Consider the following 54243-nt stretch of genomic DNA (forward strand, 5'->3'; position numbering starts at 1 on the left):
TGCGTGGCCACGCCGCGTTACTTGCAGCGGCACGGTCGCCCGCAGACGCCGGCGGATCTGGCGCGCTTCGACTGCCTCACGCTCTCCAGCGACGCCTCGCAAACCCGGGGCTGGGCCTTTGCCGTGCCGGCCGAGGGCGGCGAGAGAGAAATCCTTCATCTGCGCCCCGGCGGCCCGCTGGACTGCACCGATGGGCAGGTGTTGCGCGAATGGTGTCTGGCGGGTTGGGGCATTGCCTGGCGAAGCACCTGGGAGGTGGAGGCCGACATCGCCGCCGGCCGACTCGAGAGCGTGCTCGACGACTTTGCCGCGCCGCCCAATGGCATCTTCGCGCTGTTCCCGCAGCGCAAACACCTCGCGCTGCGGGTGCGGCTGTGGATCGACTTTCTCAAGCACGAGTACGCGCGTCCTGAATTCTGGGCCGGTGCTGGCGCGCGCTGAACCGCCATGCCGCCCATTCTGGACACGGCCCGGCTGTGCCTGAGGCCCTTTTCCGAGGCCGACGCGCCCTTCGTACTTGAACTCGTGAACGACGCCGACTGGCTGACCTACATCGGCGACAAGGCGGTGCGCACGCTGGACGACGCGAAGCGCTACCTGCTGGAAGGGCCCATGGCCATGAACGCCGAACTTGGCATCGGCCTGTGCGCGATGGACCTGAAGTCGCCCGAGCGACGCCCGCTGGGCATGTGTGGCCTTCTGGTGCGTGAAGGCTCGCCCGACGTGGAGCTGGGTTACGCGCTGCTGCCCGAGGCGCGTGGACAAGGACTGGTGCGCGAAGCGGCCCAGGCCTGGGTGCACCACGGCTTCCAGACTTTGAATCTGCGCAGCATCCACGCCTACACGCATGCAGAGAACACCTCTTCGCACGCGGTGCTGGCCAGCCTGGGCTTCGAGCTGCTGGCGCCCTCAGCCGAGGCGGAACCGGGCGCCACGCGGCATCACTGGCTGCTGCGCCCCGACGCGGCCTAGGTGTTCCGGCGTCGCGGCCCGGTCGCCGTCGTGCGCAGCGACAGCCAGGCAAACAGCCAGCCCACCAGCGCCCCGGCCAGCACGTCCAGGAACACGTGCTGGCGGATCGCCATCGTCGACCACATGATGACGGCGCATTGCAGCACGCTGACCCAGCGCAGCGAGGCCGGCGCGCCGACCTGGACGAAGATGTGGTGCAGCCAGAAGGCGGAGTACACCGCCGAGGCCACGTGCAGCGAAGGGCAGGCGTTGCCCGAGGCATCGAGTCCCTTCATGAAGGCCAGTTGGGGGTGCAGGGACCAGTCGATGTCGGGCACTGGCGCCTGCGTGGGCAGCAGCCAGAACACCATCAGGCAGGAGGCACACAGCGCGGCCGTCCACAGGCCATAGCGCAGCAGCTCGCGAAAGCTGGGCAGCAGGGCCGAAGGCAGTGACACGTAGACCCAGAGCGACACGTAGGCGGCAAATCCTGCCGGGGTGAAGGGCACCCAGTCGTCGATGGCCAGCACCGGCATCGGAAACGGCATTTGCGATGGGTGATGCAGCACCCAGAAGTAAGCCTGGAAAAAGAGCACCATGAAGGCCGTGGTGCCCGCGGCCTTCAGGTACCAGAGCGTCACGAAACGGTCCAGCAGTTGCCTGGGCCAGGCGCGATCGGGAGAGGGTGTCATGGGTGGGCAGGGTCGATCGGCTAAAGCGGCGGGCTAATATAATCTGTCGCCCTGTGAAGCTCGGACGGCGGGTGTGCGCACCAGGCCCCACAACAACAAGATGACCGCAGCTTCCCAGGAAATCCCGCATTCATTCATGTGCCCGGGCTCACGCCCTGGTTTCACCTTGCCGGTCAACATTCGGGCCCCTTCCATGAGTTCTGCCGACCTGATTCGCACCTTTCTCTCCGACCGCCTCGGCGTCGAGGCTGGCCTGGTCCAGCCCGCTTCGCGGTTGGCCGATCTCGGTGTCGATTCGCTGATGCTGGCCGAACTCCTGTTTGAAGCCGAAGACCGCCTGGGCATTGACATACCGTCCGATCTTCCGCTGCCCGGCACCGTGGCCGAGATGCAGGCGGCGCTGGATGCGCTGACCACCGCGAAGAGCGGCTGACCCATGCAGGTTCGCCGTGTCGCCATCACCGGCCTCGGGTTGATCAGCCCCTACGGCGGTGACATGGCCGACTTCTTCACGCGCCTGATCGCCGGTGAGTCGGCGGTGCGCCACCTGCTGACCGACGACCTGCCCCGTCCCCTGTCCACCCCCTTCGTGAGCTGCCTGGGCTTCAACGCCGAGGCCGCCCTGGGCAAACCGCTCGCGCTCATGATGGAGCGATTCGCCCAGCTTGGCATGGCGGCGGCCTTTCAGGCCTGGGACCAGGCCGGGTTGCCCCGCCGGCTGGAGGCGGGCGCCGACCCCGCCTCCCGCGACCAGTGGGGCTGCATCTGGGGCACCGCGCTCGGCGGCCTCGCCGCCCACGAACGGGGCAGCCGCGAACTCTGGCAAAAAGGGCGCGAACGCCTGTCGCCGCTTTCGGTCGTACAGGGCATGAACAATGCAGTCAACGCACACATTTCCATACAACTTGGCCTGGGCGGCCTGAGCACCAGCCACACGGCGGCCTGTGCGTCTTCGGGCATCGCCATCGGCGAGGCGTTCCGGCGCGTGCGCAGTGGCGAGGCCGACGTGATGCTCACCGGCGGTTCCGATGTGTGCCAGTCCTACGGCGTGGTGCGCGCCTGGGAGGCCATGCGTGTGCTGGCGCCAGGCGATGCGGCCACGTCGCCCATGGCCTGCCGGCCCTTCGCGGCAGACCGCGCCGGCCTGGTGCTGGGCGAGGGTGGCGCTGCGCTGGTGCTGGAAGCGTGGGACCACGCCGTCGCGCGCGGCGCGACCATCCATGGTGAAATTGTTGGCTATGGCACCAGTTGTGATCACAGCCACCTGGTCCGTCCGCAGCGCGATGGCCAGGTTCGTGCGATGCGTTCCGCACTCGCCGACGGAGGACTTGTGCCCCGGGACATCCATTACGTCAACGCCCACGGCACCGCCACGGCCGAGGGCGACCCGGTGGAGATGGCCGCCCTTCGCGAAGTGTTTGCTGATGTGGCGCAGGAGTTGCCCGTGAGCGCCACCAAGTCCATGCACGGGCACCTGCTGGGTGCAGCCGGCGCCATCGAGGCCGTGGTCACCGCCCTGGCGCTGCGCGAACAGGCGGTGCCTCCCACGGCCCACCTCGCCGGACGCATTGATCCCGCCTGCGAGGGCGTCGACCACGTGCTGCAGGGCCGCCGCGGCGTGCCCATGCAGGCCGCGCTGTCCAGTTCCTTTGCCTTTGGCGGCAGCAACGCCGTGCTGGCCTTTCGTGCGCCGCCCCGCTGACACGTTCCCAATTGTTTTGTCTATGCGAGTGACTCCATGACCACACCTGTCTCCCCCGAATCCGTCGACGCCCTGTGGCCCGAGGTCGTGGCCTTGATCATCGAAGCCCTCAACATGGAAATCGAAGCCGGCGAAGTCGATCCCGACGGACCGCTGTACGGCGACGGCATGGGGCTCGATTCCATCGACATGCTCGAAATCTCGCTCGTCATCTCCAAGCGCTACGGGTTCCAGATGCGTTCGGACAACGAGGACAACGAAAAGATCTTCGCCTCGCCGCGCGCCCTGGCGGCCCACATTGCCAGCCAGCGCACGCTGTGACATGAGCTGGACCCCGGCGCTGCGAGACCTTGGCGTGCTGCTGCTGATGGTGGCGTGGGTGGTTGCGGCGCACGCCGGCAGCGCGGGCTGGGGCAACGCCGACTTCAACACGGCGGTGGCTGTGTTGCCGGTCATCGCGGCTTTGTCGATGTCGCTCTGGCGCGTGCCGCAGTGGGGCTGGCGCATCGTGGGTGTGCTGGCGCAACTCCTGCTGCTGGTCTGGCTGTGGACGCGGTTGCGCCACAACGTGCCGCTGCTGTATTACCTGCAACACCTGGGTATCCATGTGGCGCTGGGTGTGTACTTTGGCAAGTCGCTGCTTGGCCCCGGTGACGCGCTCATCACCCGCATGGCGCGGCGCATCTTCGGCCACGAACTCTCCGAACGCAAGGTGCGCTACACGCGCAACGTCACGCTGGCCTGGACGGTGTTCTTTTTCGTCAACGCACTGGTGTCCACGCTGCTGTTCATCTTCGCGCCTTCGGCCATCTGGTCGGTGCATGCCAACCTGCTCACCGGCCCGCTGATCGGCCTGATGTTCCTGGTCGAGCACGTCTGGCGCCTGTGTGTGCTGCCGCCGCACGAGCGCCCGGGCCTGGCCGACATCGTGCAGGCCTACCGGCGCGAATCGGCGCAACGCTCGGCGCCCTCCACGCCCCCGCCGACGGCATGACGTCTGCTTCTGCGCTGATCAGCGAGCACCAGCTCGACGACGTGCTGGCCTGGCGTGCCCAGGGGCCGGTGCGGGTGCGCGAGTTCCTGGCCGATGCGCACGCACTGGCCGCCCGCCTGCCCGGTGGCGAATGGCTGATCAACCTTTGCGAGGACCGCTACCACTTCGCCGTCGGCTTCGCCGCCGGCCTGCTGGCGGGCAAGGTCAGCCTGCAGCCATCGTCGCAGTCGCCGCAGACGCTGCAGCGACTGGCGGCCGATCATCCTGGCGCGTCCTGGCTGGCGGATCACCCGGATGCGGTACCGGGTCTGCCGGGCCTCGCCTTTCCCGAGCCGGCGGCACTTCCTCGTGCCGAGGTGCACCGCATACCGCTGATCGACGACGACCGCCTGGCCGCCATCCTGTTCACCTCAGGCTCGACCGGCCTGCCTCAGCCGCACCGCAAAACCTGGGGCAAGCTGGTGCGCAATGGCCGCGCCGAGGCCAGCGCGCTGGGCCTGTTGCAGAGGCCACAGGCTGTCGTGGGCACGGTGCCGATTCAGCACAGCTACGGCTTCGAGTCCACCTTGCTGATTGCCCTGCATGGTGGTTGCCAGTTCGCCGCCGGCAAGCCCTTCTACCCGCAGGACATCGTGGAGGCGCTGGCGGCCGTGCCGCGCCCGCGCATGCTGGTCACCACGCCCTTTCACCTCTCCACGCTGCTGGCTTCGGGCCTGCGGGTGCCGCCACTGGACCTGGTGCTCTCGGCCACCGCACCGCTCAGCCCCGAGCTCGCGCGCCGCGTGGAGGCGCACTGCGGCGCGCCGGTGCACGAGATCTATGGCTCCACCGAATCGTCCGCGCTGGCCAGTCGGCGCACGCTCGATGGCGCGGCCTGGCGGCCGATGGAAATGGTGCGGCTGGAGCAGGAGGGCGATGCCACCCATGCGAGCGGCGGCCACGTCGAAGGCCGTGTGCCGCTGGCCGATCTCATCGAAACCTGCGCCGACGGGCGCTTCCTGCTTCACGGCCGGCACGCTGACCTCATCAACATCGCGGGCAAACGCACCTCGCTGGCCTACCTCAACCACCAGATCGGCGCGCTGCCTGGCGTGGTCGACGCTGCCTTCTTTCTGCCCGACGAGCCGGAGGGCGAGGAAAGGGTGGCGCGACTGGCGGCTTTCGTGGTGGCGCCCACGCTCGATGTGCGCACCCTCATGGCGGGCCTGCGCCCCCGGCTCGACGCCATCTTCCTGCCGCGCCCGCTGGTGCTGGTGGATGCCCTGCCGCGCAACGCCACCGGCAAGCTCACGCGCCAGGCCCTGCAGGCGCTTTACGCTGAAAAGGTGGCCCATGGCCAGCGCTGAATTCACCTGGGCCGTGCCGCTCGACCACCCCGCGTTCGCGGGCCATTTTCCGTCCCGTCCCATCGTCCCGGGCGTGGTGCTGCTCGACCAGGCCTTGCTGTTCGCGGCGCGCCTGCACGGGGCCGCCTCGACCGCCGGCTGGCAGGTCGCTCAGGCCAAGTTCTTCGTGCCAGTGGGGCCCGGCGCCGAGTTGCGCTTTGCCCTGCAGTCCACCGCACGGGGCGGCATCGGCTTTCGTGTGATCGGCGAAGGGCGCGACGTGGCCAGCGGCAGCCTGGTGCCCGCACCATGACCCATGGGCCAACGCCCGACTGGATGCGCGAACAGGAGCGCAGCCACCTGGGCGCGTTGCGCCTGATGGTGTGGATCTCTTTGCGCCTGGGCCGTCCTGTCGGGCGGTTGGTGCTGCGCGGCATCGCGCTGTATTTCGTGTTGTTCTCGCCCAAGGCGCGCCGCCATGGGCGCGACTACCTGGCGCGCTCGCTGGGCCGGACGCCAACCTGGGCCGATGGCTACCGCCACGTGCTGAGTTTCGCCAGCACCGTGCATGACCGTGTCTACCTGCTCAATGATCGCTTCGACCTGTTCGACATTCGCATCGTGGGGGGTGAGCTGGTGAGCGAGGCGCTGCGGCGCCAGCCCGGAGCGCTGCTGATGGGCGCACACCTGGGCAGCTTCGAGGTGCTGCGCGCCGTCGGCCACACGCACGCCCATGCGCCGGTGGCCATGCTGATGTATGAGGAAAATGCGCGCAAGATCAACGCCATCCTGCACGCCATCAATCCGGCGGCTCGGCAGGACGTGGTGGCACTGGGCCACCCCGACTCCATGCTCAAGGCGCGTGACCGGCTGGAGGCCGGCAGCCTGGTGGGTTTGCTGGCCGACCGATCCCTGGCGAACGACTCGACGGCAGAATGCCAGTTCCTGGGTGCGCCCGCGCGCTTTCCCGTGGGGCCCTGGCGCATGGCGGCGATGCTGCGTCGGCCGGTGTTTTTCATGGCGGGCCTCTACCTGGGTGGCAACCGCTACGAACTGCATTTCGAGCCGCTGGCCGATTTTTCGACCACCGAGCGCGGCGAGCGCGACGCCGCCATGGCCCAGGCCATGCAGGCCTATGCCGATCGGCTTGGCGATTTCTGCCGCCGCGCGCCCTACAACTGGTTCAACTTCTTCGACTTCTGGAACCGCTCATGATCCGACGACTTCTTGTGAGCCTTGTGCTCCTGGGCTTCACCGCCCTGGCGCAGGCCGCTCTCGACATCGACCAGCTCATGGCCGAGCTGGCCCGCAACCCCGGGGGGCAGGCGAAGTTCGTCGAAAAGCGCCACTTGGCGCTGCTCGACAAGCCCGTGATCGCCACCGGCGAGATGACCTACACCGCCCCCGATCGACTGGAAAAACGCACGCTCACGCCCAAGGCCGAGACCATGGTGCTTGACAAGGACACGCTCAGCCTGGAGCGCGACCGGCGCAAGATCTCGATCCAGCTTGGCCAGCGGCCCGAGGTCGCGGCCTTCGTGGAGAGCATCCGCAGCACGCTGTCGGGCAACCGCGCATCGCTTGAACGCAGCTACCAGCTGGCGCTCACGGGCAACCTCGACGCCTGGGTGCTCACGCTGGTGCCCAGCGATGCCCGCATCGCCACGCTGCTCAAGCGCATCACGCTGAGCGGCGTGCGTGAACAGGTGCTGGGCATCGAATACTTGCAGGCCGATGGTGACCGCACCGAGATGAGCATCGAGCCGGTGAAGGCGCCATGATCCGGAGTCCCCTGCAGGCCCTTCTGGTCTGGCTCGGTGCGATGGCGATCGGCGTGTCCCTGCTGCTGAACACGCGCTTCTCCGCCGACATCTCCTTCTTCCTGCCGTCGCGGCCCACCGCCGAGCAGTCGGTGATGGTGGATCAGTTGCGCGAGGGAGCCGTGTCGCGGCTGCTGATGCTGTCCATCGCGGGCGGTGATGCGAGGCAGCGCGCCGATGCTTCGCGTGCGCTGCGCGCCGCGCTGGCGGACCACGAGTCTTTCGCCTCCGTGCAGAACGGCGAAGCCGAGGCGCTGGATGCAGCTCGCGATTTCCTGCTCGACCACCGCTACCTGCTCAGCAGCGCGGTCACGCCCGAGCACTTCAGCGTGGAGGGCCTGCGCGGCGCCGTCAACAACAGCATTGACCTGCTCAGCTCTTCGGCCGGCCTGCTGTTCAAACCCTACCTCGCACGCGACCCCACCGGCGAACTGGTGGAGCTGGTTTCGGGTCTGGGCGCGGGTGTACAGCCCAATGAGGTCGAGGGCGTGTGGGCCTCGCGCGATGGCGAGCGTGCCATGCTGCTCATGCAGACCCACGCGCTCGGCTCCGACACCGACGGTCAGGCCGCCGCCATCGAACTGATCCGCGAGCGTTTTGCGCAAGCCACCCGCCAGCATGGCCTGGAGGCGCTGACGCTGGAGATGTCCGGGCCGGGCCTGTTTGCGGTGCGGGCGCGGGCCACCATCCAGGAAGAGGTGGTGCGCCTGTCGATCCTGAGTTCGGTGATCCTCGCCCTCCTGCTCGGCTTCGTGTACCGCCGTGCGCGCCTGCTGCTGCTCACCCTGGTGCCGGTGCTCAGCGGCACGCTGGCCGCCATCGTCGTGGTGGGGCTAGTTCACGGCACGGTGTTCGGCATCACCGTGGGCTTCGGCGCCGCGCTCATCGGCGAGGCGGTCGACTACGCCATCTATTACTTCGTGCAATCTGGCCGCATGGGCATGGCATCCTGGCGCGAACAGTACTGGCCCACCATCCGCCTGGGCGTGCTCACCTCGCTGCTGGGATTTGGCGCGCTGCTGTTCTCGGGCTTTCCCGGCCTCGCCCAGCTCGGCCTGTACGCCATCAGCGGCGTGGTCACGGCCGCGCTGGTCACGCGCTACCTGCTGCCGCACCTGGCCGGCTCCGGCGTACACCTGAACGACGGCGCGCGCCAGGGCCGGGTGTTGCGCCCGCTGGTGGAGGGTGCGGGGGTGCTGCGCTGGCCGCTGCTGGTGGTGGTGCTGGTGGCCGGGGTCTATCTGGCGCAGAACCGCAACGAACTCTGGTACCCCAATCTCTCGGCGCTGTCCACGGTCACCCAGGCTGAGGGCGAGGTCGATGCGCGCCTGCGCAGCGACCTCGGCGCGCCCGATGCACGCTACATGGCGGTGATCACCGCGCCCGATCGTGAAAGCGCCCTGCAGGCGGCCGAGCGTGCGGGTGCGCCCCTGCGCCGGCTGGTGGAGCAAGGCCGCATTGGTGGCTTCGACACCCCGGCTCGATTCCTGCCCAGCGAGGCCACGCAGAATGCGCGACGCGCCAGCCTGCCTCCACCCGAAGAGCTCCGGGAGCGTTTGCACGCAGCGCTGGTCGATGCGCCCATTTCGGCCGATCGCCTGCAGCCCTTCCTGGACGACGTGCGCACCGCGCGCGCTTCGGCCAATCTCACGCGGCAGGACCTCGACGGCACCGGCCTGGGCCTGGTGGTAGACGCCCTGCTGTTGCAGCGCCCACAGGGCTGGAGCGTGCTGCTGCCGCTGCGCGCCGCGCCGGACCTGGACATTCCGGTCGATGAAGTGCGCACCGCCCTGGCGGGCAGCGGCGCGCTGTTCGTCGACCTCAAGGGCGAGTTCGACACGCTCTATGGCGACTACATCGACGAAGCCATCGTGCTGTCGCTGGCGGGCTTTGCCGCCATCGTCCTGGTGCTGGGCCTGGTGCTGCGCAGCCCGGCCCGCCTGCTGGGGGTGATGTTGCCGCTGGTGATGGCGGTGTTGGTGGTGGTCGCCGGGCTGCACGCCAGCGGCGTGCGCCTGCACCTGCTGCACCTGGTGGGTTTGTTGCTCACCGTGGCGGTGGGGTCCAACTACTCGCTGTTCTTCGACCGCGTCGCGCTGGGTGAAACGCTCGACGACGAAACCCTGCTGTCCATCGGGGTGGCCAGCACCACCACCGCCATCGGCTTTGGTGTGCTGGCCTGGTCGTCGGTGCCGGTGCTGCACGCCCTGGGCGTGACCGTGGGCCCCGGCGCGGTGCTCGCGCTGGTGCTCTCGGCGGCATTTGCCGCCAGAAAGCCCACGCCGTGACAGCGCTGCGCACCGTGGGCAAGGCCGGCCAGGCGCCCAATCTGATGGTGATGCTGCCCGGCGTGGCGATGCGCCCCGAAGCGATCTTCGAGGCCGGCTTCGCCACCGCGATCGAACGCCGCGCGCTGCCGCTGGACCTGTTGAGTGTGGACATCGACGGCGTGGGCCTCGACGCGGTGGACACCTGGGACCGCCTTCAGCGCGAGGTGATCGACCCTGCGGTCCAGCGCGGTGCGCGCGTGTGGCTTGGCGGCATCTCGCTCGGCGGCATGGTGGCCATGGCGCACGTGGCTGCGCGCCCCGGCGTGGCCGCCGGCCTGTGCCTGCTCGCCCCCTACCCGGGCAGCCGCCCGAGCACCAACGTGATCGAGCGCGCCGGGGGACCGGATCGCTGGCGACCCAGCGAACGCGATCTGTGCGATCCCGAACTGCGCGTGTGGCAATGGCTGCAGCGTCCGCCAGCCGATCTGCCGGTGTTCATCGGCCATGGCAGCGAAGACCGCTTCGCCGAGCGCATCCAGCAGGTGGCCGAGCGTTTTCCGGTGGCCTCGCGTCACGTCGTGCGCGGTGGGCACGACTGGGCCGCCTGGTTGCCACTGTGGGAGCGCTTTCTCGACCTGGGCCATTTCGGTCGCTGACATGCCCGTGCGCTGGCAACCTTCTCCCTTCCTTTCGGCGAGTGTGGCCGTGCACGTCGCGGCTGCGCTGGGCGCGATCGTGGCGCCCGCCGCCTGGCCCTGGGCTGTGGGGGTGCTCGTGGCCAACCACGCGTTGCTCGCCGGGGCAGGCCTGTGGCCGAGTTCGCGCTTGCTCGGGCCCAACCTGGTCCGCCTGCCCGAAGCGGCCGCCCAGCGGCGCGAGATCGCCCTGACCATCGACGACGGTCCCGATCCCGAGGTCACACCGCGCGTACTGGACCTGCTCGACGCCGCCAACGTGAAGGCCAGCTTTTTCTGCATTGGCCGCCTCGCACAGCAGCACCCCGAGCTGTGCCGCGAGATCGTGCGGCGCGGCCACCGGGTGGAGAACCATGGCCATGCGCACAGCAACGCGTTCTCGCTCTTCGGCCCCAGGCGCATGCGGCGCGACATGGCGCTCGCGCAAGCCACGCTCACCGACATCACGGGCCAGGCCCCGCGCTTCTTTCGCGCCACCGCTGGTCTGCGCAATCCGTTCCTCGACCCGGTGCTGCACAGCCTGGGCCTGTCGCTGGCCACCTGGTCGCGCCGTGCCTTCGACACCCGGACCGGCGACCCTGACCGCGTGTTCCAGCGCCTGGCCGGGCAGCTGGGCCCGGGCGACATCGTGCTGATGCACGACGGGCACAGCGCCCGAACGCGCGACGGCGAGCCCGTGATCCTCGCTGTGCTGCCGCGCCTGTTGCGCCACATGGCTGAACATGATCTGCATCCCGTCACCCTGTTCCAATCCGTTTCATGAGCCGACCATTCATTGACCGGCTGGTGGCCGAAGCCAGCCAGACCTTCCGCCCCAGCGGCCAGTTCGCCCGCCACTACGCGCGCGGCAAACTGGGCCACGACAACATCTTTCACGAAATGCTGCGCCGGGGGCTGCTGCCGCAGGGCGGGCACTACCTCGATCTGGGTTGCGGGCAGGGCAGCCTGTTCGCCTGGCTGCTGGCGGCGCACCGGTTGCACGAGCAGGGCCAGTGGCCCGCCGGCTGGGCAGCACCGCCGCAACCCCGCCGGCTGCGCGGCGTGGAACTGATGCACAGGGACGTGGACCGCGCCGCGCGGGCGTTTGGTCCGCAACACCCGGTGGTGCGGGTGGAACAGGGCGACATGAACGCCGTGGATTTCGGCCAGCCCGATGCCATCCTCATTCTGGACGCACTGCACTACTTCAGCCATGCGCAGCAGCGGGAGGTGCTCACACGCATCCGCCAGGCGCTGTCGCCGGGTGGCGTTTTCCTCACCCGCATCGGCGATGCGGGTGCGGGCCTGCGCCACCGCATCTGCGTGGGCGTGGACCGTCTGGTGACCTACGTGCGCGGCCACCGCCTGCCCCAGCTGTATTGCCGCCCGCTGGCCGAATGGGTGGCCGAGCTCGAACGCCTGGGGTTCGCGGTGGAAAGCCAGCCCATGAGCGGGCGCAAGCCGTTTGCCAATGTGATGCTGGTGTGTCGGGTGCCGCACTGAATGGCGCGTCCTGGCCTGCCACCATCTGAGACAATGCCCGACCTTGTTTCTCCTGCTCTCCGCCTTTATCCGTGAAGCCCCTGCTGCTGTCCGCCTACACCGCCACCACCTGCCTTGGTGTGGGTCTGGCCGCGCACCGAACGGCCCTGCGCGAGGGCCGAAGCGGCCTGGCCCCCTGCACCTTCGAGACCGTGGACGTGCCGACCTGGGTGGGCGAGATCGCTGGCGTCGATGCCTTCGACCTGCCTGACTCGCTGGCTGCCTACGACTGCCGCAACCACCGCCTGGCCTTGCTCGCGCTGCAGGCCGACGGTTTTGCAGACCGGGTGCGCGAGGCCGTGTCCAGGTACGGGGCGAACCGTGTCGGCGTCTTCATGGGCACCAGCACCTCCGGCATTCTGCAGACCGAACTCGCCTACCGACGGCGCGACCCCGCCACCGGCGCGTTGCCTGCCGACTTTGGCTACGCCACAACGCACAACCCCTACGCGCTCGCCGAGTGCCTGCGCCAGCACCTGGGTATCAACGGGCAGTCCACCACCATCTCCACCGCCTGCTCGTCCAGCGCCAAGGTGTTTGCCGCTGCGGCTCGCCAGATCGAGCTGGGCACCCTTGACGCGGCACTGGTCGGCGGCGTGGATTCGCTGTGTCTGACCACGCTGTACGGATTCGCATCGCTGGAACTCACATCGCGCGAGCCCTGCAGGCCTTGCGACGCCGGCCGCGACGGCATTTCCATCGGCGAGGGCGCGGCCTATGCGCTGCTGGAACGGGCGCAGCCAGCCAATGCCGGTGACGTGTGGCTGCTGGGCGCGGGTGAGTCCAGTGATGCACACCACATGTCGGCGCCCCACCCCGAAGGCCTGGGCGCGCGCATGGCCATGCAGGCCGCGCTGCACTCGGCCGGGCTGGCAGCGGGCGACATTCAATACATCAATCTGCATGGCACCGCCACGCCCGCCAACGACGTGTCCGAGGGCAAGGCGGTGGCGGCCGTGTTCGGCGATGGCGCGGTCTGCTCGTCCACCAAGGGCGCGACCGGTCACACCCTGGGCGCGGCGGGCGCGGTCGAGGCGGTGATCTGCGCGCTTGCGCTGGTCGATCAGTTTGCGCCGGGCAGCCCCGGCACGCGCTCGCTCGATCCAGCCATTCCGCTGCAATACCAGTTGCGCGGCGCCAACCTGCCACTGCGCCATGCGCTGACCAACTCGTTCGGGTTCGGCGGCAGCAACTGCAGCCTGGTGCTTGGTGTCATGACATGAACCCTGCATTGACCCATCGACCGCTCACCGCCTGGATCACCGGCGTGGGCTTCATCGCGCCGGGGCTGCCCGACTGGCCGAGCGCCTGCGCCGTTCTGCGGGGCGAGCAAGCCTGGGTCCCGGCGCCTTCGGTGTTGCCGTCACCAGCGCTCCTGCCGCCGGCCGAACGGCGTCGCGCGAGCCGCGTCATCAAGCTCGCGCTGGGGCTCGGGCTGGAGGCCGCTGCCGGCGACGACGTGGCCCGCCTGGCCACCGTGTTCACCGCATCGGGTTCGGATGGACACAACTGCCATGCGCTGTGCGAGCAACTGGCCACCGAAGACCGCCACATCTCACCCACACGCTTCCACAACTCGGTTCACAACGCGCCCGCCGGCTACTGGGGCATCGCCACCAGATCCATGGCGCCGTGCCAGGTGCTTTGCGCGTTCGACGGCAGCTTCGGTGCCGGTCTGCTGGATGCGCTTGGCCAGGTGGTGCTGGACCAGCAGTCCACGCTGCTCATGGCCTACGACAGTGAATACCCCGAGCCCTTGCACCGCATGCGGCCGCTGCCAGATGCCGCCGGGGTGGGGCTGCTGCTGGAGCCGAGGGCCACGCCAGGCTCGCTTGCCCGCATCACCGCCTGGACCACCGAGGCGAGCGCCACACCCTGGCAGCATGCGCCCCTGGAGCCGCTGCGCGCCGGCGTGCCTGCGCTGCGCGGCCTGCCCCTGCTGGAGCTACTTGCCCAGGCCCGCTGGGGCGAGGTCTGCCTCGACTACCTGCCGGGCATGCAGCTCGCGGTGCGGATCGAAGCGCCATGAACCGCGACGAGATTGCTGCCCGCATTCCGCACCAGGGCGACATGTGCCTGCTCGACACCGTCGTGGCCTGGAGCACCGACCACATCGAATGCCGCGCCACGGGTCACACCGACCCGGCGCATCCGCTGCGCGCGCAGGGGCGTCTGGGCGCGGCCAACGGCATCGAATACGCGGCGCAGGCCATGGCGGTGCATGGCGCACTGGTGGCAGGCGCCGAGGGCGCGCCGCGCCAGGGTTACCTCACCAGCGTGCGCGGTGTCTCCCTGCACGTCGATCGCCTGGACGATCAGGAAGGGCCGCTGTGCGTGCGCGCCGAGCGACTGTCGGGCGACGCCAACCAGGTGCTCTACCGCTTCAGCCTGCACCATGGCGAGCGCTGCCTGCTCGAAGGTCGCGCGGCGGTCGTGCTCGACGCCGACTTGCTGGAACCAAGGACAAGTTCATGAAAAAACGGGCGCTGGTCACCGGCGGCAGCGGCGGCATCGGCGAGGCGATCTGCCGGCGCCTGGCCGCCGACGGACTCCACGTCATCGTGCATGCGCACCGGGCGCTGGACAAGGCTGAAGCCACCGCACAGGCCATCCGCGAGCGTGGCGGCAGCGCCGAGGCCGTGGCCTTCGATGTGACCGACCGCACGGCCTGCGCCGCCGCACTGGACAGGTTGACGGAAGCCGGCCCGATCCAGATTCTGGTGAACAACGCGGGCGTACACGACGATGCGGTGTTCCCTGGCATGAGCGGCGGGCAGTGGGACCGTGTGTTGGACGTCTCGCTCAACGGCTTCTACAACGTGACGCAGCCGCTCACGCTGCCGATGATCCGCACACGCTGGGGCCGCATCGTCAGCATTTCATCGGTGGCCGCGATCATGGGCAACCGGGGGCAGGTGAACTACGCGGCGGCCAAGGGTGCGCTGCATTCGGCCAGCAAGGCGCTCGCACTCGAATTGGCCAGCCGGGGCATCACCGTCAACGCGGTGGCGCCCGGCATCATCGAGACCGACATGATCGAGGGTGCCTTCGACCCGGAGGCCATCAAGCGCATGGTGCCGATGCAGCGCGCGGGACGAGCCGACGAAGTGGCAGAACTGGTGGCGTTCCTGGTGTCCGAACAGGCCGCCTACATCAGCGGACAGGTGATCTCCATCAACGGAGCGATGGCCTGACCGTTGCGGGCATGGCCGCGCCGCGCAGCTTCGGTGCCACCATTGGCACGGTCAGCATGGTGCTGGCCACCGCCATCAGCAGCAGGGCCGTGAAGGTCTCGCTGGTGATGATCTGTTTGTCCAGCAGCACGTTGGCGAAAATGATCATGATCAGCGCTTTGGTTTGCAGCAGCCAGCCAATGATGGCCGCTTCGCCGGATGGCCATTGCAGCCAGCGTGCGGCGGCATGCACGCCCAGCAGCTTGCCGCCGACCGAGGCCACCAGCAGCAGCGCGGCCGTGGCGAACACCGCTGCACCACCCACGCCCCACTCGGTGCGCAGGCCGGTGGAGAGGAAGAACACCGGCATCATCACCAGCAGCACGTGGTGGCGCAACTGGTCCAGCGTGTCCTGATCGAACCATTCGGCGTCCATCACCACGCCGGCGAGGAAGGCACCCACCATGTAGTGCAGGCCACACCAGTCGGCGCCGAAGGCGCACACCGCCAGCCAGATCAGGGCCACATGCCAGCGATCGCGCTCAGGCAGCCAGCGCATGAGGCGGCGAAACGCCCAGGCGAGGGCGGTGAACACCAGCACGAACACCACTTGTTTGCCCACGCGTTGCCAGTCCATCAGGATCAGCGCGAGCACGCCCCAGATGGCGATGTCGTCCAGGCTCGCATAGCGCAGGATGCGCTGACCCAGTGGCTGGCGCAGCATCTCCAGTTTTTCCATGAGCAGGATCAGGATGGGGAGCGCGGTCACCGCGCAGGCCATGCCCACGCCCAGCACGAACTGCCAGGGCTGGGCGGAAGCACCGATCCAGCCGGCCTGGCCCAGCAGCAGCGCTGCGGCGAAACACCCCGCCAGCATCGGCACACCCAGCGCCAGCCCGGCGGTCACGCCGCTCTCACGGCGGTGCTTCCAGGCCTGCCGCAAATCCAGTTCAACGCCGGCGATCATCACGAACAGCATCACCGCCCACCACGCGATGCCATTGAGCGACTGGATCACCGTCGGGCTGAACACCAGGGCGTGGTATTCGGGGAACGCCTTGCCCAGCACGCCCGGGCCCAGCAGGATGCCCGTGACAATCTGCACCACCACCAGCGGTGCCCAGTAGTCGGTGCGAAACAAGCGCCAGATCAGCCAGGGCACGGTGAAGATGATCGCCATGGCGACCAGGAAGACTTCGGTGGTGTTCATGCCATTCAGCGGGACAGACGCCGCCACAGCAGCAATGGCAGGCGAAGCACGAAACCGGCGAAGAGCCGGGTGTGCATCCAGCTCAGCAGCAGGTTGTCGCGAAGGTAGTTGAAGTGCGAGACGCCGCCCTCGTGCGGCGTGAAGTAGCGCACCGGCGCGTCCACGTTGATCGGTCGTACGCCGGCCCAGCACAGGCGCACCACGGCTTCGGGGTCGAAGTCGAAACGGCGCATGAAGCGCGTGGCGTGCATCACGCGCATGAGCGCCTCGATGGGGTAGACGCGAAAGCCGTAGAGCGAATCGCCGATGCCCATGCCCAGCGTTTCCAGGTTGGCCCAGGCGTTGGACACCTTGCGCCCGTTCACACGCAGCGCGGGGGCCTCCGGTCCAAACACCGGCTTGCCCAGCACCATGGCATCGGGTGCAGCCTGGGAGGTGGCCATGAACTGCGGAATCAGCGTTTCGGGATGCTGGCCATCGGAGTCCATGGTGAGGGCGTGGGTGAAGCCGGCCTGCGCGGCGCGCGTGATGCCCTCCAGCACGGCCGAGCCTTTGCCGCGGTTGTGCGGCAACACCAGCACGCGCAAGCCCGGGTCGGCGGCGGACGCTTCGAGCAGCCAGTCGGCCGAGCCGTCGGTGCTGCCGTCGATCACCACCCACACGGGCGTCCACTGCGCGCGCGCGGCGCGCACCGTCTCCAGCACTTTGCGGCCCGGGTTGTAGCTGGGAATGAGGACCAGGTGTGTGGTGCTTGGCGTTGGCGTCATGATGTCCTGGGGTGGGCGAGTTCGGCGCGCAAGTGTGCCTCCAGCTCGGCGGTGAGAGCACGCGGATCGAGCCGCGCGTCGAACCGCTGGCCCAGCCGGATGCGGCAGGTCAGCGGCAGGCTCGGAGGGCGCCACAGCGGCCAGCCCTTGCCCAGGTAGGGACTGGAAAACTCGATGAGCAGCGTCTGTACCGGTACAGACGCACGCGATGCGATGAGCGCAGCCGTGCGCGACAGCGGGTTGAGCAGGTTGGCTGGATACCCCACCGTGCGGGTGCTTTCAGGGAAGATCACCACTTGCGTTCCCCCGCGCAAGGCCTCGCGGCAGCGCAGCACCACGTGCAGGGGCGTGTCGTTGCGGACATACCCGGCCAGGCGGGCGCCCGCGCCGAGCAACGGGTTGTCCATCACGTCGGCCTTCATCACGCAAACGGCATGGGGCAGTCGCGAGGTGATCAGCACGGCGTCCAGCAAGGAAGGATGGTTGGCGACGATCACCATCGGGCCCTGTTCGCGCAGGGCATCCATGGCCTCGACGTCAAAACGGCAGGCGCACAGCAGGCGCAGCACGCCCATGTAGCACTGGAAGCCGCGCATGATCGCCATGCGACCCAGCGAGGACCCCCAGGCACGGGGCAGCACCGGGCGCAGCGCGGTCGCCAGCGGCAGCCAGGCCAGGCAGAGCAGGGCCAGTGTGCCCAGGCCCACCCCCATCGCGAGGTGCTCGTACACGCTCCACAGTGTGGACGAGGAGCGCAGGCGCGCACTCATGGAGGCGACAAGGAGTGAAGGGCCTGGCTCTCGACTTCCACCAGCAGGTCGCTGCGGCAGATGTCGGCTCGCACGCAGGCCAGAGGAGCGTCGCCCAGCAGCGCCTTCAGCGTGCGCTGCACGGTGGCGATGTCGCTCGCGTGGCGCACATAAGCACGGTGACTCATGTCGCCGAGCGCAAAAGCGGGAGCCGAGCGCGCCAGTCGGCTGGCTTCCTGGACGACACATTCCAGGTTGCGCACGGTCTCGCGGCATTGCGCGACGACGTCGCCTGGGTGAACGGTTTCGTGCCCCACGATGCTGGCGGTGCCGGAGATGAACAGCACTTCCTGCCCTGGCGGATAGGCCAGCGCAGCCCGCGAAAAAGTGGGCGCGCGGGGCCCGTATTGCGTGGGGTAGCGCCAGGCACTCAACTGGCGAGGGTTCTCCACCGGCACCACCGGCATGCTGCCCGCGAGAAACGCCACGGACAAGGGGCCGTGCTGGACCCCGATGGCGCAGGCCGCCGGCACCTGCCCGCCGGTGTCTCGATGCGCCTGCACGAATGCCGCGTAACGTCCCAGGTTGAACTGTCGGTAGCGCTCCAGCCCGTGCGATTCGCCGTTGATGTCACCCAGGTAGTTCCACACCCGCCAAAGGTGAGGCATGTCCTGTTGGCGCAGCAGTCGAAACAGGCGCTCGTAGACCGACTGGCTCGCGGCCTGCAATGGTGACATGCCGGCCGCTGTGGGAAGGACGTCGGTCTCCTGCAGTTCGATCATGCCCAGCAGCATGTCGGCATTGCGCTGCCAGTGGATGCCTTCGCTGTGGCCGCGTTGCAAGGGACGGTCGACGTGCCAGATGCTGTTCAGTGACGGTGAGACATGCGAGAGCGGCGAGTCGTGCCGGCCGCCATCTCGCGCTGTCTGTGTGGGGGTGTTCTGCAGGGTCACGACGGTTGAGCCAGTGAGGCCTCTTCGGCCGGACGAACGTTGTGGCGGCGCCGACGCCAGGCGGCGAAGGCCCGCCGGGGCTGCAACAGGTTGGCGCCGTAGTAGAGCGCCTTGAAGACCAGCAGTGAACGCCAGATGGGTGTGCGGCCGAAAATGTCGCCCGCCAGCATGGAAAGCAGCGCTTCCTTGACGCGGAAGATGTTGCTCGGACCCATGAAGAAGTCGCGCATCACGGGGTTGGTGACGCGGTAGATGAACCACGAGAATTCCTTCGGCCCATGGCGCATCTGGCGGTCGAAGCGTTTGAGCGCGGAGCGCGCGCGTCCGGGTTCGCGCAGACAGGTGTGGATGGTCTGCGCACCCAGTTCACCGCCGCTCATGGCCAGCCACACGCCTGAGGAGAACACCGGGTCGATGAAGGTGAAGGCGTCGCCCAGCATCAGGTAGTTCTCGCCGTGGTTGTGGCGCGCCGAGTACGAGAAGTTGCCAGTGGCCTCCACCGGCGTGAGCAGCTCGGCATCTTTCAGGCGATCGGCCAGGCCGGCGCAGGTGGCCACGTTGTCCATCAGGAACTGTTGCAGGCTTCGCCCGCCGCGCGTCTTCATGTGGTAGGGCCAGGTCACCATGCCCACGCTGGTCGCGCCGCCCGTGAGCGGGATGAACCAGAACCAGCCATGGTCGAACCAGAACACGGTGATGTTGCCCTCGGCCTCGCCGTCGTTGCGGCGAGCACCACCGAAATGGCCATAGACGGCAGCGCTGGTGTGGCTCGGGTTGCGTTCCTTGATCTTGAAGCGCGAGGCCAGAAAGGTGTCGCGCCCGGAGGCGTCAACCAGGAACTTCGCGTCCCACACCGTGGTGCGGCCGTCGTCGTGCGTGGCTTGCACGCGAACCGTGCGGTCCGGCAGAAATTCCACCGAACGCGCCTGGCAGCCCTCGTGCACGTCCACGCCCTGGCGTGCGGCGTTGCGGATCAGGATTTCGTCGAACTCCGCGCGCTTGACCTGGTAGGCCGAAGGCATGGACTTGTCCCAGGCTTCGGCGAACAGAAAGGTCTGTGCGTGCGCGTGGTTCGGCGAGACAAACTCGGCGCCCGGCTTGTGCTGGCCAATGGCGCGCACTTCGTCGGCCACGCCCAGGCGTTCCAGCAAGGGCAGATTGGCTGGCAGCAGCGATTCGCCAATGTGAAAACGCGGGTGATGGGCCTTTTCGAGCAACACGACGCGGTGACCTTTGGCGGCCAGCAACGGCGAGACGGTAGAGCCGGCAGGCCCCCCGCCGATCACGAGAACGTCACAGGTCTGACGTTCGGGTCCCTGGTGGTCTTGGTTCATTTGGACGCACCGGCAGTGCCAAGTCAGGCAGGCCTGCGGTGCCGGGGCAGTGGACAGCCGGAAATTGTACCGGCCGTCCATTGAGCGAGGTCACGGTGAGCGGCGGCTCGCCAGTGCAGCCAGCACACCCAGCCCGACGAAAGTGCCACTGGTGAGGTAGCGACCTGCGCGGCGGAATCTGCGCAGGCGCGTCAGTCGGGGCGCGATCCAACCTGCCGCCAGCGCGTAGGCCGTGTCGCTCAGCGCCGCCATGGCCACGAAGATCGCGCCCAGTGCCACGCTCTGCGCGACCACCGAACCCTGCGCCACCAGGAACTGCGGCAGGAAAGCGGCGAAGAAGAGCGCAGTCTTGGGGTTGAGCAGCGCGACCAGAAAGCCATCGCGAAAGATCCGGCGCAGGCTGTCGGGCGCGGGCGCAGAGTCCTCCGGCGCGACCACAGGCGCGCGCAGCGCCTGAACGCCCAGATAGATGAGGTAGGCCGCCCCCGCGAACTTGACCACCGTGAACGCCAGCGAAGACACCGCAAACAGCGCGGCCAGTCCGAGCGCTGCGCCCACCGCGTTGCCAAAGTTGCCCAGCGCCACGCCGGCCACCGAAGCCATGCCATGGCGCCGGCCTTGCGCAAGGCTGCGCGCCAGGATGTACACCACACCCGGCCCGGGCGTGACCGCCAGCACCAGGCTGGCGAGCATGAAGGCGGACAGAAGTGGCCAGGAGGGCAGGAGGTTGGTCAAGGGTCAGCTTCCTGAGGCTCCGATGAGGAACTCGCGAACCAGTTCGTCAACGCGCTGGTCTTCGGGTAGGGGGATGAAGTTCAATTCGCACCAGGTTTCTGAATCGTTTCATTTTCTTGTGCGAAATGCGGACGATCAAGGGGCAGGTGAGTCTCGAAGAACTGATGCAGCCCGGCGAGCTGTTGCAGATCGACTTCGGCAAGATCCTAGATCAGGCTGGAGAGCAGCCAGAGCGCGGTGCCCCACATCATCAGCGCCACCAGGCCATCCAGCGCCCGCCACACCTTCAGCGAGTTGAGCCGGCGACCCAGCCAGAAGGCGGCCGTGCCGAGCACCAGAAACCACACCAGCGAACCGGTGGCCGCGCCCAGACCAAACACCTTGCTGCCCTGGCCATACGCCAGCGAAGCGGTGCCGATGAGCACCGCGGTGTCGAGCCAGGCGTGGGGGTTGAGCCATGAGAAGGCCAGGGCCGAGAGCACAGCCTGGCGGCGAGAGACGGGTTCCGCTGCCGCCGGGGTCGAACCTTCGACCGTCTCCGCACGCGGATGCAGGAAGCGCCGGAACGCCTGCCAGCCGTAGACCGCCAGGAACAGCATGCCCGCACCGACCAGGGCGCCATGCAGCTTGTCCGACAGGCCGCCCAGTTGCGCCAGGCCGAGCACGCCCAGGCCGATGAGCGCCACGTCGGCCAGCGCGCACACCAGCACGGTGAGCCACAGGTGCTGGCGCTGCAGACCCGCGCGCAGCACGTGCGCGTTCTGTGGGCCGATGGCCATGATCAGCGACATGCTGAGCACCATGCCAGCGGTGAAGGTGGGAAAGGCGAGGGCCATGACGAACTCCAATGCGAATGGGAGGAGTCTGCCCTGGATTGCATACAAATTAAACCTGATTAACTTAAACTCTGATTGATTAAAAACAAATTGATCAAAGTATGCTGGACGCCCGTCAACTTGAAGCCCTCGCTGCCGTGGTCGAACACGGTGGGTTCGGGCCGGCTGCCAAAGCGCTTTCTCTCACGCTGGCCGCCGTGTCGCTGCGCATCAAATCCCTGGAGGACACGCTGGGTCAGCGCCTGCTGGTGCGTGGCAAGCAGGTGCGCGCCACACCGGCGGGGCAGGCGCTGCTCGGCCATGTGAAGCAGGTGCGCCTGATGGAGGCGGATCTGCTCAATGGCCTGCAGGGCGGTTCCCCGGGCGAGGGGATGCGCTGGCAGAGCCTGTCGGTGGCGATCAACGCCGACTCCGTGGCGAGCTGGTTCCTGCCCGGCGTGGCGCCGCTGCTGCGCCGCCACCACCTGCTGCTGGAGATCGTGATCGACGACCAGGACCACACGCACGACGCGCTCAAGAGCGGCGACGTGATCGGCTGCGTGACCACACTGGCCCGCGCCATGCGCGGCTGCGTGGCCGAGCCGCTGGGTGTGATGCGGTACCTCTGCGTAGGTGCGCCCGAGCTGGTGCGGCGTTGCCGCACCCCGCGCGGCGCTGTCTCGCCACACAAGTTGCTGGCGCAGCCGGCAGTGATCTTTAACCGCAAGGATGCGCTCCAGGACGCCTTTCTGGAGCAGCACTTCGGTCTGCGCCAGCCGCACTACCCGCGCCACTTCGCGCCCGCCGTGGAGGCTTTCGAAACCGCCATTGAACTCGGCCTGGGCTGGGGCATGGTGCCTGAACAGCACCTGGCCAAGCGCCCGGGCCTGCAGGAATTGCTGCCAGGTGCGGCGGTGGACGTGGTGCTGTACTGGCAGCACTGGGCGCACGAGTCGATCTCGGCCCAACGGCTCACGGCGGCGGTGAAGACCGCTGCGCGCGAACACCTTCGGCCCATGGAACCCCCCCCGGCAGGGGCCCCCGCCTAAAATCTCGCCCTTATGCTCAAGATCAAACAGGAATTGCTCGATGGACTCGCCGCCGAGCTGGAAAAGCTGTCACCCGGCGCAGGCGCCAGGGCCGCGTTCGAATCGCCCAAGGTGGCCGCGCATGGCGACTTTGCCAGCACCGCAGCCATGCAGCTGGCCAAACCGCTCCGGCAGAACCCGCGTCAACTCGGCGAGAACCTGCGCATGGCCTTGCTGACGCAACCCGCCTACCAGCAATGGGTGTCCGACATCGACCTCGCCGGCCCGGGTTTCCTCAACATCCGCCTCAAGCCAGAAGCCAAGCAGCAGATCGTGCGCGAGGTGCTGAGCGCCGGCGCCGCATTTGGCCAGCAGAACAGCAATGGCCAGCGTCTCATGGTCGAGTTCGTCTCGGCCAACCCCACCGGCCCGCTGCATGTGGGTCATGGGCGCCAGGCCGCTCTGGGTGACGCAATCTGCAACCTCTACCAGACCCAGGGCTGGCAGGTGCACCGCGAGTTCTATTACAACGATGCGGGCGTGCAGATCGGTACCCTGGCCACCTCCACGCAGTGGCGCGCCCGGGGCTTCAAGCCCGGCGACGCCGAATGGCCCGAGGCCGCCTACAACGGCGACTACATCCAGGACATCGCCAACGACTTCCTGGCGAAACACACCGTCAAGTCCGACGACCGCGAGTTCACCGCCAGTGGCGACGTGAACGACCTCGACGGCATTCGGCAGTTCGCCGTGGCTTATCTGCGCCACGAACAAGACCTGGACCTGCAGGCCTTCGCGGTCAAGTTCGATCACTACTACCTCGAGTCCAGCCTGTACACCAGCGGGCGCGTGGCCGCCACGGTGCAAAAACTCGTGGATGCAGGCAAGACCTACGAGCAGGACGGTGCGCTGTGGCTCAAGTCCACCGACTACGGCGACGACAAGGACCGGGTGATGCGCAAGTCCGACGGCTCGTTCACCTACTTCGTGCCCGACGTGGCATACCACATCGCCAAGTGGGAGCGCGGCTTCACCAAGGTCATCAACATCCAGGGCACCGATCACCACGGCACCATTGCGCGCGTGCGCGCCGGTCTGCAGGCCGCTGGCGTGGGCATTCCGCAGGGCTACCCCGACTACGTGCTGCACACCATGGTGCGGGTGGTGCGCGGCGGCGAAGAGGTCAAGATCAGCAAGCGTGCGGGCAGCTACGTGACGCTGCGCGACCTCATCGAATGGACCAGCAAGGACGCTGTGCGCTTTTTCCTGCTCAGCCGCAAGCCCGACACCGAATACACCTTCGACGTCGATCTGGCGGTGCAGAAGAACAACGACAACCCGGTGTACTACGTGCAGTACGCGCACGCGCGCATCTGCTCGGTGCTGGCTTCATGGGGCGGCGATGTGGCCACGCTCCGGGGTGCCGACCTGACCGCGCTCGAGAGCGCGCCGGCGCAGGCCCTCATGCTGCTGCTGGCCAAGTACCCCGCCATGCTGGCCGATGCCGCACGAGATTTCGCACCGCACGACGTGACCTTTTACCTGCGCGAACTCGCCGCCAGCTACCACAGCTACTACGACGCCGAGCGCATCCTGGTGGACGACGAGTCGGTGAAAACCGCGCGCCTGGCGCTGGTCGCCGCCACCGCGCAGGTGTTGCACAATGGTCTGGCTGCGCTGGGCGTTGGTGCCCCACAGAAGATGTGATGGTGAAACCTTCAATGAAAAAGAAATCCCCTCAGGCGAGCAGCACCTTCGGCGGCACGCTCATCGGCTTTGTGGTGGGCTTGCTCGTGGGTCTGGGTGTGGCGCTGGCCGTCGCGGTGTACGTCACGCGCGTGCCGATCCCGTTCGTGGACCGAGGCGTCTCGCGCAATTCCGACCTCGACGCGCTGGAGGCCGAACGCAACAAAGGCTGGAACCCCAACAGCACCCTGGGTCGCACGCCTCCTGCAGCCGGTGCGCCCGCTCCGGCGGGCACGCCACCCGCGGGCCAGGCCGGCGCCATCGTCGTTCCCCCCGCCGATGGCCGGCCACTGCCCGCACCGGCGGCCGATCCGCTGGGCGATCTCGTGCAGTCCCGCCTGGGGCAGGGCGCTGCGGCGGCTGCGCCCGCTGCTTCCGCCCCCCAGCCTGCAGGCGCCGATCCTTTCACCTACTTCGTGCAAGCCGGCGCTTTCCGATCGCAGGACGATGCCGAGGCCCAGCGCGCCAAGCTGGCCATGCTCGGCATTGATGCGGCCATCACCGAACGCGAGCAGTCGGGTCGCACCGTCTACCGCGTGCGCGTGGGGCCATTCAGCCAGAAGGCGATGGCCGATCTCACCCAGGAACAGCTCCAGGTCAACGGCGTTGAAGCGGCGCTCGTGCGCGTCCAGCGCTGAAGGAACTTTTGGTGATGCCGCCGGCCCAACCGGGGCTGCACATCGTGCGCAGTCAAGGAGTCTGATTTCATGCAACGTCGCGTCTTTTCCCGTTCCCTGCTGGCCAGCTCCGCGCTCGGCGCCGTCGGTGGCCTGGCGCTCACCCCCGCCCTGGCCCAGCGCGTCGGGCCCAAGGAGGGCGTGGACTTTGTCCGGCTGCCGCGTCCTGCGCCCGTGCAAAGCACCGCCGGCCAGGTGGAGGTGGTCGAGTTTTTTGCCTACACCTGCATCCACTGCCACAACTTCGAACCGATCTTCGATGCCTGGATCAAGAAACAACCGGCCCATGTGGTGGTGCGCCGCACGCCCGTGGCCTTCAGCCCGGCCTTTGTGCCCATGCAGCGCCTTTACTACTCGCTGGAGTCCATGAATCTGGTGGACAAGCTGCATGCCCAGGTGTTCAAGGCCATCCACGAAGAGCGCCTGCCCCTCACCACGCCAGCGGCCATCATCGACTGGGTGGCCAAACAGGGCGTGGACCGCGCCCGCTTCACCGAGGCGTTCAACAGCGAGCCAACCGGCCAGAAGGCCGCTCGCGCCGCCAGACTGCAGGACGAGTACGGTGTGGAGGGCACGCCCGCTCTGGGCGTTGCCGGCCGCTACTACCTCAACGGGCAGGGTCCTCGCACCCTGGTGGTGGCGGACGCGTTGATCGTGGAAGCGAGGAAGGGCTGACGCCCTACCCCCCGCGTCGCCCTCGGCGCCACTCCCCTGGAAGTGGGGCAACACCTGACGCCCGGCAAAGCCGGGTCCCCGGTGTCTCTGGCGTGAGAAGGCTTCTTGCTCCCGCCTGACAAACTTTGCACGGAATGCCGATTCGCTTGCACAAAGCGGTGTCGCAACCCATCTGGCGGTGTCTGCGCCGCTACAATGAATGCAAGTTTCGTGCCCTTAAATTCCATGCTTGCCCTCCCACATCGGTTTCAAACGGTTTTCTCTGTCGCCAGCCTGGTCGTGGGGTTGTGTTGGGGTGGCGCTGCGTTGGCAGAGAAGGCCGATCGCAACCAGCCACTCAATGCCGAAGCGGATTCGCTGCGCTACGACGACGCCCGCCAGACCAGCGTGTTCACCGGCAATGTGGTCATCACCAAAGGCACCATCCTGATCCGGGGCGGCGTGGTCGAAGTGCGGCAGGATGGCCAGGGCAATCAGTTCGGCATCGTCACTGGCAGCTCGGCCAGCCCCGCATTTTTCCGGCAGAAGCGCGACGGCGTGGATGAATTCATCGAAGGCACGGGCCAACGCATTGAGTACGACAGCCGTGCCGACACGGTGCGCTTCATTGGCAACGCGGTCATGAAGCGTTTCAAGGGAACGCAACTCAGCGACGAGACCACCGGCAGCGTGATCGTCTACAACAACGCGACCGACGTGTTCACGGTCGATGGCGGCAGCGCCAACCGGACCGCCGCCAACCCCACCGGCCGCGTGCGGGCCATGCTCACGCCGGTGCCCAAGGAAGCGGCAGCCGGCTCGGTGCCTTCGCCGGCGACCACGCCACCCGTTACGCTGAGACCGAGTCTCCAGATCGAAGAGGGCCGCCAGTGACCGCGATGCCGGCCGCCCAGGTGGGCCGATCCACCGGCGCCGCCGTCAGCCGGCTGGAGGCGCGCGGGCTTCAGAAGGCCTATGGCAGCCGAAAGGTGGTCAAGGACGTGTCGCTTGCCGTCTTCAAGGGAGAGGTGGTTGGGCTGCTGGGCCCCAATGGGGCTGGCAAAACGACGTCTTTCTATATGTTGGTCGGCCTGTTGCGCTCCGATGCCGGGCAGATCCTGCTGGATGGCCAGTCCATCGAGGGCCTGCCCATCCACCGCCGCGCGCGCCTGGGGCTGGGCTACCTGCCCCAGGAGGCCTCCATATTTCGCAAGCTCAGCGTTGCTGAAAATGTTCGTGCCGTGCTGGAACTGCAGGTGGACGACAAGGGCAAGACCCTGAGCAGCGAAGCTGTGGAGGTTCGCCTGGACGCACTGCTGCAAGACCTGCATGTGGACCACCTGCGCGATTCGCCCGCGCCTTCGCTCTCCGGCGGCGAACGCCGCCGCGTCGAGATCGCCCGCGCGCTGGCCACCGACCCACGCTTCATCCTGCTCGACGAACCCTTCGCCGGCATCGACCCGATCGCCGTGATCGAGATCCAGCGCATCATCGGGTTCCTCAAATCGCGCGGTATTGGCGTGCTCATCACCGATCACAACGTGCGAGAAACGCTGGGGATCTGCGACCGCGCCTACATCATCAACGACGGCCATGTGCTCACCAGCGGCACGCCCTCCGAAATCGTCGAGAACGCCGACGTGCGCCGGGTGTATCTCGGCGAACATTTCCGCATGTGATGAACAGTGCCCCCACGCTCCACCGCTGCGCGGGTCGCTGCCCCCCGAGGGGGTTGTTTCGCCTAGGGGCGGCCCGGCGGCGAAACCTTGCCCCCACGCTCCGCCGCTGCGCGGGTCGCTGCCCCCTTAGGGAGCGGGGCCTGCCTTGGGGCTGCCCGGCTGTTGGCCCGTTCTCTGTGTCGGGCTTGGTCGAGACATGAAACAAGGCCTGTCGCTTCGCGTCTCGCAGCACCTGGCGCTCACGCCCCAGTTGCAGCAGTCGATCCGCCTGTTGCAGCTCTCCACACTGGAGATGGCGCAGGAGGTCGAGCAGATGCTGGACGAGAACCCGTTCCTGGAGCGCACCGAAGAACCCGCCGAGCGTGAGGCGTTCGGCCTCGAGCAGGTCGACGTGCCGGTGAGCGCGGGCGAGCAGATCGCCGAAGCCTCGGCGCCCGAAGCCCCCGCACCCATGCTCTCGTCCACCGAGGCCAGCTCCACCAACAGCGACGCTGGCGAGGGCGACGGGCTGGAGGGCAAGCTCGACGGTGCCAGCCCTGTGGAAGAAAGCTGGGAGGGCGATGGCACGGTGGAAATGGCGCCCGACGACAGCGAGTGGGGTGGCGACGCCCCGGCACGCAACAGCGGTTCGGGCGACGGCGACGAAACCGCAAGCGCTGCTGATCTCGCGCGAGCGCCGGTCAGCCTGCAGGACCATCTGCACGACCAGGCTCGCTGCCTGCGCCTGTCTGACGAAGACCGAGCGGCCCTGTACTTCCTGATCGAGTCCCTCAACGACGACGGGTATCTGGAGGAGAGCCTTGGCGAACTGGCCAGCGCCTGGCTGCATCTCTCGGCCATGTCCACCCTGGTGGAAAACGACCCCGCCGCGCAGGAAGAGCGCGAGGCGCTGGAACAGCGGCTCGGCGTCGCCCTGCAACTGCTGCAGCACATGGAGCCCGCTGGCGTGGGCGCGCGCGATCTCGGTGAATGCCTGCGCCTGCAGATTCTGGAGCTGCGCAACACGCCCGAAGCCCGCGCCGCCCTGGCCATTTGCAGCCAGCCGCTGGAGCTCATGGCCAAGCGCGACGTCAAACGCCTGTGCAACCTCTGTGGACTCGACGACGAAACTGCGCGCGCCGCTCTCGGGCTCATCGCCCGCCTCGAACCCAAACCCGGTCGGCGCTTCGTCGATGTAGAGCGCAACGTGGTGGTGCCCGATGTCATCGTCACGCGTGCGGGTCGCGGATTCAAAGTCATCCTCAATCCCGACGTGATGCCGCGACTGCGCGTGCACGACGTGTACGCCAACGCCATGCGCCAGAACCGCGGCGGCCGTGACAATGGCGGCGAAGCCGGCCACGCGGCCATGCAGCAGCGCCTGCAGGAGGCGCGGTGGTTCATCAAAAACATCCAGCAGCGCTTCGACACCATCCTGCGCGTGTCCAGCGCCATCGTGGAGCGTCAGCGCAACTTCTTCATGCATGGCGAGCTGGCCATGCGCCCGCTGGTGCTGCGCGAGATCGCCGACGAGCTTGGCCTGCACGAATCCACCATCAGCCGCGTGACCACCGCCAAGTACATGGCCACGCCCTTCGGGACCTACGAACTCAAGTACTTCTTCGGGTCCTCGCTGGGCACCGAGACCGGCGGCAACGCGTCGAGCACGGCGGTGCGCGCGCTGCTCAAGCAGTTCATCTCGGCCGAAGAGCCGGCCAAGCCGCTGTCGGACAACCAGCTCTCCGACCTGCTGCGCGAACAGGGCATCGAGTGCGCGCGCCGCACCGTGGCCAAATACCGCGAGGCGTTGCGCATCGCGCCCGCCAATCTGCGTAAAGCGCTATGACCCCCACGCTCCGCCGCTTCGCGGGTCGCTGCCCCCCGAGGGGGCTGTTTCGCCTTGGGGCGGCCCGGCAGCGAAACCTTGCCCCCATGCTCCGCCGCTTCGCGGGTCGCTGCCCCCCGAGGGGGCTGTTTCGCCTTGGGGCGGCCCGGCAGCGAAACCTTGCCCCCATGCTCCGCCGCTTCGCGGGTCGCTGCCCCCCGAGGGGGCTGTTTCGCCTTGGGGCGGCCCGGCAGCGAAACGCTCACTTATGAACCAACTTCAAATCTTTCTCCCCTGTGCCGCTGGCGTCGAAGAGATGCTTGCCGCCGAGGTGAGCCGCATCACTGGCGAGGCGGCGCCGTACAAGGCGCGTGGCGGAGTGGCTGTGAACGCCTCCTGGCGGGACGCGATGCGCCTGAACCTGCACAGCCGCCTGGCGCAACGCGTGCTGGTGCAGCTCTGGCACGGTGAGTACCGTTCCGAGCAGGACCTGTACCGCGCTGCCAGCGATGTGGCCTGGGAAATCTGGTTCACGCCCGCGCAGACCATCAAGGTCGAGATCACCGCGCAGCACAGCCCGCTGACCAGCCTGAACTTTGCGGCGCTCAAGGTAAAGGACGCGGTGTGCGACCGCTTTCGCGAGAAACGCGGCGAGCGCCCGAGCGTAGACACCACCTGGCCCGATGTGCGCATCCACGTGCATGTGACCACGGACACGGTGAGCCTGTACATCGACACTTCGGGTGAACCGCTGTTCAAGCGCGGCTGGCGCGAAGACAAGGGCGATGCGCCGCTGAAGGAAACCCTGGCTGCCGCCATGATCGCCGCCACCGGCTGGGACGCGTGTGCCGCGCAGCCCCTGGACGTCGTGGCCCCGCTGTACGACCCATGCTGCGGCAGTGGCACGGTGGTGATCGAGGCTGCGCAGATCGCGCTTCGCATCGCGCCCGGTCAATTGAGACGCTTTGGCTTCGAGAAGCTGCTGCCGTTCCAGCCACATGTGTGGCAGGCCATCAAGGACGACGCGCTGAAGCAGCAGCGCGAATGGCCCGCCGGCCACGCGCCCATCGTGTTCGGCAGCGATGTGTCATTCCGCATGGTCGATTTCGCGCAACGCAACGCCGAACGCGCGGGCGTGGCGCACGCGGTGGAACTGCGCGGCGGTGACGCCCTGCAACGCATGCCGCCGAGCGATCGACCAGGCGTGCTGCTGTTGAATCCACCGTACGGCGAGCGAATTGCGGCTGCTGGTGTGGCCGGTGAGAATGCCAGCGCCCGCGCGCAGCGTCGGGAGCCTCGCACCTTCACGGTGGGGCAGGGCCGCGAAAGCGCGCAGATGGCCGATGGGGGAGACGGCAGCGAGTTCTTCAACCAGCTCGCCACGCACTGGAAGAGCCACTACGCGGGCTGGAGTGCCTGGTTGCTCACGCCCGACCTCAAGTTGCCGGGCAAGATGCGCTTCAAGGAATCGCGCCGTGTGCCGTTGTGGAATGGTCCCATCGAATGCCGGTTGTTCCGCTTCGATCTTCTCGCCCGAAAGGCCAGGCCCGTACCCGAGACTTGAGCATGGCAGCGATGAAAGACACCACCGACGCCCTGGTGCTCGACACCAACATCGCACTCGATCTCTTCGTCTTCCAGGACCCGGCCACCGCACCGCTGCGCGAATGGCTGGCTGGTGCGCCCGGCACCTGGCTGGCCACGGCGCCAATGCGCGAGGAGCTCGCACGAGTCCTCGCCTATCCGCAGATCGCCCGGCGGCTCCAGGCCAGGGACTGCACGGCGCAGCAGGTGCTTGACGAATTCGACCGCCACGTTCGCATCGCACCCGAAGCACCCAAGGCCGCCTACACCTGCAAGGACGCCGACGACCAGAAGTTCATCGACCTCGCCGTACAACAGCGTGCCACGCTGGTCAGCAAGGACGACGCGGTGTTGTGCATGGCAAAGCGTCTGGAGCGAGTCGGCGTGCAGGTGTGCCGCCAGTGGAGTCCTGTTCATGTCTAGCCACAGGGCCCTGACCGCCATCCTGGCTGCGCTGATCAGCGTGAACGCCCACGCCATCCAGCGCTGCGAACTCAACGGCGAGAGCGTGAGCCGCTCCAACGGCAACACCACCGCCGGCAAGAGCGGCCTGATGCGCTGCACCGACGAGGACGGCCAGGTGCGACGGCTCGACCAGACGCTGCGCGACGGCCGCTACGTGGGCCCGGTGGTCATGGTGCTGGCCGACGGCGAACGCCGCGAGTACAGCATCAACGAACGTGGTAACCGCGATGGTGTGGCGCGCACCTTCGATGGCAAGGGCACGCTGCGCAAGGAAGAAAACCTGGAAGACGGCACCGCCGTGGGTGTGCAAAAGAACTTCGCCGAGGCCGGTCACCTCCAGGAATTGCGCTTTGCGCTGGTCCGGCGCACCGTGCTCACCATTGGCTACCTGGCCGATGGCACGCTCAGTGAACTGCGTTGTGCGCCGGTGACCCTGGTGCCGCAAGATCGCGATGTGTGCGGGCACGGCGGTCGTGCGAGCGAAGTCACGCTGTACCGCGAGGCGGGTCGACCGTCGGGTACCTTGAGTTACCTCAAAGGCCAGATGCAGCGCCAGACCGTACTGGACCGAGAAGGCCGACTCGTGCGCAGCGAAGAGCTCAAAGAGGGCCGGCGCATCAAGCGCGTGTACTACGCGTCGGGCCAGCCGCGCTCCGAGACCGATTTCATCGAACGCGATCCCAACAGCGTTGAAGGCCGTGAGGGCACAGCGCGCGAATGGGCCGAGAGCGGTCAGCTCACGCAGATGAGTACCTGGGCGGGCGGCTACGAACAGCACATCGAGCAGTGGTACCTGAACGGACAGCGCAAAGCGCGGCAGCAATTGCGCCGCGAAGGCCGCAACCAGGAGCGCACCACCGAAAGCTTCTGGGACAACGGCAAGCCTGCTGCGGTGAACCAGGAGCGCAATGGGCGCCTTTGGGGCTGGCAGAGGTATTTCAACGAAGACGGTGTGCTGCAACGCGAGGAAGAACACGGCGAGCGCGGCCTGCTGCTGCGACGCAAACGCTACGACGCACGAGGCACGTTGGAGCGCGAGGAACGCTTCCTTGAAGACGGCTCGCGCATCTGAAGTTCGGAACCAGGAGAACGGACATGGCCATTCGGGTGGTGCGACTGGGCAGCGAACGGATCGAGGGTGAAGGCACGCGCATCGGCACCGTGCGGCGTCCGCCCCGTGGCGTGCCCAAGTCCGAGTTCGCCTCGGGCAACTGGTACGACGTGTGGTACCCCAACCTGGCGCCCAGCGTGGAGACGATGAAGCTCGGCCAGGAAGCCCGCACCCCGGCCCAGTGGCTGGGTTTCACGCGCAAATACCGCGCCGAAATGGCCGAGCCCGATCACGTGCGCAGCATTGAATTGCTGGCGAAACTGTCGCACCACAGCGATTTCTCCGTGGGCTGTTACTGCGAAGACGAATCACGCTGCCACCGTTCCATCCTGCGCGAACTGTTGCTGGACAAGGGTGCGCTTGTGGAGGCCACGGCGATCAGCCAAGGGTGAATCGCTCAGCGCTCGCGCGGCCCCAGTAGGTGGTGAACACCGCATGCTGCGCGCCCACATCGGTCAGCAACGCACCGGCGGGCGTGCTCGGCAGCAGGTTGGCGAGCAGGCGCACCTCGTTCTCGCTCACGCGCCGCACCAGGTGATGGGCGGTGATCTCGCGCGGGTGCTGCAAGCCGGCCGCCTGCACCAGTTCTTTCAGCGCCTTGAGGGTGTTCTGGTGGAAGTGGTAGACGCGATCGGCCTTGTCCGGCACCACCAGCGCCTGCTGGCGCACCGGGTCTTGCGTGGTCACGCCGGTGGGGCATGTGCCGGTGTGGCAGCTTTGCGCCTGGATGCAGCCCAGCGCAAACATGAAACCCCGCGCGCTGTTGCACCAGTCCGCGCCGATGGCCATGGCGCGCACGATGTCGAACGCGCTGATCACCTTGCCCGCGCAGCCGACGCTGATCCGATCGCGCAGGTTCACGCCCACCAGCGTGTTGTGCACCAGGCGCAGGCCTTCTTGCAGCGGTGCGCCCACGTGATCGGTGAACTCCAGCGGCGCTGCGCCAGTGCCGCCCTCGGAGCCGTCGACCACGATGAAGTCGGGCGTGATGCCGGTCTGGAGCATGGCCTTGACCATGGCAAACCATTCCCAGGGGTGGCCGATGCAGAGCTTGAAGCCGACCGGCTTGCCCCCCGAGAGTTCGCGCAACTGCGCGATGAAATGCATCAGCTCCAGCGGCGTTGAGAACGCGCTGTGCGACGCCGGTGAAATGCAGTCCACGCCCACCGGAACCCCCCGCGCCGCAGCGATCTCGGGCGTGACCTTGGCGCCCGGCAGGATGCCGCCCACGCCCGGCTTGGCACCCTGGCTGAGCTTGATCTCGATCATCTTCACCTGCGCGTCCATGGCGTTGGCCTTGAAGCGCTCGGGGCTGAAACGGCCGTCCTCGTCGCGGCAGCCGAAGTAGCCCGAGGCCACCTCCCAGATCAGGTCGCCGCCGTGCAGCCGGTGGTAGGCCGAGATCGAGCCTTCGCCGGTGTCGTGCGCGAAGCCGCCGCGCCTGGCGCCCGCATTCAGTGCCTGGATGGCGTTGGCCGACAGCGAGCCGAAGCTCATGGCCGAGATGTTGAACACGCTGGCCTCGTAGGGCTGCGCGCAGGCTGCACCCCCGATGGTGAGGCGGAAATCGTGCGTGGCGATGTGGCTGGGTTGAAGCGAGTGGTTCAGCCACTCGTGACCATCGGCGTTCTGGTCGTGCTGCGTGCCGAAAGGGCGCTTGTCGGTCTCGCCTTTGGCGCGTGCGTAGGCCAGGCTGCGCTGGCTGCGGGAGAACGGCGTGGCTTCGTTGTCGCTTTCCAGGAAGTACTGCCGCATTTCAGGACGGATCTTCTCCAGCATGAAGCGCAGGTGGCCGATGACCGGGTAGTTGCGCAGCACCGAACTCCTGGTCTGCCGCAGGTCCCACAGGCCCAACGCCGAGAGGCCCGCGAACAGCAGGAAGTACCATCCCCCGACGCCGAAGCCCACCAGCGTGAACAGGCTCAGCAGTGCGATCAGCACACACAGGCCGAACGCCGTGTAGCGGACGGGATAGAAGGCGTTGAGGCGTTCGAGCATGCGGACTTTCTCTGGAGGTGGCGGGGCTACACTGGCGGCCATCATAAAGATGCCGACCATGAACACCTCGCCCGCCCCACTGGAACACACCGACTACGACGCCCTCGACGAGATCCTCGACGACCTTCGCTCACGCGATGACGAGGTGCCGCAATGGGAGTTCTGTGAAGGCGCCATGGCCGCGTTGCTGTGCACGCGCCGCCCCATCGAGCCAGCCGAATGGCTGCCCGTGCTGCTCGGCACCGGCCCCTTGCCCACCGCTCCGCAGGACGAGGGCACGCATTTCGCCAACACCGCGCAGTACGAACGCTTCATGGCCTTGTGGGCACGGCGCAGTGCCGAGGTGGTCGCGTCGCTCGCCGCACCCGTGGAGACGCTGGAAGACGAGCGCAGCTACCACCCGGAACTGATGGACGTGCGCGGCGCCGTGGCCGCGCTGCCCGAGCCCGAGCGCGCCGATTTCAAGGATCAGGACCTGCCCGCCTATGCCCAGGTCTGGGCGCTGGGCTTCATGTTCGTGGTGGAGAACTGGTCGGACGACTGGGCGCCCCCGCGTGACAAGGACACCGCCGCCTGGATCGACGAGGCGCTGGACCACATCGTGGCGCTCACTGAAGACGACACCGGCAAGCCCACGGTGAACATGCACGACGAAGACGGCCCGCCGAGCGTGAGCGACGAACGCCTGAACGATTTCGGCGCGTCCATCTGGGCGGTGTACGACCTGTGCCAGATCGGACGCAGCCTCGGGCCGCGGGTGGAGCCAGTTCGCAAGGAGGCGACGCCGGGCCGCAACGACCCTTGCCCGTGTGGCAGCGGGAAGAAGTACAAGCGGTGTCATGGCTTCGAAACGAACGATTGACGATTGAACATTCATTCGCTTAAGATCGCGTCGCCATGAAACCCAAAGACGACGACAAACTGCAGGCCATTGCCCGTGCCACCCTGGCGCTGGTGGAGCGTGTGGGCCTGAGCGGGTTGACCATGGCGGGCATTGCGCGGGAGGCTGGCCTGGCCACCGGCACGTTGTATGTGTACCACCGCTCCAAGGAAGAGCTGCTCAACGCGCTGTACGAGCAGGTCAAGGGGGCGCTGGTGGGGCTGATTGATGTCGACATCGACCCCGGTACCCCGTTTCGCTCGCGCTTTCAGTTGAACTGGACGCGCTTGCTGAGGCACCGGCTGGCGCATGGCCCGGAGGCTGTGTTCATGGACCAGTACTACAACTCGCCCTGGTTCAGCGAGGCATCGCGCCAGTTCTCGGCGCGGTTCGCGGCCGGGTGCCTGCGCTTTTTTGATGAAGCGCGGGAACAGCAGATCGTGAAGAATGTGCCGACCATGATGCTGGCGGCGCATTTTTTTGGCTCCGTGCGCGACACCGCCAGCCTGATGCGCAGCGGTGATCTGCCCGACACCGAGGCCGCGCTGGCGCAGGCATTCTCGTTGTGCTGGGACGGCATCAAGTCCTGAAAACCGTGCTCGTTGAAGCCTGGATCACGCCCAAAAAACGAATGAACATTCATTCATAAATCCCCCGATTTCCTCACCACCCCTCAGGAGAAAACCACGATGCCCACCACGCTCAACATCAACGGCAAGGACGTGCGCGTCGACGCCGACGGCTCCACCCCCATCCTCTGGGCCCTGCGCGACACGCTGGGCATGACCGGCACCAAGTTTGGCTGCGGCGCGGCCTTGTGCGGTGCCTGCACCGTGCATGTGAACGGCACGGCCACGCGCTCCTGTGTAACGCCGATTTCGGCGGTGGTGGGGCAGAAGATCACCACCATCGAGGCGCTGGAATCCGACCGCGTGGGCAAGGCGGTTCACCAGGCCTGGGTCAAGGCCGACGTCGCGCAGTGCGGCTACTGCCAGAGCGGCCAGATCATGAGCGCCACCGCGCTGCTCAAGACCAACCAGAAACCCAGCGATGCCGACATCGACGCCGCCATGGCCGGCAACATCTGCCGCTGTGGGACCTACGCGCGCGTGCGCATCGCCATCAAGGACGCGGCCCGCTCGCTGGCCTGAAAGGAACAGTCATGCACTTGAACCACCACACCGCCGACCAGATTCGCGCCCACCTGCCGCCCGCCCTCGCGCATCGGCTGGTGAATGCCGAGGCACCCGAGGGCATCGCACGCAGAAGCTTCCTGAAGGTTGCCACCGCCTCGGGCTTCGCGCTGGGTGCCTATCCCTTCGCCGTCCAGGCTCAGCAGACGGCGACGCCGGTCGCCACGGGCCTCAAGCCTGACCAGCAGCCCGCCGCCTTCGTGAAGATCGCGCGCGACGGCACGGTCACCGTCACCATCAACCGGCTGGAGTTCGGCCAGGGAACACACACGGGCCTGGCCATGGTGCTGGCCGAAGAGCTCGATGCCGACTGGAGCACCGTGCAGGCGGTGCACGGCAATGCGGACCCCGCCTACAACGACCCGGCTTTTGGCATGCAGATCACCGGCGGTTCGACCGCTGTAAAGCACTCCTACACGCAATACCGCGAACTCGGCGCACGCACGCGCGCCATGCTGCTGGCCGCTGCGGCGAAGCAGTGGAGCGTGCCGGTGACGGCGCTGGTCACGGAACGGGGCGTCGTGATCGGCCCGGGTGGCAAGAAACTGGGCTATGGCGCGCTGGCCGACGCCGCCATGCAGCAGCCCGTGCCCACGCAGGTGACCTTGAAGGATCCGTCGCGCTTCAAGCTCATCGGCCAACCCACCACGCGGCTCGATGCGAAGCTCAAGTCCAGCGGAAAACAAGGCTTCGGCATGGACGTGCGCCTGCCCGGCATGCTCACCGCGGTGCTCCAGCACCCACCGGTGTTCGGCAGCCGGGTGGCATCGCTCGATGACACCGCCGCGCGCGCCGTGCCCGGTGTGAAGGCCGTTCTGCGGGTGCCCCTGCACGACGGTGGCGAAGGCGTGGCCGTGGTGGGCGATGGCTACTGGGCCGCGAAGCAGGGCCGCGATGCCTTGAAGGTGCAGTGGAACGACACTGGCCGCGAGAAGGTGGACAGTGCGAAACAGCTTGCCAGCTACCGCGAACTGGCCTCGAAGACGGGCAGCATCAAGCACGACGCTGACATGGCGCCGCTGGCGAGCGCGCCGCAGAAGATCAGCGCCGAGTTTGTGTTTCCCTATCTGGCACACGCGCCCATGGAGCCGCTGAACTGCACCGTGCAGATCAGCGGCACCGGCGCAGCGGCGAAGGCCACGGTGTGGACCGGCACCCAGATGCCCGGACTGGACACGGCTGCGGCCGCGCGCACGCTGGGCATGAAGCCTGGGCAGGTGACCATGAACGTGCAGATGGCCGGCGGCGGCTTCGGCCGCCGCGGCCTGCTCACCAGCGACTTCGTCGTCGAGGCCTGCACCATCGCGAAAGCCACCCAGGCCGCCGGCATCTCCGCGCCGGTGCGCACGGTGTGGAGCCGCGAAGACGACGTTCGCGGCGGCTATTACCGCCCCATGCACGTGCATCGCGCCGAGATTGGTTTCGATGCGCAGGGCAAGGTGCTGGCGTGGGACCACGTCATCGTCGGCCAGTCCATCATGGCGGGCACCTTCTTCGAACCCATGATGGTGAAGAACGGCGTGGACGAGACCATGGTCGAGGGCATGGGCAAGCCCTACGACGTGCCGATGCGCCTCTCGGCCCACCACCCCAGGCTCAACGTGCCGGTGTTGTGGTGGCGCAGCGTGGGTTCCACGCACACCGGTTACGTCATGGAGACGCTGATCGACGACATCGCGCGCGCGACGAAACAGGACCCGGTGGCCTACCGCATGAAGCTCATGGACGCCAAGGCCGTGCGGCACCGCGCGGCCCTGCAACTGGCGGTGGACAAGAGCGGCTATGGCAAGAAGACACTGAGCGCGGGGCGAGCATGGGGCGTGGCGGTGCACGAGTCGTTCGATTCGGTGGTGGCCTACGTGGTCGAGGCCTCGGTGGTCGACGGCGCGCCCAGGCTGCATCAGGTCACGGCCGGCGTGCACTGCAACCTGGCGGTGAATCCCAGGAGCGTGGAAGCCCAGATCCAGGGTGGAGCGCTGATGGGACTGTCCATGTGCGTGCCGGGCGCGGCCATCACCCTGAAGGACGGCGTGGTCGAACAGAGCAACTTCGGTGATTTCGCCGTGCCGCGCATCACCGACATGCCCTCGATCGCGGTGCACATCGTGCCCAGCGCGGATGCGCCCACCGGCGTGGGCGAACCCGGCCTTCCGCCGCTGGCGCCCGCGTTCGCCAATGCCATCGCGCAACTGACTGGCAAGCCGCTGCGCGAGCTGCCTTTCAGCCTGGCTTAGGCGAGTCCTGCGCCTGCTGGACGAGAAAATCCAGCAGGCGCTCGGCCGCCGGTGTGAGGTCGCCCCGGCGGCGGTAGCAGATGGCAAATTCGCGGTGCGCCCAGTCGTTCCGGAGCGGCACGATGCGCACCTGCCCCGCTGAAACGTAGAGCTGGCTCACCTCGTGCGGCACCACGCTCACGCCCAGGCCCGCGCCCACCACCCGAAACGCCGAGTCGAAGTTGGAGACCACCACGCGGTAGCGCATGGTCCTGCCGGCACGTGTGGCCGCACGATGCAGCATGGTGTGCACGGCGGTGGAGGGTTGCAGGCCGACGTGATCATGGTCCAGGGTTTCTTCGAAGTGCAGCGACTTGCGCCGCGCCAGCGGGTGGCCCATGGGCACGGCGAGGGCCAGTTCATCGCGCCGATATGGTCGCGATTCCAGTCCACCGAAGTCGATGCTGCTCCAGCACACGCCAAGCGAGACCACGCCCTCGCGCACCATGCTCACGATGTCCTTGGAGAAGCGCTCCTCGATGTCGACCTGGATGTCCTGGTGCGCAGGCTCGCGCATGAAGGCTGCCAGATCGTCGAGCAGCGATTCGGCGATGGCCGATGCGCTGGCCACCAGGCGCACCTGTCCCTTGATGCCGCCTTTGAAAGATGCCATGTCGGCCTCGATCCGGTCCATGGTGAAAAGCACGTTGCGCGCGTGCTCCAGCAGAGCGCGGCCGGCGGGCGTGGGTTCGGCACCCCGCCGACCGCGCACCAGCACCGGTGTGCCGATGGCGTCCTCCAGTTGCGCGATGCGCTTGCTGATGGCCGAGGGCTCGATGTGCTCCTGCGCCGCGGCGTCCTTCATGTTGCCGAGGTCGCACACCGCGACGAGCAGCCTCAGGGTTTTCAGGTCCAGGTCTCTCATGGGGCAAACCCTTGCTTTAGATTCCGAAATGGAATTTAACTGCTTCCAGATGCTCACTTGATGTTGCTTGTGGAAATCATAAACTGCGCAGCCATGTCCACCGCACCCTTGCCCGCCACCGCCGTGATCCGTGAAGTCGGACTTCGCGACGGCCTCCAGAGCATCCAGACAGTGCTCCCCACCGAGCGCAAGCGCGAGTGGATCCGCGACGCCTTTGCCGCCGGGCAGCGCGAAATCGAAGTGGGGTCCTTCGTCCCGGCCCGTCTCCTGCCCCAACTTGCCGACACCGCCGACGTGCTGGCCTTTGCGAAGACGCTGCCCGGTTTGAAAGTCTCGGTGCTGGTGCCCAATCTGCGTGGCGCCTTGCACGCCTTGCAGGCGGGTGCCGACCTCATGATCTTGCCGCTGTCGGCGAGCCACGCGCACAGTCTGGCCAACCTGCGCAAGACGCCCGATGAGGTGGTGCAGGAAATGCGGAAGATTCGCGCCGCACGCGATGCCGCAGGCAGCCAGACGCTGATCGAGGGAGGTGTGGGCACCGCTTTTGGCTGCACGCTGCAGGGCGAGGTTTCTCACGACGAGGTGTTGCGCCTCATGCAGGCGCTGCTGGACGCAGGCGCCGATCGCGTGAGTCTCGCCGACACCGTGGGCTATGCCGATCCGGCCTCGGTCAGCCGTTTGTTCGAGCGCGCGCTTCGCATCGCAGGAGACCGCTTTTGCTGCGGTCATTTCCACGACACGCGCGGCCTGGCTCTGGCCAATGTTTACGCCGCATTGCAGTTGGGCGTGAGCCGCTTCGACGCATCGCTGGCCGGCATCGGCGGCTGCCCGCATGCGCCCGGTGCCAGTGGCAACGCGGCCACCGAAGACCTGGCCTTCATGCTGCAGTCCTGCGGCGTGCGCACAGGCGTCGACATCGAGGCTCTGCTTGCGCTGCGTCACAGGGTGGCCGCCTGGCTCGAAGGCGAGGCCACCCACGGTGCTCTCTGGCGCGCCGGACTTCCCCGAACCTTCAACATGGCAACCACCGCATGAAACACAGCCCCACCGGCCTGCCGCTCGAAGGCGTGCGCGTCGTCGAATTCACCCACATGGTCATGGGCCCCACCTGCGGCATGATCCTGGCCGATCTTGGTGCCGAGGTCATCAAGGTCGAACCTCCCGGTGGCGACAAGACGCGCAATTTGCCGGGCCTGGGCATTGGCTTTTTCCGCAGCTTCAACCGCAACAAGAAGAGCGTGGTGCTCGACATCCAGACCGATGAGGGGCTGGCCACGGCGAAAGAGCTGATCGCAGATTGCGACGTGCTGCTGGAGAACTTTCGCCCCGGCCTGATGGACAAGCTGGGGTTGGGCTGCACGGCGTTGAGGTCGCTGTTCCCGCGTCTGATCTACGTTTCGCACAAAGGCTTTCTGCCCGGTCCCTACGAGAGCCGACTGGCGTTGGACGAGGTGGTGCAGAACATGGCTGGCCTGACCTACATGACGGGCCCCGAAGGTCGGCCGCTGCGCGCAGGCTCTTCGGTCAACGACATCATGGGCGGCATGTTTGGCGCCATTGGCGTGCTGGCCGCCTTGCGCGAGCGCGAGCGCACCGGGCTGGGCCAGGAAATCCAGAGTGCGCTGTTCGAGAACTGCTGCCTTCTCGCTTCGCAACACATGCAGCAGTTTCAGATGACCGGCGAGGTGCCTCCGCCTTTTCCCTCGCGTGTCTCGGCCTGGAGTGTGTACGACACCTTCACGGTGGCCGGTGGCGAGCAACTCTTCATTGGCGCGGTGAGCGACAAGCAGTTCGCCACCTTGTGCCAGGTGATTGACCGGCCCGATCTCGCCAGCGACCCTGCGCTGGCCACCAACGCGCAGCGCGTGGCGGTGCGACCGGACTTGCTGCGCCGGCTTGCCGACACCTTGCAACACCAGGACCTGGAATCCATGTGCGCCCGCCTGCAGGCCGCCGGACTGCCCTACGCCAAGGTGGTCCGGCCCGATGAACTGGTGCACGACGAACACCTGATCGCCAGCGGCGGCCTGGTGCCCATGCAGACCGGCGACGGCGAGACCACCCAGGTGGTGTTGCTGCCGCTGCTCATGGGCGGGCGCCGCCCTGGCGTGCGCAGTCCCTTGCCGCGGGTGGGCGAACACACCGATGAGATTCTCGGCACGTTGCACGCCGCCTGATCAAAACCCATCACCACAACTGGAGACCTTCATGCAACACCATTCCCTCAACCGCCGAACCCTGCTGGCCCTGAGCGCCGTGCTTGTGGCGGGCGCCGCACCCGCCTGGGCACAGGGCACGTCAACCCCCTTGCGGGTGATTCTGCCGGTGGGTGCCGGCTCTGGCGTGGACACCATCGTGCGCTCTGCGCAGAACGCCTTGTCCAGAGCCCTGGGCGGGCAGCCTGTCGTGGTGGAGAACCTGCCGGGTGCGGGTGGCATCACCGGCACTTCCGCGCTGGTGAAGGCCGCGCCCGATGGCCACACCGTGGCCTTCATCTCCAACAACCATTCGGTGAACCCGAGCGTGTACAAGAGCGTGCCGTACGACGGCCTGACCGACATCACGCCGATCAGCGTCGTGGGGGGCTCGCCCTTCCTGCTGGTGGTCAATCCGGCCAAGATGCCGGCGAAGGACGCCAAGGAGTTGCAGGCCCTGTTGCTGTCCAAGCCGGGGCATTTCAACATGGGCTCGTCCGGCAACGGCACCATCATCCATCTGGCCGGTGAGATGTTCGTCGAGGCCGTGGGTGCCAAGGTGCAGCACATTCCCTACAAGGGCATGGGGCCCATGATGGCTGACATCATCGCCGGTCAGGTCGACTTCGGAGTGGCCGCCGTGCCCGCCGCGCAAGGGCATCTGGCCTCGGGCCGCATGCGCGCCATCGGCGTCATGGGCAAGTCTCGCGTGGCCTCGCTGCCCGATGTGCCCACCATCGCCGAGCAGGGCTTTCCGACGGTGGACGTGGCCGGCTGGTTCGCCATGGTGGCGCCCAAGGGTCTGCCCGCTGCACAGGTGGACCGCCTGCACAAGGCCGTGGTCGCCGCGTTCGAAGACCCGGAGGTGAAGGCGGCCATGGCCAGGCAGGACAACCTCATCAACCCCTCCACGCCCGATGCGGCCGGCAGGTTTCTCAAGTCGGAACAAGAGCGCTATGGCCGCCTGGTGAGCAAGGCCGGCATCAAGCTCGATTGAGGCAGTGCATCAGGAAAGATCGAACGGCCCGCCCTGTTCCAGCGCACGCTGGTAGGCGGGCCGTTCCTGGATGCGGCGCAGCCAGTCGGTCAGTTTCGGCCGTTTTGCCAGCAGGCCTCGCGATGAAGCGGCTTCGATGGGAAAGCTCAATTGCACGTCGGCCGCGCTGAAGGAACGTCCTGCAAACCAGGCACCGTGGGCTTCGAGTTCGGATTCCAGAAAATCGAGGTGGCGTTTGAGGTTGGGCGTCACCAGCAACTGCTTGACCTGGGCCGAGATGGCCTTGGCCACGGGACGCACGAGGAAAGGGCTCTTGAGTTCGATCTGGTCGAACACCAGTTGCAGCAGCAGCGGTGGCATCAGCGAGCCTTCGGCGTAGTGCAGCCAGTAGCGGTAGCGCAAAAACGAGGGCGTGCCCGGCTCGGGTGAGAACCTGCCTTCGCCGTAGGTCTCCACCAGGTACTCCAGAATGGCGCCCGACTCGGCGAGCGTGGACTTGCCGTCGGTCACCACCGGTGACTTGCCCAGTGGGTGGATTTTCTGCAGCGAGGGCGGCGCCAGCATGGTCTTTGCGTTGCGTTCGTAGCGTTCGATCTGGTAGGGCACGCCCAGCTCTTCGAGCATCCAGAGCACGCGCTGCGAGCGCGAGTTGTTGAGGTGGTGGACGGTGAGCATGTCAAAGACCTTTCAGTGCATGAGGCCGGCGGGTTCAGGCCAGCGCGGGGGGCAGGGTGTGTGAAAGAAAGTCCCACACCCGGCGGATGCGCGGGTTGCTGCGGATCTCGCGGTGGACCGCCAGCCACATGGGCAGGGCAGGTATTTCCAGCGTGGGCAGCAGTGGCATGAGTTCTGGATTCTGCCGCGCCGCATAGCGCGCGAGAAAGCCCACACCCAGGCCCGCGTTCACGGCCGCCTGGTACGCATTGAGGTCGTCGGTGCGCACGGCGAAGTCTTCGCGCTGCATCGGCAGGCCCATGGCGGCAAAGCCGCGCAAGATGTCGGTGTTGCGGTCGTTGCCGATCAGGTCGTGCGAGAGCAGGTCGGCGGGTTGGCGGGGTGTGCCGCGTCGGCGCAGGTAGTCGCGATGGGCAAAGGTGCCGATGGCGACCTGTCCCACGCGCTTGATCACCAGCGAACCCTGGTCGGGCCGCACCATGCGCAGCGCGATGTCGGCCTCGCGCTGCAGCAGGTTGCTCACCGCGTTGCTGGAGATCAGTTCAATCTGGATGTCCGGGTGCAACTCTCGCAGTTGCCGCAGCAGAGGTGGCAGCAGCACACAGGTGACGGGCTGGCTGGCGCTGATGCGCACCGAGCCACGAACCTGCGCCTGCGCGCCGGTGGCCTGCCGTGCGAGCTGGTCTGCAGCGGCGGACATGGCGCGCGCCGCTTCGGCCAGGCGCTGCGCGTGCGGCGTGGGCACCAGCCCGCGCCCGGTGCGTTCGAACAGCACCACGCCGAGCTGCCCCTCCAGTTCGCCGATGTGCCGTCCCACCGTGGGCTGGCTGGTGGACAGGGCACGCGCTGCGCCCATCAGGCTGCCCCGGTCGAGCGCCGCCAGAAAGGACCGGATCAGCGTCCAGTTGAACTCGCCGGTATTCATTTATGAACAGCTGTTGTTTGATTCGTGACAATTGTGTATGAGCTCGCTGGTTTCCACAATGCACGCATGGCACTGGCTTTCAGTGTCCCCCTGCATTCCAAGGAGATCACCATGCAACGTCGACTTTTCATTCGTCTGGCTGGCGGCGGCGTGGTTGCTGCCGCCACCACCGCCACCCTGGCCGGTTGCAGCACAGCCCTGCCCCCCGAGGCCCTGGCAGCCTGGCAGGCGCCCGGCCAGGCCGAGACCGACGTGCGCCGCTGGATGCTCGCGCATGCCATCCTGGCACCGCATTCGCACAACCTGCAGTCCTGGCTGGTGGACCTGAGCGTGCCGGATGAAATCACGCTGTTCATCGACCGCAGTCGGCTGTTGCCCGAGACGGACCCTTTCTCGCGCCAGATGATGATGAGCCAGGGCACTTTCCTGGAGCTGCTGGACCTGGCGGCGCGGCAGAAGGGGTTGCGCGCCGAGATCGTCTTGTTTCCTCAAGGGGTGTTCCCGCCTGCCACGGTGGATGCGCGACCCACCGCGCGCATCCGGCTGGTGCCGCACGCCAGCGTGAAGCCCGACCCGCTGTTCGATCAGATTCTGCGTCGCCGCACGAACCGCGAAGCCTACGAGGCGCGCGAGCCCGATGCCTCGGCGTTGGCGGCCATCACCGCCAGCGTGCAGCCGCATCCGTTTCGCGTGGGCTTCGTCGGCCAGTCACAAGCCGATTTGCTTCAACAGCACCGTCGCATCGCCAAGGATGCCTGGCGCATTGAGCTGGTGACGCCACGCACGGTGCTGGAGTCGTTCAAGGTGCTGCGAGTGGGCCCGAAGGAAATCGCGCAGCACCGCGATGGCATATCGCTCAACGATCCCATGGTGCGGGCGCTCGACGCGGTGGGCCTGCTCGACCGCAGCGCTGCACCTGGCCCGGACGACTTTGCGACCACCAGCCAGATCAAAGACTTCAACGCGAAGATCGACACCACGCCCGCGTTCTTCTGGCTGGTGACGGAGGGCAATGACCGGATCACGCAGATCAACTCGGGCCGCGCCTATGCGCGTGCCCAACTGGCGGCCACGGCGGCGGGCTTGTCGATGCAACCGCTGTCGCAGGCCTTGCAGGAGTACCCGGAGCAGACGGTGCCGTACACCGAGATTCACCAACTGGTGGGAGCGCCTGCGCCGCGCTACACGGTGCAGATGTGGGCCCGCCTGGGGCATGGTCCCGTGATCGAGCCGTCGCCGCGAAGGGGCTTGGCATCGCACCTTGTCCGGTCTTGATCGCTGGGAGCTCGTTCGTAGATTTCGCGCACTCGCCAGAACCTTTGTGGGTTAGGTGGAAAGCAGAAATGAAGCTTCAGCCAGTGAAACCCCGTTCACCCGAATCTCCACCACATGCCGCCCTGGATACAAGGTCCTTGTGGTCACCGGCTTCAGGCTGTGCCGCCTGGAGAGCAATCGCTCCTCACCCGGCGCCAGTGAAAGCTTCCAGCCCTTGAACACCTTGGGTGAGGAACTGCCGTTGGCGCGCACGTGGTGGACGGCGTAGTCCACCTCCAGCAACTGGGGTTGGCGTGCGCTCGAACGCAACACCACGTTCATCCCGATGTCGCCACCCACGGCCGCGCGCGCAGACGACAGATTCAATGAGGCCTCACCCTTGAGGCCACTTGCCAGCCCCCACGCCGCCAACGTGGGCGCGTGGCCCGACTTGATGAGCCCCCGGCTCGCGTGGCGCAGCAGCGCGCTGCGTGTCACCGGCGCATCGACCAGGTGCTCCCGCACCCAGCTCGCCACCAGGTCGGGATGGTCCTTGGCGACGTCGTTCAGGTGGTTGGCCACGCTGCGGCGAACGTAGCTGCTGGTGTCGTCCTGCAGCGCGCGCAAAAGCGGGAGTGTGGGAGACGGGTCTGCCACCAGCGACTGCAGTCTCAGGCCCCAGGGCAGGCGCGGGCGGCTGCCTTCGCTCACCAGCCGCCTCACGTGCGCGCTCGGGTCGCTCACCCACTGGCTCAGCGTGTCGAACACCAAGGCCTGCTGCTGCTGGATCAACGGACGGATGGCGAACTCGGCCGTGAAGCGCTGGGTCAGTGCGCGCAGGCAGGCGAGCGCGGTGGGTACCTCGGTCAGGCCACGCCGTGCCACGAACTCGCCCATGGACCACACCGCCCAGCCGGCCACGCCCGAAGCCGCCACCGCCGGGCTGTGCGAGATCGGTTCGCCCTTCGCGTCCAGCGCCAGCGGCGGCGCCAGGCTCGCCTGAAGCACTTCGCAGGCGTGCGCAAATTCGACAGGCAACGTGGACTCCAGGGCATCGGCCATCTGCATGGCGCGCGCCTTGAACTCCAGCGCTTCAAGTCCTTCGGTGGCCTGGGCCTCGAAGCGCTTGCGGTCGAAGCGCGGCCAGGCGCGCCGCAGGTGCGCGCCAGTGGCGGCGACGGTATCGCGGTTGATGAGGTTCTTGAATGGTTCCACGGGTCAGACAGCAGGAAGGCGACGCAACAGTCCTGCCAGTGCGTGGCGCACAGCGGCCTGGCGCACGGCAGCGCGGTCGCCGTCGAAACGCTGGTGCTCGGTGAACACCCCCTCCGGCGTGGCCCAGCCGAACCAGACCGTGCCCTCCGGTTTCTCCGCGCTGCCGCCGGTGGGGCCGGCCACGCCGGTGACGGCCACGGCGAGGTGGGCGGGTGAATGCGCCAATGCGCCTGCCGCCATGGCGCGGGCAACGGGTTCGCTGACGGCGCCGTGCTGCTCGATCAACGCAGCGGGCACGCCCAGCAGCTCGCTCTTGGCGGCGTTGGAATAGGTCACGAAGCCGCGCTCGAACCAGTCGCTTGAACCCGAGATCTCGGTACACGCGCCCGCGATGAGTCCGCCGGTGCAGCTTTCGGCGGTGACCATGGACTGGCCGCGCGCCTTGAGTTCACGGGCGAGCGCATCCACGAGAGCAGGGGTTGGGTCCATGGTTCAGAAGCGCCAGAGGGCAATGACGAAGAGGGTGCAGAAGGCGGCCGCGAAGTCGTCGAGCAGGATGCCAAAGCCCCCACCCGGCCCCAACCCCTTGAAGGACTGATCCGCCCAGGCCATGGGCCCGACCTTGACCATGTCGAACAACCGGAAGATGGCGAAGGCGGCCAGTTGATCCCAGAAGCCCGCGGGCTGGATCAGCCACAACACCAGCCAGAACGCGACCACCTCGTCCCACACGATGTGGCCGGAATCCGCCACGCGCATGTGCTGTGCGGTCACCGTGCAGGCCCACCAGCCAATCAGCGTGGCGCCCAGGATCAGCAGGCCCCAGCCTGGAGGGGAGAGCAGAGGCTCCAGCACAAGGAAAGCGACCCAGGCCCAGAGCGTGCCGGCGGTGCCGGGCGCCAACCGGCTCAGGCCCGAACCCGCGCCCAGCGCGATGAAATGGGCAGGGTGAGAGAACAGAAATCCCCAGGTCGGGCGGGCCAGGGGTGCAAGTGGGGCGTCGGGCATGCGCGGATTATCGGGGGCCATGCTTGTCCCCGTGCAAGCCCGGCGCGATACTGCGCCCTCGACGGGCAGACGTCCGGCAGTGGGGAGTGGGCATGGGCATGAACACCGGGGCAATCCTCACGGCGCTGATGCTGGGCGTGTGGCTGACCGCCCTGGCTGCCTGGATCGTCAGCAGCCTCTACCGCCGCCGCATGCTGGCGCTGATGGGCAGTGCCCCGCCGCCGGACGCGAGCCATGTGGCCGAAGCGCCAGAGACGCAGGCCATGCCTGAGAGGAGCCACGTGCCGGTTCGGGCCGACCGCCGCGCCAGCCGCCGCGCGCACTGGCGGCATCTGGCGGTTCTCTCCGGACTGTCTTTGCTCATCGGTGTCACTCAGTCGGTGCTGGCGCTGCTCTTCATCTATGGCGGTGATCTGCTCAGCCCCGGGCGAGCGCTGACGCTGGGCCTGGTCTATGCCTGGCCCATGGCACTTACATGGGGACTTATGCGGCGCTGGTCGTGGTGGCGCACGCTGCTGGCCATCGCCATCTACCTGCTGGCCATGCTCATGCTGGTGACTTGGCGTTCCGTTTCGCCACGGCCGCTCACCGAGTCGTTCGCCTGGCTCGGTGGCCTGGTGCTGATTCCGGTCACGATCACGCTGCTCATCGGCGCCAGCGGTCGCATTCGCGCGGTGGCGCCCTACCTGTTGCCGATCTTCCTGCTGCTCGCCGGCTCGTCGGTGATCGCGCTGCAACTGATGGTGCTGGGCGTGAACGATCCTCCGCGCTGGCTGGTGGTGCTGGTGGAGACCGCCGGTGCCTGGCCAGCGATTGTGCTGCTGGCCCTGGCGCCCTGGTTGCTGCTGGCGTGGCCGGCCTGGGCCATCGCTCGCGCGCTCGCTCGTGCCTACCGCGACAAGCGTTTCTCCGACCTCTGGTACCTGCTCGCTGCCTACTGGCTGGTGGTGCTGGTGGCCACCGCGCTGCCTGCCTTGCAGGGTGTGGGCCTGGCGGCTTTGACGCAATTGCTGCCCTGGCTGTGGATCCCGCTGGCCGGCTGGGGGTTGCGTGGCTGGCTGGCGCCCAGAAATGCACCGCCCACCTTGCTGGTGCTGCGCGTGTTCCAGCAAGATGCCACCGTGCAAGCCCTGTTCGACCGCGTGGTCGAGCGCTGGCGCCTCTCCGGCAACACCGTGCTCATCGCCGGCACCGACCTTCTCAGCCGCACGCTCGACCCCGACGACCTGTTCACCTTCCTCAATGGCCGCCTGGCGACGCGCTTCATCGCCAGCGACGCACAGGTCGCTGATCGACTGCGCAGCTTTGACCTGGCGCCCGATCCCGATGGGCGCTACCGCGTGAACGAGTGCTACTGCTTCGACAGCACCTGGAAAGCTGCCCTGGCGGCGTTGGTGCAACAGACCGATGTGGTGCTGATGGATCTGCGCGGCTTTCACGCCGGCAAGCTGGGCTGCCGCCACGAACTGGGGGTGTTGGCGTCAGCATCGCATCTGCAGCGGGTGGTGTTGCTCCACGATGGAAGCACCGAACGCGCGGTGGCAGAGGCCGATGTGGCCGACGCACCGTCCGGGCGCTTCGTGTGGGTGCGAACCCTAGGCGAAGTGGTCGAAGCCCTGCACGCGCAATGAAAGCGGCCGGCCTTTCGCCCCCCGCAGGCGAAGGCCGTTGCCCTCGGTGATGCGGCCGATGCGCGTGACCGGCGTCTGGCTGGTCACAGCGGCGGCCAGCACCGCATCGCGCGCGGCCGGCGCGGCGGTGAACAGCAACTCGTAGTCGTCGCCACCAGCAAGCAGGCATTCCAACCGATGTGCCTCAGGCAAGGCCGCGATCTCGGGCGCCACGGGCAGCAGGGCGACATCCAGCTCTGCCCCCACGCCGCTGGCCGCCAGGATGTGGCCCAGGTCGCCGACCAGGCCGTCGCTCAAGTCGATCGCCGCGTGCGCACCATCCACTGACGCCAGGGCCACGCCCAGGGCGTTGCGCGGCGAGGGACGTTCCAGCCGATCGCGCAGGTGGACGCCCGTTGCCGCCGAGGCCCAGTCGGTGCCACGCTGGTGCTCCAGTGCCAGGCGCGCTTCGCCGGTGCGCCCGCTCACGTACAGATCGTCGCCAGCGTGCGCAGCGCTGCGCCGCAACGCCCTGCCGGTGCGCACCTGGCCGAACACGGTGATGCAGATGTTGAGCGGCCCGCGCGTGGTGTCGCCGCCCACCAGCGGGCAGGTGTTTGCGTCGGCCAGGGCAAAGAGGCCTCGGGCAAAGGCCGAGAGCCAGGCGTCGTCGGCCTCCGGCAGGGCCAGGGCGAGCGTGAAACCCAGCGGCACGGCGCCCATGGCGGCCAGGTCGCTCAGGTTGACCGCCAGCGCCTTGTGGCCGAGTGCGGCTGGATCCACTGATGCGAAGAAATGCCGGTCCTGCACCAGCATGTCGGTGGACACGGCCAGTTCGTGGCCGGGCCTGGGTCGCAACAGCGCGCCGTCGTCGCCCACGCCCAGCGACACGTCGGCCGGTAGCTGTACGCCGGGGCGCTGGAAGTGCCGCCGTATGAGTTCAAACTCACCCATTGGACTGCGGTTGCGGCGGGGCGTCGTCATCTGCAACCGGCGATGGGCGCGGTGGCAGCAGGAAACTCAGGGGGGCGGAGCGGATGCGTCGTTTGATCGCGGCGCGAATGAGCTGGCGGTTCACCTTGCTCACGCTCTGCGCCTGCAGCGCCAGCCGGAAAGCGAGGTAGAAGCTCACGCCCAGGTTGAGCGGGCCGATCACCAGCACGCCGGCGACGGCCCACCAGAAGTTGGGCTCGCTGAACACGCCCCAGCCCAGTGCCACGGCGGCGGCGGCGACTTGCCCGGTCGACAGGGTGACGTGGCGCACGTCCAGCCCGATGCCGAAGAAGACCATGAAGGCAGGCACCAGTCCCAGCATGAGGCCCAGCGAGATGTTGGCCGCCAGGCCCGAGATGTTGCGTCGCATGAAGTCGGCCCAGCGCGCGGCGCGCTCGCGTCCGAGCACCGCGGTGAAGCGCGGGTTGTGCTTCATGGCCGAATCCAGGTTGTGGAATACGTACCAGTTCTCCACCCAGCCGGCAATGATGCTGGAGGCGAACAGCAGCACGCCGGTGAACGCTGCATACAGCATCAGTGGCCCGATCAGGCTGATGTCCTTGAGCACGTGGTGCGCCTTGTCCTGGTTCACCATGGCCTCGCCGGTCAACAGCTGCATGGCCAGGCTGATCAGCACCACCACCGGAATCACCATGCCGATGTTGCCGACGATGGATGCGATCTGGGAGCGGAACAGGTTGGCCACCTCGTCAACGAAACGGCGAACGGCGCCGGGTTGCTTGATGTCGCGCAGCTTGGCGACCATCGCCGGCGCGGTCACGGCAGGCTGCTTGGTGGCCAGCGTGAGGTGCAGCAGCATGATCACCACGAACGAGACGGCGTAGTTCACGCCGTTGGCAAAGCCTCCCCAGAATGCGGAGAGCCCCAACCCGATCAACAGGAACTTGATCCAGACCGTCACGCCGACGATGGCGCCACCGCCCGCCGCCTTGCGCAGCATCTCGCGGTATTCGGTGCCGTTGCGGGTGATGTAGTGCTCTCCGCTCTCGGCGCTTCGCTCGGCGACCTTGGCGGCGGTGAGGTGCGAACTGGAAGCGATCAGCGAGCGCACGCTGCGGTTGTCGATGCCCACCTGGGCCAGATCGGCCAGCAGCGCGGCGGTGGCGCGTTCGGGTTTTTCGGATTGCAGGCAATCCAGCAGTTCCTTGATGCGCACGATGCGCTCGCGCAGTTGGCGCAGACGAAACACGATGCCCACCGAGACGCCGTGCTCTTCCAGGTGCGAATACACCGAATAGGCGGCGTGGCGGCAGGCATCGAGCCGCAGGCGCAGGTTTTCGGCGGTGGCCAGCGCCTGGGCGCTGTGCTTGCCATGCGAACGCACGGCCTGACGCAGCGCCTCGAAATCGGTGGGCAGCTCGTGAAACGGGCGCGCGGCCTGGGCGTCGGGCGACATGCGCACGCGGATCTCAGAGGCGAATCCCGTCGCGCAGACCTGGCTCACGCAGAAGGTCAGCGCGTCCATCAGGGCGCTTTGCCAGAAGCCAGCGGCGGCCAACAGCGCCGGTTCTTCGGCCACGTTTGTCGGCGGCGCAATCAACAGGTCGTGCAGCCGCTTCAGCGTGGCGCTGTCCAGCGCCTTGAGCCAGCGCACGTCGAAGCGGCTGGACAGCAACAGGTCGTAGAGCTCGGCCATGTCCGTGGTTTCCGGCGTGCCCGGCAGCACCTTTTTGCGCAGCCGGTTGCCGAACTCGCTGAGAAACGCGGTGCGCGGCGCAAAGCCATGGTCGGCGAGCAGCGGCGTGAGGTCCACCGTGCCGATGAAGCGGCTCCACCAGAGGTGCCAGCGCGCCTGCGCTCCGGGTTGCGTCTGTACGGCGTCCAGAAAGGCTTGTACGCGGGCCACGCTGGCCTGCACGTCGCTGGCATCTCCCCGCACCCACTGGAGTGCGTCGGTCAGCCACAGGTGGCGGCGCGCGAGTGACGCGTCCGGGTCGAGGGCGTCGAGCGGCGTGGCAGTGGTCATGCGGTGGTGCGGTCGGGCTGTTCAGGGCCGCCGGCGCTGGTCGCCGCGTTCAGTGCAGCACACGTGCCGGGGCGTCGCCGCTGCCCGGCGCGCGCAGGGCAAATTCGGCCACCTCGGCTTCGAAGCGTTCGCCATCTTCGGCAACGCAGAAAAAGCTGCCTCGCATGCTGCCGGTGGGCGTGGCCAGTCGCGTGCCGCTGGTGTACTGGAACGATTCCCCCGGGCGCAACAGCGGCTGGTGCCCCACCACACCCAGGCCCTTGACCTGCTCGGTGTGACCGCGCGCGTCGTCGATGATCCAGTGCCGCGCGATCAGTTGCGCCGCCACCTCACCCGCGTTGGTGATGGTGATGGTGTAGGCAAAGGCGTACTGCTCTTCCTCAGGCGAGGATTGCTCGCTCAGGAACTGGGGCTCCACCTCGCAGGTGAACAGGTATCGTGGCATGGCCGGCATGTTACCGCGCCACCATGAAGCCGCACGGTGCCTGCGAGAATAGAGGCTTATTTCTTTCCACCACCCGCCGACCATGACGTACCGCATCGCTCCGTCCATCCTGTCCGCCGACTTTGCCCGCCTGGGTGAGGAAGTGAAAAACGTCATCGCCGCCGGTTCCGACTGGATTCATTTTGACGTCATGGACAACCACTACGTGCCCAACCTCACGTTCGGTCCCATGATCTGCCAGGCGCTCAAGCCACACGCGAAAAAGCCCGACGGCACACCAGTGCCGATCGACGTTCACCTGATGATCCAGCCGGTTGACGCCCTGGCCGGCGCGTTCATCGACGCGGGTGCCGACCTGATCAGCTTCCACCCCGATGCGAGCGCCCACGTGCACCGCAGCGTGCAGGCCATCAAGGCCAAAGGTGCGAAGGCTGGCCTCACGTTCAACCCCGCTCAGCCGCTGGACGTGCTGGACTGGCTGATCGACGATATCGACCTCATCCTCATCATGAGCGTGAACCCCGGCTTTGGTGGCCAGAGCTTCATCGACTCCGCCCTGCGCAAGATCGAAGCCGCGCGTCGCCGCATCGAAGCCAGCGGCAAGGACATCCGCCTGGAAGTGGACGGGGGCATCAAGCCCGACAACATCCGCCGCGTGGCCGACGCCGGTGCAGACACCTTCGTGGCGGGCAGCGCGATCTTTGGCAAGCCGGACTACAAGGCGGTCATCGACCAGATGCGGGCTGCGCTGAATTGATGCACCTCCGCCGCGCTGACGTGACCGCCACCATTCAGGCGGTGATCGTCGATCTCGACGGAACGATGGTGGACACGCTGGGCGACTTCGATGTGGCGTTGAACCAGACGCTGAAAGACCTGGGCCGTCCGGCCGTGACCCGCGCCGACATCGAACGCATGGTGGGCAAAGGCTCGGCGCACCTGATCCGGTCGGCGCTGGTGCAGGGTGGCCTGGGTGCTCAAGAAGCGGCGGCCTTGCAGCCCGAAGCCTGGAATCGCTACCAGGCGCACTACCTCGCCATCAATGGCCAGCACAGCGCGGTCTACCCTGGCGTGGTCGAAGGCCTCTCCGCGCTGCGCCAGCGCGGCCTGCCGCTGGCCTGTCTCACCAACAAGCCGCAGGCGTTTGCGCGCCCGCTGTTGCAGGCCAAGTGCCTGGACGGCTTCTTTGCTCACGTGTTTGGCGGCGACAGCTTCGAGCGCGCCAAGCCCGATCCGCTGCCCCTGTTGAAAACCTGCGAGGCGCTGGGAACAGCAC

General features: G+C 67.3%; 58 protein-coding genes (2 of these 58 only partly in view). 40 read left to right on the plus strand and 18 right to left on the minus strand.

Features of this window, described 5'->3' with window-relative positions:
• Positions 1-441, plus strand: partial view of a LysR family transcriptional regulator gene (locus AB7F11_RS16590; RefSeq protein WP_428300155.1) — the 3' end only. Its footprint begins 492 nt before the window's first position; the window shows 441 of its 933 coding nt (coding positions 493-933); its start codon lies beyond the left edge, outside the window; it ends in the stop codon at positions 439-441.
• A gap of 6 nt (positions 442-447) precedes the next feature.
• Positions 448-972, plus strand: a complete 525-nt coding sequence (locus tag AB7F11_RS16595; RefSeq protein WP_428290315.1) for a GNAT family N-acetyltransferase — start codon at positions 448-450, stop codon at positions 970-972.
• On the opposite strand, the gene AB7F11_RS16600 is transcribed toward AB7F11_RS16595, so the two are convergent.
• Positions 969-1643, minus strand: coding sequence for a phosphatase PAP2 family protein (locus AB7F11_RS16600; RefSeq protein ID WP_428290314.1), 675 nt, complete (start codon positions 1641-1643; stop codon positions 969-971). The two genes, AB7F11_RS16595 and AB7F11_RS16600, sit on opposite strands and share 4 nt — an antisense overlap.
• A 193-nt stretch (positions 1644-1836) precedes the next feature.
• On the opposite strand from AB7F11_RS16600, the gene AB7F11_RS16605 reads away from it, so the two are divergent.
• The 16 genes from AB7F11_RS16605 (at position 1837) to fabG (ending at position 15164) form a co-directional block, all read left to right on the plus strand.
• A complete protein-coding gene (locus AB7F11_RS16605; protein WP_428290313.1) occupies positions 1837-2076 on the plus strand; it encodes an acyl carrier protein in 240 nt (79 codons plus the stop codon).
• Between the two features lie 3 nt (positions 2077-2079).
• Positions 2080-3345 carry a beta-ketoacyl-[acyl-carrier-protein] synthase family protein gene (locus AB7F11_RS16610; RefSeq protein ID WP_428290312.1) on the plus strand — a complete coding sequence of 422 codons (1266 nt, stop codon included), beginning with the start codon at positions 2080-2082 and terminating at the stop codon, positions 3343-3345.
• A 36-nt stretch (positions 3346-3381) separates the two neighbouring features.
• Positions 3382-3666, plus strand: a complete 285-nt coding sequence (locus AB7F11_RS16615; RefSeq protein ID WP_428290311.1) for a phosphopantetheine-binding protein — start codon at positions 3382-3384, stop codon at positions 3664-3666.
• 1 nt (position 3667) lies between these two features.
• Entirely contained in the window at positions 3668-4339 is a 672-nt protein-coding gene (locus tag AB7F11_RS16620; protein WP_428290310.1) for a hypothetical protein, read from the plus strand.
• Complete coding sequence (locus tag AB7F11_RS16625; protein WP_428290309.1) at positions 4336-5685, plus strand: AMP-binding protein; 1350 nt, start codon at positions 4336-4338, stop codon at positions 5683-5685. The genes AB7F11_RS16620 and AB7F11_RS16625 overlap by 4 nt, the downstream gene beginning before the upstream one ends.
• Positions 5672-5977: a hypothetical protein gene (locus AB7F11_RS16630; protein ID WP_428290308.1), complete on the plus strand. Its 306-nt coding sequence runs from the start codon at positions 5672-5674 to the stop codon at positions 5975-5977. The genes AB7F11_RS16625 and AB7F11_RS16630 overlap by 14 nt, the downstream gene beginning before the upstream one ends.
• A complete protein-coding gene (locus AB7F11_RS16635; RefSeq protein ID WP_428290307.1) occupies positions 5974-6879 on the plus strand; it encodes an acyl-CoA synthetase in 906 nt (301 codons plus the stop codon). The genes AB7F11_RS16630 and AB7F11_RS16635 overlap by 4 nt, the downstream gene beginning before the upstream one ends.
• Positions 6876-7445 carry a LolA-related protein gene (locus AB7F11_RS16640; RefSeq protein ID WP_428290306.1) on the plus strand — a complete coding sequence of 190 codons (570 nt, stop codon included), beginning with the start codon at positions 6876-6878 and terminating at the stop codon, positions 7443-7445. Before AB7F11_RS16635 ends, AB7F11_RS16640 begins: the two co-directional genes overlap by 4 nt.
• On the plus strand, positions 7442-9772 hold the full coding sequence (locus AB7F11_RS16645; protein WP_428290305.1) for an MMPL family transporter: 2331 nt from the start codon (positions 7442-7444) through the stop codon (positions 9770-9772). Before AB7F11_RS16640 ends, AB7F11_RS16645 begins: the two co-directional genes overlap by 4 nt.
• A complete protein-coding gene (locus AB7F11_RS16650; protein ID WP_428290304.1) occupies positions 9769-10410 on the plus strand; it encodes an alpha/beta fold hydrolase in 642 nt (213 codons plus the stop codon). Before AB7F11_RS16645 ends, AB7F11_RS16650 begins: the two co-directional genes overlap by 4 nt.
• Before the next feature lies 1 nt (position 10411).
• Entirely contained in the window at positions 10412-11212 is an 801-nt protein-coding gene (locus tag AB7F11_RS16655; protein WP_428290303.1) for a polysaccharide deacetylase family protein, read from the plus strand.
• Positions 11209-11931 carry an SAM-dependent methyltransferase gene (locus AB7F11_RS16660; protein ID WP_428290302.1) on the plus strand — a complete coding sequence of 241 codons (723 nt, stop codon included), beginning with the start codon at positions 11209-11211 and terminating at the stop codon, positions 11929-11931. The genes AB7F11_RS16655 and AB7F11_RS16660 overlap by 4 nt, the downstream gene beginning before the upstream one ends.
• Positions 11932-12002: 71 nt before the next feature.
• On the plus strand, positions 12003-13193 hold the full coding sequence (locus AB7F11_RS16665) for a beta-ketoacyl-[acyl-carrier-protein] synthase family protein (RefSeq protein ID WP_428290301.1): 1191 nt from the start codon (positions 12003-12005) through the stop codon (positions 13191-13193).
• Positions 13190-13999 (plus strand): beta-ketoacyl synthase chain length factor, encoded by an 810-nt coding sequence (locus AB7F11_RS16670; protein ID WP_428290300.1) that lies wholly within the window; start codon positions 13190-13192, stop codon positions 13997-13999. Before AB7F11_RS16665 ends, AB7F11_RS16670 begins: the two co-directional genes overlap by 4 nt.
• Positions 13996-14445, plus strand: a complete 450-nt coding sequence (locus AB7F11_RS16675) for a hotdog family protein (protein ID WP_428290299.1) — start codon at positions 13996-13998, stop codon at positions 14443-14445. Before AB7F11_RS16670 ends, AB7F11_RS16675 begins: the two co-directional genes overlap by 4 nt.
• Positions 14442-15164, plus strand: a complete 723-nt coding sequence (gene fabG, locus AB7F11_RS16680; protein ID WP_428290298.1) for a 3-oxoacyl-ACP reductase FabG — start codon at positions 14442-14444, stop codon at positions 15162-15164. The genes AB7F11_RS16675 and fabG overlap by 4 nt, the downstream gene beginning before the upstream one ends.
• Here fabG and AB7F11_RS16685 read toward each other — a convergent pair.
• The 7 genes from AB7F11_RS16685 to AB7F11_RS16715 all read right to left on the minus strand — a co-directional run bounded on the left by AB7F11_RS16685 (position 15145) and on the right by AB7F11_RS16715 (position 21727).
• A complete protein-coding gene (locus tag AB7F11_RS16685; RefSeq protein WP_428290297.1) occupies positions 15145-16353 on the minus strand; it encodes a cation:proton antiporter in 1209 nt (402 codons plus the stop codon). The genes fabG and AB7F11_RS16685 overlap by 20 nt on opposite strands.
• A gap of 5 nt (positions 16354-16358) precedes the next feature.
• Positions 16359-17120 carry a glycosyltransferase family 2 protein gene (locus AB7F11_RS16690; protein WP_428290296.1) on the minus strand — a complete coding sequence of 254 codons (762 nt, stop codon included), beginning with the start codon at positions 17118-17120 and terminating at the stop codon, positions 16359-16361.
• A complete protein-coding gene (locus tag AB7F11_RS16695; RefSeq protein ID WP_428290295.1) occupies positions 17117-17890 on the minus strand; it encodes a lysophospholipid acyltransferase family protein in 774 nt (257 codons plus the stop codon). Before AB7F11_RS16695 ends, AB7F11_RS16690 begins: the two co-directional genes overlap by 4 nt.
• Complete coding sequence (locus AB7F11_RS16700) at positions 17887-18822, minus strand: hypothetical protein (protein ID WP_428290294.1); 936 nt, start codon at positions 18820-18822, stop codon at positions 17887-17889. Before AB7F11_RS16700 ends, AB7F11_RS16695 begins: the two co-directional genes overlap by 4 nt.
• The gene (locus AB7F11_RS16705; RefSeq protein WP_428290293.1) at positions 18819-20156 is read right to left on the minus strand and encodes an NAD(P)/FAD-dependent oxidoreductase; all 1338 of its coding nucleotides are present in this window, start codon (positions 20154-20156) and stop codon (positions 18819-18821) included. Before AB7F11_RS16705 ends, AB7F11_RS16700 begins: the two co-directional genes overlap by 4 nt.
• A 90-nt stretch (positions 20157-20246) precedes the next feature.
• Positions 20247-20891 (minus strand): LysE family translocator, encoded by a 645-nt coding sequence (locus AB7F11_RS16710; RefSeq protein ID WP_428290292.1) that lies wholly within the window; start codon positions 20889-20891, stop codon positions 20247-20249.
• Positions 20892-21097: 206 nt separating this feature from the next.
• Complete coding sequence (locus tag AB7F11_RS16715) at positions 21098-21727, minus strand: LysE/ArgO family amino acid transporter (RefSeq protein ID WP_428290291.1); 630 nt, start codon at positions 21725-21727, stop codon at positions 21098-21100.
• Between the two features lie 101 nt (positions 21728-21828).
• On the opposite strand from AB7F11_RS16715, the gene AB7F11_RS16720 reads away from it, so the two are divergent.
• The 11 genes from AB7F11_RS16720 (at position 21829) to AB7F11_RS16770 (ending at position 32846) form a co-directional block, all read left to right on the plus strand.
• Positions 21829-22755: an HTH-type transcriptional regulator ArgP gene (locus AB7F11_RS16720; protein ID WP_428300154.1), complete on the plus strand. Its 927-nt coding sequence runs from the start codon at positions 21829-21831 to the stop codon at positions 22753-22755.
• Positions 22756-22767: 12 nt separating this feature from the next.
• On the plus strand, positions 22768-24441 hold the full coding sequence (gene argS / locus AB7F11_RS16725; RefSeq protein WP_428290534.1) for an arginine--tRNA ligase: 1674 nt from the start codon (positions 22768-22770) through the stop codon (positions 24439-24441).
• A gap of 14 nt (positions 24442-24455) precedes the next feature.
• A complete protein-coding gene (locus tag AB7F11_RS16730) occupies positions 24456-25118 on the plus strand; it encodes an SPOR domain-containing protein (RefSeq protein WP_428290535.1) in 663 nt (220 codons plus the stop codon).
• Between the two features lie 69 nt (positions 25119-25187).
• Complete coding sequence (locus tag AB7F11_RS16735) at positions 25188-25832, plus strand: thiol:disulfide interchange protein DsbA/DsbL (protein WP_428290536.1); 645 nt, start codon at positions 25188-25190, stop codon at positions 25830-25832.
• Positions 25833-26057: 225 nt separating this feature from the next.
• Positions 26058-26705 carry a lipopolysaccharide transport periplasmic protein LptA gene (lptA, locus tag AB7F11_RS16740; RefSeq protein WP_428290537.1) on the plus strand — a complete coding sequence of 216 codons (648 nt, stop codon included), beginning with the start codon at positions 26058-26060 and terminating at the stop codon, positions 26703-26705.
• 5 nt (positions 26706-26710) lie between these two features.
• The gene (gene lptB / locus AB7F11_RS16745) at positions 26711-27490 is read left to right on the plus strand and encodes an LPS export ABC transporter ATP-binding protein (RefSeq protein WP_428290571.1); all 780 of its coding nucleotides are present in this window, start codon (positions 26711-26713) and stop codon (positions 27488-27490) included.
• Positions 27491-27686: 196 nt separating this feature from the next.
• Entirely contained in the window at positions 27687-29315 is a 1629-nt protein-coding gene (gene rpoN, locus AB7F11_RS16750; protein ID WP_428290538.1) for an RNA polymerase factor sigma-54, read from the plus strand.
• Between the two features lie 247 nt (positions 29316-29562).
• A complete protein-coding gene (locus tag AB7F11_RS16755) occupies positions 29563-30858 on the plus strand; it encodes a THUMP domain-containing class I SAM-dependent RNA methyltransferase (RefSeq protein ID WP_428290539.1) in 1296 nt (431 codons plus the stop codon).
• A 2-nt stretch (positions 30859-30860) separates the two neighbouring features.
• Positions 30861-31301: a PIN domain-containing protein gene (locus AB7F11_RS16760; RefSeq protein WP_428290540.1), complete on the plus strand. Its 441-nt coding sequence runs from the start codon at positions 30861-30863 to the stop codon at positions 31299-31301.
• Positions 31294-32415, plus strand: a complete 1122-nt coding sequence (locus AB7F11_RS16765; protein WP_428290541.1) for a hypothetical protein — start codon at positions 31294-31296, stop codon at positions 32413-32415. Before AB7F11_RS16760 ends, AB7F11_RS16765 begins: the two co-directional genes overlap by 8 nt.
• 23 nt (positions 32416-32438) lie before the next feature.
• Positions 32439-32846, plus strand: coding sequence for a DUF488 domain-containing protein (locus AB7F11_RS16770; RefSeq protein ID WP_428290542.1), 408 nt, complete (start codon positions 32439-32441; stop codon positions 32844-32846).
• Here the strand turns inward: AB7F11_RS16770 and AB7F11_RS16775 are convergent.
• The gene (locus tag AB7F11_RS16775; RefSeq protein WP_428290543.1) at positions 32833-34452 is read right to left on the minus strand and encodes an FMN-binding glutamate synthase family protein; all 1620 of its coding nucleotides are present in this window, start codon (positions 34450-34452) and stop codon (positions 32833-32835) included. The genes AB7F11_RS16770 and AB7F11_RS16775 overlap by 14 nt on opposite strands.
• 49 nt (positions 34453-34501) lie before the next feature.
• Between AB7F11_RS16775 and AB7F11_RS16780 the strand changes: the two genes are divergently transcribed.
• The 4 genes from AB7F11_RS16780 (at position 34502) to AB7F11_RS16795 (ending at position 38759) form a co-directional block, all read left to right on the plus strand.
• A complete protein-coding gene (locus AB7F11_RS16780) occupies positions 34502-35314 on the plus strand; it encodes a UPF0149 family protein (RefSeq protein ID WP_428290544.1) in 813 nt (270 codons plus the stop codon).
• 35 nt (positions 35315-35349) lie between these two features.
• Positions 35350-35922: a TetR/AcrR family transcriptional regulator gene (locus AB7F11_RS16785; RefSeq protein ID WP_428290545.1), complete on the plus strand. Its 573-nt coding sequence runs from the start codon at positions 35350-35352 to the stop codon at positions 35920-35922.
• A gap of 99 nt (positions 35923-36021) precedes the next feature.
• The gene (locus AB7F11_RS16790; RefSeq protein WP_428290546.1) at positions 36022-36483 is read left to right on the plus strand and encodes a (2Fe-2S)-binding protein; all 462 of its coding nucleotides are present in this window, start codon (positions 36022-36024) and stop codon (positions 36481-36483) included.
• 11 nt (positions 36484-36494) lie between these two features.
• Complete coding sequence (locus AB7F11_RS16795) at positions 36495-38759, plus strand: molybdopterin cofactor-binding domain-containing protein (RefSeq protein ID WP_428290547.1); 2265 nt, start codon at positions 36495-36497, stop codon at positions 38757-38759.
• Here the strand turns inward: AB7F11_RS16795 and AB7F11_RS16800 are convergent.
• Positions 38746-39663: a LysR substrate-binding domain-containing protein gene (locus AB7F11_RS16800; protein WP_428290548.1), complete on the minus strand. Its 918-nt coding sequence runs from the start codon at positions 39661-39663 to the stop codon at positions 38746-38748. The genes AB7F11_RS16795 and AB7F11_RS16800 overlap by 14 nt on opposite strands.
• 93 nt (positions 39664-39756) lie before the next feature.
• Here AB7F11_RS16800 and AB7F11_RS16805 point away from each other — a divergent pair, with 93 nt between their 5' ends.
• The 3 genes from AB7F11_RS16805 to AB7F11_RS16815 are packed head-to-tail and all read left to right on the plus strand — an operon-like array spanning position 39757 to position 42855.
• Positions 39757-40698: a hydroxymethylglutaryl-CoA lyase gene (locus tag AB7F11_RS16805; protein ID WP_428290549.1), complete on the plus strand. Its 942-nt coding sequence runs from the start codon at positions 39757-39759 to the stop codon at positions 40696-40698.
• Complete coding sequence (locus AB7F11_RS16810) at positions 40695-41840, plus strand: CaiB/BaiF CoA transferase family protein (RefSeq protein ID WP_428290550.1); 1146 nt, start codon at positions 40695-40697, stop codon at positions 41838-41840. Before AB7F11_RS16805 ends, AB7F11_RS16810 begins: the two co-directional genes overlap by 4 nt.
• A gap of 31 nt (positions 41841-41871) precedes the next feature.
• Complete coding sequence (locus tag AB7F11_RS16815; RefSeq protein ID WP_428290551.1) at positions 41872-42855, plus strand: Bug family tripartite tricarboxylate transporter substrate binding protein; 984 nt, start codon at positions 41872-41874, stop codon at positions 42853-42855.
• Positions 42856-42864: 9 nt separating this feature from the next.
• On the opposite strand, the gene AB7F11_RS16820 is transcribed toward AB7F11_RS16815, so the two are convergent.
• Together AB7F11_RS16820 and AB7F11_RS16825 are read right to left on the minus strand one after the other, a co-directional pair.
• Positions 42865-43530, minus strand: a complete 666-nt coding sequence (locus AB7F11_RS16820) for a glutathione S-transferase family protein (protein WP_428290552.1) — start codon at positions 43528-43530, stop codon at positions 42865-42867.
• A 34-nt stretch (positions 43531-43564) separates the two neighbouring features.
• Entirely contained in the window at positions 43565-44455 is an 891-nt protein-coding gene (locus AB7F11_RS16825; RefSeq protein ID WP_428290553.1) for a LysR family transcriptional regulator, read from the minus strand.
• A gap of 111 nt (positions 44456-44566) precedes the next feature.
• Between AB7F11_RS16825 and AB7F11_RS16830 the strand changes: the two genes are divergently transcribed.
• Positions 44567-45730: an Acg family FMN-binding oxidoreductase gene (locus AB7F11_RS16830; RefSeq protein WP_428290554.1), complete on the plus strand. Its 1164-nt coding sequence runs from the start codon at positions 44567-44569 to the stop codon at positions 45728-45730.
• 51 nt (positions 45731-45781) lie between these two features.
• Here AB7F11_RS16830 and AB7F11_RS16835 read toward each other — a convergent pair whose 3' ends face one another.
• From AB7F11_RS16835 to AB7F11_RS16845, 3 genes are read right to left on the minus strand one after another with little or no spacing between them, the layout of a single operon-like run.
• A complete protein-coding gene (locus AB7F11_RS16835) occupies positions 45782-46924 on the minus strand; it encodes a DNA alkylation repair protein (RefSeq protein WP_428290555.1) in 1143 nt (380 codons plus the stop codon).
• A 3-nt stretch (positions 46925-46927) separates the two neighbouring features.
• Positions 46928-47413, minus strand: a complete 486-nt coding sequence (locus AB7F11_RS16840) for a CinA family protein (protein ID WP_428290556.1) — start codon at positions 47411-47413, stop codon at positions 46928-46930.
• Between the two features lie 3 nt (positions 47414-47416).
• On the minus strand, positions 47417-47932 hold the full coding sequence (locus AB7F11_RS16845; RefSeq protein ID WP_428290557.1) for a phosphatidylglycerophosphatase A family protein: 516 nt from the start codon (positions 47930-47932) through the stop codon (positions 47417-47419).
• A gap of 98 nt (positions 47933-48030) precedes the next feature.
• Between AB7F11_RS16845 and AB7F11_RS16850 the strand changes: the two genes are divergently transcribed.
• Complete coding sequence (locus AB7F11_RS16850) at positions 48031-49563, plus strand: hypothetical protein (protein WP_428290558.1); 1533 nt, start codon at positions 48031-48033, stop codon at positions 49561-49563.
• Here the strand turns inward: AB7F11_RS16850 and thiL are convergent.
• From thiL to apaG, 3 genes are read right to left on the minus strand one after another with little or no spacing between them, the layout of a single operon-like run.
• Positions 49528-50496, minus strand: a complete 969-nt coding sequence (thiL, locus tag AB7F11_RS16855; RefSeq protein WP_428290572.1) for a thiamine-phosphate kinase — start codon at positions 50494-50496, stop codon at positions 49528-49530. The genes AB7F11_RS16850 and thiL overlap by 36 nt on opposite strands.
• A complete protein-coding gene (locus tag AB7F11_RS16860) occupies positions 50489-52522 on the minus strand; it encodes a site-specific recombinase (protein ID WP_428290559.1) in 2034 nt (677 codons plus the stop codon). The genes thiL and AB7F11_RS16860 overlap by 8 nt, the downstream gene beginning before the upstream one ends.
• Positions 52523-52571: 49 nt before the next feature.
• Complete coding sequence (gene apaG / locus AB7F11_RS16865; protein WP_428290560.1) at positions 52572-52967, minus strand: Co2+/Mg2+ efflux protein ApaG; 396 nt, start codon at positions 52965-52967, stop codon at positions 52572-52574.
• A gap of 82 nt (positions 52968-53049) precedes the next feature.
• Between apaG and rpe the strand changes: the two genes are divergently transcribed.
• Positions 53050-53724, plus strand: coding sequence for a ribulose-phosphate 3-epimerase (rpe, locus tag AB7F11_RS16870; protein WP_428290561.1), 675 nt, complete (start codon positions 53050-53052; stop codon positions 53722-53724).
• Positions 53724-54243 carry the 5' portion of a phosphoglycolate phosphatase gene (gene gph / locus AB7F11_RS16875; RefSeq protein WP_428290562.1) on the plus strand. The gene runs 170 nt beyond the window's last position, so the window shows 520 of its 690 coding nt (coding positions 1-520); the start codon lies at positions 53724-53726; its stop codon lies beyond the right edge, outside the window. Before rpe ends, gph begins: the two co-directional genes overlap by 1 nt.

The sequence above is a fragment of the Hydrogenophaga sp. genome, from assembly GCF_050250835.1.
GTDB lineage: Bacteria > Pseudomonadota > Gammaproteobacteria > Burkholderiales > Burkholderiaceae_C > Hydrogenophaga.

Coding starts and splice junctions, on each gene's coding strand:
- AB7F11_RS16595 (WP_428290315.1), top strand. CDS start 448: ATGCCGCCCATTCTGGACACGGCCCGGCTGTGCCTGAGGCCCTTTTCC.
- AB7F11_RS16600 (WP_428290314.1), bottom strand. CDS start 1,643: ATGACACCCTCTCCCGATCGCGCCTGGCCCAGGCAACTGCTGGACCGT.
- AB7F11_RS16605 (WP_428290313.1), top strand. CDS start 1,837: ATGAGTTCTGCCGACCTGATTCGCACCTTTCTCTCCGACCGCCTCGGC.
- AB7F11_RS16610 (WP_428290312.1), top strand. CDS start 2,080: ATGCAGGTTCGCCGTGTCGCCATCACCGGCCTCGGGTTGATCAGCCCC.
- AB7F11_RS16615 (WP_428290311.1), top strand. CDS start 3,382: ATGACCACACCTGTCTCCCCCGAATCCGTCGACGCCCTGTGGCCCGAG.
- AB7F11_RS16620 (WP_428290310.1), top strand. CDS start 3,668: ATGAGCTGGACCCCGGCGCTGCGAGACCTTGGCGTGCTGCTGCTGATG.
- AB7F11_RS16625 (WP_428290309.1), top strand. CDS start 4,336: ATGACGTCTGCTTCTGCGCTGATCAGCGAGCACCAGCTCGACGACGTG.
- AB7F11_RS16630 (WP_428290308.1), top strand. CDS start 5,672: ATGGCCAGCGCTGAATTCACCTGGGCCGTGCCGCTCGACCACCCCGCG.
- AB7F11_RS16635 (WP_428290307.1), top strand. CDS start 5,974: ATGACCCATGGGCCAACGCCCGACTGGATGCGCGAACAGGAGCGCAGC.
- AB7F11_RS16640 (WP_428290306.1), top strand. CDS start 6,876: ATGATCCGACGACTTCTTGTGAGCCTTGTGCTCCTGGGCTTCACCGCC.
- AB7F11_RS16645 (WP_428290305.1), top strand. CDS start 7,442: ATGATCCGGAGTCCCCTGCAGGCCCTTCTGGTCTGGCTCGGTGCGATG.
- AB7F11_RS16655 (WP_428290303.1), top strand. CDS start 10,412: ATGCCCGTGCGCTGGCAACCTTCTCCCTTCCTTTCGGCGAGTGTGGCC.
- AB7F11_RS16660 (WP_428290302.1), top strand. CDS start 11,209: ATGAGCCGACCATTCATTGACCGGCTGGTGGCCGAAGCCAGCCAGACC.
- AB7F11_RS16670 (WP_428290300.1), top strand. CDS start 13,190: ATGAACCCTGCATTGACCCATCGACCGCTCACCGCCTGGATCACCGGC.
- AB7F11_RS16675 (WP_428290299.1), top strand. CDS start 13,996: ATGAACCGCGACGAGATTGCTGCCCGCATTCCGCACCAGGGCGACATG.
- fabG (WP_428290298.1), top strand. CDS start 14,442: ATGAAAAAACGGGCGCTGGTCACCGGCGGCAGCGGCGGCATCGGCGAG.
- AB7F11_RS16685 (WP_428290297.1), bottom strand. CDS start 16,353: ATGAACACCACCGAAGTCTTCCTGGTCGCCATGGCGATCATCTTCACC.
- AB7F11_RS16690 (WP_428290296.1), bottom strand. CDS start 17,120: ATGACGCCAACGCCAAGCACCACACACCTGGTCCTCATTCCCAGCTAC.
- AB7F11_RS16695 (WP_428290295.1), bottom strand. CDS start 17,890: ATGAGTGCGCGCCTGCGCTCCTCGTCCACACTGTGGAGCGTGTACGAG.
- AB7F11_RS16705 (WP_428290293.1), bottom strand. CDS start 20,156: ATGAACCAAGACCACCAGGGACCCGAACGTCAGACCTGTGACGTTCTC.
- AB7F11_RS16715 (WP_428290291.1), bottom strand. CDS start 21,727: ATGGCCCTCGCCTTTCCCACCTTCACCGCTGGCATGGTGCTCAGCATG.
- AB7F11_RS16720 (WP_428300154.1), top strand. CDS start 21,829: ATGCTGGACGCCCGTCAACTTGAAGCCCTCGCTGCCGTGGTCGAACAC.
- argS (WP_428290534.1), top strand. CDS start 22,768: ATGCTCAAGATCAAACAGGAATTGCTCGATGGACTCGCCGCCGAGCTG.
- AB7F11_RS16730 (WP_428290535.1), top strand. CDS start 24,456: ATGAAAAAGAAATCCCCTCAGGCGAGCAGCACCTTCGGCGGCACGCTC.
- AB7F11_RS16735 (WP_428290536.1), top strand. CDS start 25,188: ATGCAACGTCGCGTCTTTTCCCGTTCCCTGCTGGCCAGCTCCGCGCTC.
- lptA (WP_428290537.1), top strand. CDS start 26,058: ATGCTTGCCCTCCCACATCGGTTTCAAACGGTTTTCTCTGTCGCCAGC.
- lptB (WP_428290571.1), top strand. CDS start 26,711: ATGCCGGCCGCCCAGGTGGGCCGATCCACCGGCGCCGCCGTCAGCCGG.
- rpoN (WP_428290538.1), top strand. CDS start 27,687: ATGAAACAAGGCCTGTCGCTTCGCGTCTCGCAGCACCTGGCGCTCACG.
- AB7F11_RS16755 (WP_428290539.1), top strand. CDS start 29,563: ATGAACCAACTTCAAATCTTTCTCCCCTGTGCCGCTGGCGTCGAAGAG.
- AB7F11_RS16760 (WP_428290540.1), top strand. CDS start 30,861: ATGGCAGCGATGAAAGACACCACCGACGCCCTGGTGCTCGACACCAAC.
- AB7F11_RS16765 (WP_428290541.1), top strand. CDS start 31,294: ATGTCTAGCCACAGGGCCCTGACCGCCATCCTGGCTGCGCTGATCAGC.
- AB7F11_RS16770 (WP_428290542.1), top strand. CDS start 32,439: ATGGCCATTCGGGTGGTGCGACTGGGCAGCGAACGGATCGAGGGTGAA.
- AB7F11_RS16775 (WP_428290543.1), bottom strand. CDS start 34,452: ATGCTCGAACGCCTCAACGCCTTCTATCCCGTCCGCTACACGGCGTTC.
- AB7F11_RS16780 (WP_428290544.1), top strand. CDS start 34,502: ATGCCGACCATGAACACCTCGCCCGCCCCACTGGAACACACCGACTAC.
- AB7F11_RS16785 (WP_428290545.1), top strand. CDS start 35,350: ATGAAACCCAAAGACGACGACAAACTGCAGGCCATTGCCCGTGCCACC.
- AB7F11_RS16790 (WP_428290546.1), top strand. CDS start 36,022: ATGCCCACCACGCTCAACATCAACGGCAAGGACGTGCGCGTCGACGCC.
- AB7F11_RS16795 (WP_428290547.1), top strand. CDS start 36,495: ATGCACTTGAACCACCACACCGCCGACCAGATTCGCGCCCACCTGCCG.
- AB7F11_RS16800 (WP_428290548.1), bottom strand. CDS start 39,663: ATGAGAGACCTGGACCTGAAAACCCTGAGGCTGCTCGTCGCGGTGTGC.
- AB7F11_RS16805 (WP_428290549.1), top strand. CDS start 39,757: ATGTCCACCGCACCCTTGCCCGCCACCGCCGTGATCCGTGAAGTCGGA.
- AB7F11_RS16810 (WP_428290550.1), top strand. CDS start 40,695: ATGAAACACAGCCCCACCGGCCTGCCGCTCGAAGGCGTGCGCGTCGTC.
- AB7F11_RS16815 (WP_428290551.1), top strand. CDS start 41,872: ATGCAACACCATTCCCTCAACCGCCGAACCCTGCTGGCCCTGAGCGCC.
- AB7F11_RS16820 (WP_428290552.1), bottom strand. CDS start 43,530: ATGCTCACCGTCCACCACCTCAACAACTCGCGCTCGCAGCGCGTGCTC.
- AB7F11_RS16825 (WP_428290553.1), bottom strand. CDS start 44,455: ATGAATACCGGCGAGTTCAACTGGACGCTGATCCGGTCCTTTCTGGCG.
- AB7F11_RS16830 (WP_428290554.1), top strand. CDS start 44,567: ATGCAACGTCGACTTTTCATTCGTCTGGCTGGCGGCGGCGTGGTTGCT.
- AB7F11_RS16840 (WP_428290556.1), bottom strand. CDS start 47,413: ATGGACCCAACCCCTGCTCTCGTGGATGCGCTCGCCCGTGAACTCAAG.
- AB7F11_RS16845 (WP_428290557.1), bottom strand. CDS start 47,932: ATGCCCGACGCCCCACTTGCACCCCTGGCCCGCCCGACCTGGGGATTT.
- AB7F11_RS16850 (WP_428290558.1), top strand. CDS start 48,031: ATGAACACCGGGGCAATCCTCACGGCGCTGATGCTGGGCGTGTGGCTG.
- thiL (WP_428290572.1), bottom strand. CDS start 50,496: ATGGGTGAGTTTGAACTCATACGGCGGCACTTCCAGCGCCCCGGCGTA.
- AB7F11_RS16860 (WP_428290559.1), bottom strand. CDS start 52,522: ATGACCACTGCCACGCCGCTCGACGCCCTCGACCCGGACGCGTCACTC.
- apaG (WP_428290560.1), bottom strand. CDS start 52,967: ATGCCACGATACCTGTTCACCTGCGAGGTGGAGCCCCAGTTCCTGAGC.
- rpe (WP_428290561.1), top strand. CDS start 53,050: ATGACGTACCGCATCGCTCCGTCCATCCTGTCCGCCGACTTTGCCCGC.